The sequence below is a fragment of the Neobacillus cucumis genome (genome assembly GCF_023715505.1).
Map to the genome: position 1 here is coordinate 230,686 of NZ_JAMBOH010000005.1, position 57,671 is coordinate 288,356.

60 protein-coding genes (1 of these 60 running past the window's edge) are annotated in these 57,671 nt (G+C 38.4%); 12 read left to right on the top strand and 48 right to left on the bottom strand.

Annotated elements, in window-relative coordinates; all coding sequences use genetic code 11:
- The 17 genes from murG to M3226_RS10210 form a co-directional block, all read right to left on the bottom strand.
- Positions 1 to 334, bottom strand: the 5' portion of a protein-coding gene (gene murG, locus M3226_RS10130) for an undecaprenyldiphospho-muramoylpentapeptide beta-N-acetylglucosaminyltransferase (protein WP_251564931.1). 770 nt of this gene lie to the left of the window's left edge; only the first 334 of its 1,104 coding nucleotides appear in the window; the start codon lies at positions 332 to 334; its stop codon lies off the left edge, out of view.
- 216 nt (positions 335 to 550) lie between these two features.
- Positions 551 to 1,615, bottom strand: coding sequence for a stage V sporulation protein E (spoVE, locus tag M3226_RS10135; RefSeq protein WP_285857801.1), 1,065 nt, complete (start codon positions 1,613 to 1,615; stop codon positions 551 to 553).
- Between the two features lie 392 nt (positions 1,616 to 2,007).
- Entirely contained in the window at positions 2,008 to 3,360 is a 1,353-nt protein-coding gene (gene murD / locus M3226_RS10140; protein ID WP_251564936.1) for a UDP-N-acetylmuramoyl-L-alanine--D-glutamate ligase, read from the bottom strand.
- Positions 3,361 to 4,338 (bottom strand): phospho-N-acetylmuramoyl-pentapeptide-transferase, encoded by a 978-nt coding sequence (mraY, locus tag M3226_RS10145; RefSeq protein WP_251564938.1) that lies wholly within the window; start codon positions 4,336 to 4,338, stop codon positions 3,361 to 3,363.
- A gap of 1 nt (position 4,339) precedes the next feature.
- Complete coding sequence (locus tag M3226_RS10150) at positions 4,340 to 4,783, bottom strand: hypothetical protein (RefSeq protein ID WP_251564940.1); 444 nt, start codon at positions 4,781 to 4,783, stop codon at positions 4,340 to 4,342.
- Between the two features lie 2 nt (positions 4,784 to 4,785).
- Positions 4,786 to 6,246, bottom strand: coding sequence for a UDP-N-acetylmuramoyl-L-alanyl-D-glutamate--2,6-diaminopimelate ligase (locus M3226_RS10155; RefSeq protein ID WP_251564942.1), 1,461 nt, complete (start codon positions 6,244 to 6,246; stop codon positions 4,786 to 4,788).
- A 190-nt stretch (positions 6,247 to 6,436) separates the two neighbouring features.
- On the bottom strand, positions 6,437 to 8,356 hold the full coding sequence (locus M3226_RS10160) for a stage V sporulation protein D (protein ID WP_251564944.1): 1,920 nt from the start codon (positions 8,354 to 8,356) through the stop codon (positions 6,437 to 6,439).
- Between the two features lie 128 nt (positions 8,357 to 8,484).
- Positions 8,485 to 10,719, bottom strand: coding sequence for a penicillin-binding protein (locus tag M3226_RS10165; RefSeq protein ID WP_251564946.1), 2,235 nt, complete (start codon positions 10,717 to 10,719; stop codon positions 8,485 to 8,487).
- Positions 10,716 to 11,075, bottom strand: a complete 360-nt coding sequence (gene ftsL / locus M3226_RS10170; RefSeq protein ID WP_098527022.1) for a cell division protein FtsL — start codon at positions 11,073 to 11,075, stop codon at positions 10,716 to 10,718. Before ftsL ends, M3226_RS10165 begins: the two co-directional genes overlap by 4 nt.
- Positions 11,076 to 11,171: 96 nt before the next feature.
- Positions 11,172 to 12,104, bottom strand: coding sequence for a 16S rRNA (cytosine(1402)-N(4))-methyltransferase RsmH (rsmH, locus tag M3226_RS10175; protein ID WP_251564948.1), 933 nt, complete (start codon positions 12,102 to 12,104; stop codon positions 11,172 to 11,174).
- Between the two features lie 64 nt (positions 12,105 to 12,168).
- A complete protein-coding gene (gene mraZ, locus M3226_RS10180; protein WP_144562570.1) occupies positions 12,169 to 12,600 on the bottom strand; it encodes a division/cell wall cluster transcriptional repressor MraZ in 432 nt (143 codons plus the stop codon).
- A 157-nt stretch (positions 12,601 to 12,757) separates the two neighbouring features.
- Complete coding sequence (bshC, locus tag M3226_RS10185; RefSeq protein ID WP_251564950.1) at positions 12,758 to 14,392, bottom strand: bacillithiol biosynthesis cysteine-adding enzyme BshC; 1,635 nt, start codon at positions 14,390 to 14,392, stop codon at positions 12,758 to 12,760.
- Positions 14,393 to 14,478: 86 nt separating this feature from the next.
- Positions 14,479 to 14,874 (bottom strand): DUF3397 domain-containing protein, encoded by a 396-nt coding sequence (locus tag M3226_RS10190; RefSeq protein WP_251564952.1) that lies wholly within the window; start codon positions 14,872 to 14,874, stop codon positions 14,479 to 14,481.
- Positions 14,874 to 15,773: a 2-dehydropantoate 2-reductase gene (locus tag M3226_RS10195; protein ID WP_251564954.1), complete on the bottom strand. Its 900-nt coding sequence runs from the start codon at positions 15,771 to 15,773 to the stop codon at positions 14,874 to 14,876. The genes M3226_RS10190 and M3226_RS10195 overlap by 1 nt, the downstream gene beginning before the upstream one ends.
- A gap of 287 nt (positions 15,774 to 16,060) precedes the next feature.
- A complete protein-coding gene (locus tag M3226_RS10200; RefSeq protein ID WP_251564956.1) occupies positions 16,061 to 17,602 on the bottom strand; it encodes an acyl-CoA carboxylase subunit beta in 1,542 nt (513 codons plus the stop codon).
- A gap of 25 nt (positions 17,603 to 17,627) precedes the next feature.
- On the bottom strand, positions 17,628 to 17,840 hold the full coding sequence (locus M3226_RS10205) for an acetyl-CoA carboxylase biotin carboxyl carrier protein subunit (protein ID WP_251564958.1): 213 nt from the start codon (positions 17,838 to 17,840) through the stop codon (positions 17,628 to 17,630).
- 13 nt (positions 17,841 to 17,853) lie between these two features.
- Positions 17,854 to 19,191, bottom strand: coding sequence for an acetyl-CoA carboxylase biotin carboxylase subunit (locus tag M3226_RS10210; protein ID WP_251564960.1), 1,338 nt, complete (start codon positions 19,189 to 19,191; stop codon positions 17,854 to 17,856).
- Positions 19,192 to 19,426: 235 nt separating this feature from the next.
- On the opposite strand from M3226_RS10210, the gene M3226_RS10215 reads away from it, so the two are divergent.
- Positions 19,427 to 19,906, top strand: a complete 480-nt coding sequence (locus M3226_RS10215) for an N-acetyltransferase (protein ID WP_251564962.1) — start codon at positions 19,427 to 19,429, stop codon at positions 19,904 to 19,906.
- 46 nt (positions 19,907 to 19,952) lie between these two features.
- Here the strand turns inward: M3226_RS10215 and M3226_RS10220 are convergent, their stop codons facing one another.
- The 4 genes from M3226_RS10220 to M3226_RS10235 form a co-directional block, all read right to left on the bottom strand.
- Positions 19,953 to 20,582 (bottom strand): RsfA family transcriptional regulator, encoded by a 630-nt coding sequence (locus tag M3226_RS10220; RefSeq protein ID WP_251564964.1) that lies wholly within the window; start codon positions 20,580 to 20,582, stop codon positions 19,953 to 19,955.
- Positions 20,583 to 20,668: 86 nt separating this feature from the next.
- Positions 20,669 to 21,427 carry an enoyl-CoA hydratase/isomerase family protein gene (locus M3226_RS10225; protein ID WP_251564966.1) on the bottom strand — a complete coding sequence of 253 codons (759 nt, stop codon included), beginning with the start codon at positions 21,425 to 21,427 and terminating at the stop codon, positions 20,669 to 20,671.
- Positions 21,428 to 21,549: 122 nt separating this feature from the next.
- Positions 21,550 to 21,723 (bottom strand): 50S ribosomal protein L32, encoded by a 174-nt coding sequence (gene rpmF, locus M3226_RS10230; protein WP_024029176.1) that lies wholly within the window; start codon positions 21,721 to 21,723, stop codon positions 21,550 to 21,552.
- An 84-nt stretch (positions 21,724 to 21,807) separates the two neighbouring features.
- Positions 21,808 to 22,335, bottom strand: a complete 528-nt coding sequence (locus tag M3226_RS10235; RefSeq protein WP_251564968.1) for a YceD family protein — start codon at positions 22,333 to 22,335, stop codon at positions 21,808 to 21,810.
- 270 nt (positions 22,336 to 22,605) lie between these two features.
- On the opposite strand from M3226_RS10235, the gene M3226_RS10240 reads away from it, so the two are divergent.
- Positions 22,606 to 23,826, top strand: a complete 1,221-nt coding sequence (locus tag M3226_RS10240) for a nucleotidyltransferase (RefSeq protein WP_251564970.1) — start codon at positions 22,606 to 22,608, stop codon at positions 23,824 to 23,826.
- A gap of 8 nt (positions 23,827 to 23,834) precedes the next feature.
- On the opposite strand, the gene M3226_RS10245 is transcribed toward M3226_RS10240, so the two are convergent.
- A complete protein-coding gene (locus tag M3226_RS10245; protein WP_251564972.1) occupies positions 23,835 to 24,863 on the bottom strand; it encodes a SepM family pheromone-processing serine protease in 1,029 nt (342 codons plus the stop codon).
- A gap of 8 nt (positions 24,864 to 24,871) precedes the next feature.
- Positions 24,872 to 25,651 (bottom strand): patatin-like phospholipase family protein, encoded by a 780-nt coding sequence (locus M3226_RS10250; protein ID WP_251564974.1) that lies wholly within the window; start codon positions 25,649 to 25,651, stop codon positions 24,872 to 24,874.
- Between the two features lie 208 nt (positions 25,652 to 25,859).
- Between M3226_RS10250 and ylbJ the strand changes: the two genes are divergently transcribed.
- Positions 25,860 to 27,074: a sporulation integral membrane protein YlbJ gene (ylbJ, locus tag M3226_RS10255; RefSeq protein ID WP_251564976.1), complete on the top strand. Its 1,215-nt coding sequence runs from the start codon at positions 25,860 to 25,862 to the stop codon at positions 27,072 to 27,074.
- A gap of 67 nt (positions 27,075 to 27,141) precedes the next feature.
- Here ylbJ and coaD read toward each other — a convergent pair whose 3' ends face one another.
- On the bottom strand, positions 27,142 to 27,624 hold the full coding sequence (coaD, locus tag M3226_RS10260; protein WP_251564979.1) for a pantetheine-phosphate adenylyltransferase: 483 nt from the start codon (positions 27,622 to 27,624) through the stop codon (positions 27,142 to 27,144).
- A gap of 19 nt (positions 27,625 to 27,643) precedes the next feature.
- Complete coding sequence (rsmD, locus tag M3226_RS10265; protein ID WP_251564981.1) at positions 27,644 to 28,198, bottom strand: 16S rRNA (guanine(966)-N(2))-methyltransferase RsmD; 555 nt, start codon at positions 28,196 to 28,198, stop codon at positions 27,644 to 27,646.
- A 543-nt stretch (positions 28,199 to 28,741) separates the two neighbouring features.
- On the opposite strand from rsmD, the gene M3226_RS10270 reads away from it, so the two are divergent.
- Entirely contained in the window at positions 28,742 to 29,131 is a 390-nt protein-coding gene (locus M3226_RS10270) for a DUF7147 family protein (protein WP_251564983.1), read from the top strand.
- A 224-nt stretch (positions 29,132 to 29,355) separates the two neighbouring features.
- Here M3226_RS10270 and M3226_RS10275 read toward each other — a convergent pair whose 3' ends face one another.
- The 4 genes from M3226_RS10275 to M3226_RS10290 all read right to left on the bottom strand — a co-directional run bounded on the left by M3226_RS10275 (position 29,356) and on the right by M3226_RS10290 (position 31,077).
- Positions 29,356 to 29,631, bottom strand: a complete 276-nt coding sequence (locus M3226_RS10275; RefSeq protein ID WP_144562585.1) for a YlbG family protein — start codon at positions 29,629 to 29,631, stop codon at positions 29,356 to 29,358.
- A gap of 142 nt (positions 29,632 to 29,773) precedes the next feature.
- Complete coding sequence (locus M3226_RS10280; RefSeq protein WP_251564984.1) at positions 29,774 to 30,205, bottom strand: YlbF family regulator; 432 nt, start codon at positions 30,203 to 30,205, stop codon at positions 29,774 to 29,776.
- Between the two features lie 198 nt (positions 30,206 to 30,403).
- Positions 30,404 to 30,643 carry a YlbE-like family protein gene (locus M3226_RS10285; protein ID WP_098527001.1) on the bottom strand — a complete coding sequence of 80 codons (240 nt, stop codon included), beginning with the start codon at positions 30,641 to 30,643 and terminating at the stop codon, positions 30,404 to 30,406.
- A gap of 23 nt (positions 30,644 to 30,666) precedes the next feature.
- The gene (locus M3226_RS10290) at positions 30,667 to 31,077 is read right to left on the bottom strand and encodes a YlbD family protein (protein ID WP_251564986.1); all 411 of its coding nucleotides are present in this window, start codon (positions 31,075 to 31,077) and stop codon (positions 30,667 to 30,669) included.
- A gap of 146 nt (positions 31,078 to 31,223) precedes the next feature.
- Between M3226_RS10290 and M3226_RS10295 the strand changes: the two genes are divergently transcribed.
- Together M3226_RS10295 and M3226_RS10300 are read left to right on the top strand one after the other, a co-directional pair.
- A complete protein-coding gene (locus tag M3226_RS10295; protein WP_251564988.1) occupies positions 31,224 to 31,709 on the top strand; it encodes a PaaI family thioesterase in 486 nt (161 codons plus the stop codon).
- Positions 31,710 to 31,727: 18 nt separating this feature from the next.
- Positions 31,728 to 32,087 (top strand): hypothetical protein, encoded by a 360-nt coding sequence (locus M3226_RS10300; protein ID WP_251564990.1) that lies wholly within the window; start codon positions 31,728 to 31,730, stop codon positions 32,085 to 32,087.
- 28 nt (positions 32,088 to 32,115) lie between these two features.
- On the opposite strand, the gene M3226_RS10305 is transcribed toward M3226_RS10300, so the two are convergent.
- Together M3226_RS10305 and M3226_RS10310 are read right to left on the bottom strand one after the other, a co-directional pair.
- A complete protein-coding gene (locus M3226_RS10305) occupies positions 32,116 to 33,192 on the bottom strand; it encodes a CAP domain-containing protein (protein WP_251564992.1) in 1,077 nt (358 codons plus the stop codon).
- Between the two features lie 177 nt (positions 33,193 to 33,369).
- Positions 33,370 to 33,804 carry a CBS domain-containing protein gene (locus M3226_RS10310; RefSeq protein WP_251564994.1) on the bottom strand — a complete coding sequence of 145 codons (435 nt, stop codon included), beginning with the start codon at positions 33,802 to 33,804 and terminating at the stop codon, positions 33,370 to 33,372.
- A gap of 193 nt (positions 33,805 to 33,997) precedes the next feature.
- Between M3226_RS10310 and M3226_RS10315 the strand changes: the two genes are divergently transcribed.
- Positions 33,998 to 34,357, top strand: coding sequence for a YugN family protein (locus M3226_RS10315; protein WP_251564996.1), 360 nt, complete (start codon positions 33,998 to 34,000; stop codon positions 34,355 to 34,357).
- 224 nt (positions 34,358 to 34,581) lie between these two features.
- On the opposite strand, the gene M3226_RS10320 is transcribed toward M3226_RS10315, so the two are convergent.
- From M3226_RS10320 to cyoE, 8 genes are all read right to left on the bottom strand, one after another.
- Positions 34,582 to 35,757, bottom strand: coding sequence for a GNAT family N-acetyltransferase (locus M3226_RS10320; protein WP_251564998.1), 1,176 nt, complete (start codon positions 35,755 to 35,757; stop codon positions 34,582 to 34,584).
- A gap of 141 nt (positions 35,758 to 35,898) precedes the next feature.
- Positions 35,899 to 36,360: a DUF420 domain-containing protein gene (locus tag M3226_RS10325; RefSeq protein WP_098526993.1), complete on the bottom strand. Its 462-nt coding sequence runs from the start codon at positions 36,358 to 36,360 to the stop codon at positions 35,899 to 35,901.
- 106 nt (positions 36,361 to 36,466) lie between these two features.
- Positions 36,467 to 37,372 carry a cytochrome c oxidase assembly factor CtaG gene (gene ctaG / locus M3226_RS10330; RefSeq protein WP_251565001.1) on the bottom strand — a complete coding sequence of 302 codons (906 nt, stop codon included), beginning with the start codon at positions 37,370 to 37,372 and terminating at the stop codon, positions 36,467 to 36,469.
- A gap of 125 nt (positions 37,373 to 37,497) precedes the next feature.
- Positions 37,498 to 37,833, bottom strand: coding sequence for a cytochrome c oxidase subunit IVB (gene ctaF / locus M3226_RS10335; protein ID WP_251565003.1), 336 nt, complete (start codon positions 37,831 to 37,833; stop codon positions 37,498 to 37,500).
- Between the two features lies 1 nt (position 37,834).
- On the bottom strand, positions 37,835 to 38,461 hold the full coding sequence (locus tag M3226_RS10340) for a cytochrome (ubi)quinol oxidase subunit III (protein WP_098526990.1): 627 nt from the start codon (positions 38,459 to 38,461) through the stop codon (positions 37,835 to 37,837).
- Positions 38,461 to 40,326: a cytochrome c oxidase subunit I gene (gene ctaD / locus M3226_RS10345; protein WP_251565005.1), complete on the bottom strand. Its 1,866-nt coding sequence runs from the start codon at positions 40,324 to 40,326 to the stop codon at positions 38,461 to 38,463. The genes M3226_RS10340 and ctaD overlap by 1 nt, the downstream gene beginning before the upstream one ends.
- A gap of 31 nt (positions 40,327 to 40,357) precedes the next feature.
- Positions 40,358 to 41,416, bottom strand: a complete 1,059-nt coding sequence (gene coxB / locus M3226_RS10350; protein WP_251565007.1) for a cytochrome c oxidase subunit II — start codon at positions 41,414 to 41,416, stop codon at positions 40,358 to 40,360.
- Positions 41,417 to 41,609: 193 nt separating this feature from the next.
- The gene (gene cyoE / locus M3226_RS10355) at positions 41,610 to 42,548 is read right to left on the bottom strand and encodes a heme o synthase (RefSeq protein WP_251565009.1); all 939 of its coding nucleotides are present in this window, start codon (positions 42,546 to 42,548) and stop codon (positions 41,610 to 41,612) included.
- Positions 42,549 to 43,182: 634 nt separating this feature from the next.
- Between cyoE and M3226_RS10360 the strand changes: the two genes are divergently transcribed.
- Positions 43,183 to 44,091 carry a COX15/CtaA family protein gene (locus M3226_RS10360; RefSeq protein WP_251565011.1) on the top strand — a complete coding sequence of 303 codons (909 nt, stop codon included), beginning with the start codon at positions 43,183 to 43,185 and terminating at the stop codon, positions 44,089 to 44,091.
- 43 nt (positions 44,092 to 44,134) lie between these two features.
- On the opposite strand, the gene pyc is transcribed toward M3226_RS10360, so the two are convergent.
- The 3 genes from pyc to M3226_RS10375 form a co-directional block, all read right to left on the bottom strand.
- Positions 44,135 to 47,578: a pyruvate carboxylase gene (pyc, locus tag M3226_RS10365; protein WP_251565014.1), complete on the bottom strand. Its 3,444-nt coding sequence runs from the start codon at positions 47,576 to 47,578 to the stop codon at positions 44,135 to 44,137.
- A 64-nt stretch (positions 47,579 to 47,642) separates the two neighbouring features.
- Positions 47,643 to 48,857, bottom strand: a complete 1,215-nt coding sequence (locus M3226_RS10370; protein WP_251565016.1) for an FtsW/RodA/SpoVE family cell cycle protein — start codon at positions 48,855 to 48,857, stop codon at positions 47,643 to 47,645.
- Positions 48,858 to 49,027: 170 nt separating this feature from the next.
- Positions 49,028 to 49,309, bottom strand: a complete 282-nt coding sequence (locus tag M3226_RS10375) for a YlaN family protein (protein WP_098527041.1) — start codon at positions 49,307 to 49,309, stop codon at positions 49,028 to 49,030.
- A 280-nt stretch (positions 49,310 to 49,589) separates the two neighbouring features.
- On the opposite strand from M3226_RS10375, the gene M3226_RS10380 reads away from it, so the two are divergent.
- A complete protein-coding gene (locus M3226_RS10380) occupies positions 49,590 to 50,087 on the top strand; it encodes a peptidyl-prolyl cis-trans isomerase (RefSeq protein WP_251565135.1) in 498 nt (165 codons plus the stop codon).
- 99 nt (positions 50,088 to 50,186) lie between these two features.
- On the opposite strand, the gene M3226_RS10385 is transcribed toward M3226_RS10380, so the two are convergent.
- The gene (locus M3226_RS10385; protein ID WP_251565018.1) at positions 50,187 to 51,515 is read right to left on the bottom strand and encodes a PhoH family protein; all 1,329 of its coding nucleotides are present in this window, start codon (positions 51,513 to 51,515) and stop codon (positions 50,187 to 50,189) included.
- A gap of 209 nt (positions 51,516 to 51,724) precedes the next feature.
- On the opposite strand from M3226_RS10385, the gene M3226_RS10390 reads away from it, so the two are divergent.
- The gene (locus tag M3226_RS10390) at positions 51,725 to 52,312 is read left to right on the top strand and encodes a YhcN/YlaJ family sporulation lipoprotein (protein WP_251565020.1); all 588 of its coding nucleotides are present in this window, start codon (positions 51,725 to 51,727) and stop codon (positions 52,310 to 52,312) included.
- Positions 52,313 to 52,668: 356 nt separating this feature from the next.
- On the opposite strand, the gene M3226_RS10395 is transcribed toward M3226_RS10390, so the two are convergent.
- Positions 52,669 to 53,124, bottom strand: coding sequence for a pyridoxamine 5'-phosphate oxidase family protein (locus M3226_RS10395; RefSeq protein WP_251565022.1), 456 nt, complete (start codon positions 53,122 to 53,124; stop codon positions 52,669 to 52,671).
- A 168-nt stretch (positions 53,125 to 53,292) separates the two neighbouring features.
- On the opposite strand from M3226_RS10395, the gene M3226_RS10400 reads away from it, so the two are divergent.
- Complete coding sequence (locus M3226_RS10400; RefSeq protein WP_251565024.1) at positions 53,293 to 53,493, top strand: YlaI family protein; 201 nt, start codon at positions 53,293 to 53,295, stop codon at positions 53,491 to 53,493.
- Positions 53,494 to 53,597: 104 nt separating this feature from the next.
- Here the strand turns inward: M3226_RS10400 and M3226_RS10405 are convergent, their stop codons facing one another.
- From M3226_RS10405 to typA, 3 genes are all read right to left on the bottom strand, one after another.
- Positions 53,598 to 53,888: a hypothetical protein gene (locus tag M3226_RS10405; RefSeq protein WP_251565026.1), complete on the bottom strand. Its 291-nt coding sequence runs from the start codon at positions 53,886 to 53,888 to the stop codon at positions 53,598 to 53,600.
- A gap of 1 nt (position 53,889) precedes the next feature.
- Positions 53,890 to 54,177 carry a YlaH-like family protein gene (locus tag M3226_RS10410; protein ID WP_374110580.1) on the bottom strand — a complete coding sequence of 96 codons (288 nt, stop codon included), beginning with the start codon at positions 54,175 to 54,177 and terminating at the stop codon, positions 53,890 to 53,892.
- 62 nt (positions 54,178 to 54,239) lie between these two features.
- The gene (gene typA, locus M3226_RS10415) at positions 54,240 to 56,078 is read right to left on the bottom strand and encodes a translational GTPase TypA (RefSeq protein ID WP_251565030.1); all 1,839 of its coding nucleotides are present in this window, start codon (positions 56,076 to 56,078) and stop codon (positions 54,240 to 54,242) included.
- Positions 56,079 to 56,244: 166 nt separating this feature from the next.
- Here typA and M3226_RS10420 point away from each other — a divergent pair, with 166 nt between their 5' ends.
- On the top strand, positions 56,245 to 56,430 hold the full coding sequence (locus M3226_RS10420; RefSeq protein ID WP_251565032.1) for a YlaF family protein: 186 nt from the start codon (positions 56,245 to 56,247) through the stop codon (positions 56,428 to 56,430).
- Between the two features lie 271 nt (positions 56,431 to 56,701).
- Here M3226_RS10420 and M3226_RS10425 read toward each other — a convergent pair whose 3' ends face one another.
- Positions 56,702 to 57,499, bottom strand: a complete 798-nt coding sequence (locus tag M3226_RS10425) for an inositol monophosphatase family protein (protein WP_251565034.1) — start codon at positions 57,497 to 57,499, stop codon at positions 56,702 to 56,704.
- Between the last annotated feature and the right edge of the window lie 172 nt (positions 57,500 to 57,671).

The following is a 57,671-nucleotide window of genomic DNA, read 5'->3' on the forward strand; positions in this document are numbered from 1 at the left end:
TTGCAGCATAAACAACAGGTCCACATACATAACCACCTGTTCCAATAACAATATCAGGTTGAAACTCTTTTAGGATTTTCCTACTATCCTGAACACCTTTTAGAAATCTAATAATAGTCTTTACATTTTCAAAGGATAGCTTTCTTTTAAAACCGGTAATATGAATAGATTTAAAAGCAATGTTTTCCCTTGGGACAAGCTTGCTTTCTAAACCATTTGTTGTTCCGATATATAAGAATTCCGCTTCTTTGCTTTCTTTTTGAATTTCTCTAATGAGTGCGAGAGCGGGATATATATGTCCGCCGGTCCCTCCGCCACTTACTACTACTTTCATTTTCTCACCTCTAAAAAGTTGCTAAACACATTCTACTATAAAAACAATAAAAAATACGTTTGAAAAAAGAATTTTATTTAATTGTAATAAAGAAAAGCGTAAGAACCCGTATAGCAACATACACTAGTCGCCGGGCGCTGGAGCTGGACTAGTTTCAAAGACCAGCCTCATTCATTAAACATAAAAAGAACCCTGCCAAGTGAACAGGGTATCAATTTAAAATCTTGAATATCGGCTTATATTAAGGAGAACACCAATTGCCATAAGCATTAACGTTAGCGATGATCCCCCATAACTCAAGAATGGCAGTGTTATACCTGTAACCGGCATGAGCCCAGTGACAACACCAATATTAATCATTACTTGAATGGCCACCATCGCAATAATTCCAACTGCGAGGAAACTTCCATATAAATCAGGTGCACCAAGTGCAATTCGGATTCCCCGCCATAACAATAGGGCAAATAAAAGCAATATGAACGAGCCGCCAATAAAGCCTAGCTCTTCTGATAGAATCGCAAAAATAAAGTCGGTCTGAGGTTCAGGCAGGTAAAAAAACTTCTGCCGGCTCTCACCGAGTCCTAAGCCAAATAATCCGCCTGGACCGATGGCATAAAGGGATTGAATAATTTGAAATCCACTCCCCAATGGGTCCGACCATGGGTCAAGGAAAGAAGTAATCCGCTTAATCCGGTATGGTGCAGAGGCAATTAATCCGACAAACCCTGCTACACCTAGAAGTCCTAAAAAAGCAAAATGGCTGATCCTAGCGCCTGCAATAAAAATCATTACAACACAAGTACCCATCATAACCGTTCCGGTCCCTAAGTCAGGTTGCAGCATAATCATGGCAAAGGCAATAAAGGCAAGACCAAGAGAAGGGATAAGACCCTTTTTAAAGGATGTAATAACTTTTTGCCGTTCAGACAAATATTTAGCTAAGAAGGCGATCATGGCTAATTTCATAAATTCGGATGGCTGTATGGAGAAGGCTCCTACCCCAATCCAGCTTCTTGAACCATTTCGAACATTCCCTATTCCTGGAATTAACACGAGTACTAATAACACAAAGCAAACAATGAGGATTGTTTTGGCATATGTCCGCCAAGTCCAGTAATTTACGTTCATAATAAAAAACATAGCAACGATTCCCACCCCGGCAAATAGGGTTTGCCTTTTTGCAAAGAAAAAGGAATCTTGGAATTTATATTCGGCCCAAATTGCACTAGCACTGTATACCATTATGAGCCCTATTGCTAGTAGTGTGAACGTTACAATCATTAAGATAAAGTCGGGAGTTGTTCTTTTTGTCGGCACCACTATCCACCTCGAACCACGTGTTTTAGGGCTCCGCTTGTATTGATAAGCTGTAAGCTGAACTTAGATGAGTCTCTAGCTTCAGCGCCCAGCGGCTAGCGTCCTTCGCTCTTCTTCCTACGATAAGTCCACAACGAATCGCTATCGCTCTTCGTTTGTCTAGCTGCAGCGCCTAGGGGCTCGGGGCCATAAGCCCATCCGTCAGGAAGGCTAAAAAGCAGCCTTCTCACCGGCTCGTCTTATGCCTGTCGCCCCTGTTCAAGGCGCGCCGCTTTTCTGTTTCCTTTATCTCAGTCGAAGCGCTCCAGGACATAGCGCCGCTAAACGGGCGCTTCCGCTTTTCTTTGGACAAGCCCTTACTTAAGCTTATGCACCGCTTCGATAAAAATGTCTCCCCTGACTTCAAAACTTTTATATTGATCCCAGCTTGCGCAAGCAGGTGATAAAAGGATGACGTCGCCAGGTATGGAGTATCGATATGCTTCCGGCACTGCCTTTTCAACATTATCGACACGGCTGATCGTTTTTATTCCGGCAAGCTTCCCGATCCGCTCAAGTTTAGGAGCGGTTTGGCCAAATGTGATTAACACCTTAACATTTTTTAAGTATGGAATCAGCTCATCAAACTCATTACCGCGGTCAAGACCGCCCGCAAGCAAAATCGTTGGGGCCGTAAAGGCCGACAGAGCCTTAACCGTTGCTAAGATATTCGTAGCCTTCGAATCATTATAAACCTTTCTACCTTTAACATCAGCCACATACTGCAAACGGTGCCTGACACCTGTAAAGGTTTTGAGGACCTTTTGGATAGCGCTGTTTTCTACTCCTGATAGTTTGGCGGCCGTCATGGCAGATAAGATGTTTTCGAGGTTATGTACCCCAGGCAGCACTATTTCGCTTATTTCCATTACCGGTTCACGATTAAAGAACAACCAGCCGTCTTTCATATAAGCACCCACTGCCAGTTCCTTTTTAGTGGAGAAAGGGATAATAGCAGCGTTTGAATTCCGGGCAATTTCCATTGTTTCTTCTTGGTCAGCATTGATTACTAAATAGTCAAGCTCGGTCTGATTTTTCGTAATATTAGCTTTGGCTTGAATGTATTCCTTTCTGGTGCCGTGATAATCCAAATGGGCATCATAAAGGTTTGTGATAATAGCAATTTTCGGAGTAAAGGTGTTAATACCCATTAATTGAAACGAAGATAGTTCAATGACAATGGTATTATCCTTTGCTGCCTTCTGGGCAACACCAGAAGCTACTGTACCGATATTACCAGCTATTAAGGGCTCCTTGTTTCCTTCCTTCATCATTTCATAGACAAGAGTAGTCGTTGTGGTTTTTCCATTAGTTCCTGTAATGCCAATAAAGGGTGCTTCAGAAATTTCATAGGCAAGCTCCACCTCTGTTATAACAGGAATTCCCTTTTCAATTGCCCCTTCTATCATTGGATTATGGTAAGGAATACCAGGGTTTTTCACAATCAGTTCGAAACCCTCATCCAAGAGTTCGATTGGGTGCTCACCACATATTACTTTTATCCCTTGCTCTAGTAATCCCTGAGCCTCGGGATTTTCTGATAATGGCTTTTTATCATTCACAGTAACAAACGCTCCAAGCTTATGTAACAAAGAGGCTGCCGTCACACCACTTTTAGCTAAACCAAGTACAAGAATTTTTTTATAACGATAATTTTCGATCTGTTTCACTTACAACCACACCTCAATATAGATACCTAGTATCGCAAATATTAATCCAACACTCCAAAACGTTACAACAACCCGCCATTCCGACCATCCCACTAGTTCATAATGATGATGCAAGGGGCTCATTCGGAAAATCCGTTTACCAGTAGTCTTAAAGGAAGCTACCTGAAGAATTACTGATAAGGTTTCAATTACAAATACACCGCCAATAATGATAAGCAGGATCTCTAGTTTTGTTAAGATCGCAATCGCGGCAATCGCCCCGCCTAACGCCAATGATCCTGTATCGCCCATAAATACTTTAGCAGGATGGGCATTAAATACCAAGAAACCTAAAACTGCTCCCACAACGGCTACAGAAAACACGGCAATTTCAAATTGATTTTGATTCCAAGCGAGCACAGCAAACGCCCCAAAAGCAATCGCCGCGGTGCCTGACACCAAACCATCAAGGCCATCTGTTAGATTGACAGCATTTGAGAAGCCGACAAGCCAGAAAATGATCAATAATACATAACCCCAGCCTAAATCAATGGAAAAATCACCAAACGGAAACTTGATTTCGGTAGACTGACCAGTATGCTTATAGATTAGATAAAAGATGACAGAAATGATAATTTGCCCTAATAGTTTTTGTCTTGATGTAAGTCCTAAGTTACGTTTTAAGACAACCTTGATAAAATCATCCAAAAACCCCAGCAGTCCAAATCCAAATGTGACAAATAAAAGTAAAAAAGCTGTTACTGGTGTATGGTCTGCGTACTTTGCAATCATGACCAGTGTGGTTATGATGATGGAAAATAAAATCATCACTCCCCCCATTGTTGGGGTACCTGATTTTTTTTGGTGCGATTTAGGACCTTCCTCTCGGATGCTTTGTCCAAATTTCAATCTTCGCAAGAAGGGAATAAAAATTGGAGAAAGTAAAACTGAGACCAAAAAGCCCATTATTATTGTAAAAAAAATAACTTGCTCCTCCATTTTATCCCCTCCTTTCATGATTATTCTGTGATGTTAGGTTTACTAATAGCCCAGCAATATCATATGATTGTTTATTTTTATTAAGAAGTGTTTTGTTTGAAATTTTAAAATTCGTTCTTTCCATATGCTTGTTCGTTTCTCCATCTAATTTTTCAATATAAAATTTAATGATATCTATCATGGCTTCCGCAAGGTCGTTTGTTAAAAAAACAGGAAACTGGGTTGGAATGTAGTGCGGAAGTGTTTCATCTCTATCCCAAATGGCAGCAACAGCCCCGTTAGAAATCGCCTCTAAGAGCTTCCCTGACTCCTTGTTCACAGGCACAAATAATCCCTTAGGCTGTTCCACAGCAGCTCGGTCGGAAACTGTGCTGAACAGAATTTCATCTTGGATTCCTCGTTTATCGGTAAACAAACTTTCCAAGTCTTTTAAAGCTAATAACATAGCTATCTCCCCTTAATTGCTTCCCTTGCCACAAGTCTGTCATCAAAATCAAGAACTTCCTTGCCAATGATTTGATAGGTTTCATGCCCTTTGCCGGCGATTAGAATGACATCTCCAGGTGACGCTTGGCTCACAGCTGTAAATATGGCCTTTCTCCGATCAGGAATGACTTGATAGTTCTCCCCTTGCACCCCTTCTTCCATATCTTTCAAAATGCCTACAGGGTCCTCGCTTCTAGGATTATCCGATGTCAAAATTGGATCCGTTGCAAACTTGCAGGCAATCTGCGCCATTATTGGCCGTTTTGTACGGTCCCGATCCCCGCCGCAGCCTACAATAACAAAAACCCTTTTCTCGGCAAAATGCTGGATCGTTTTTAAAACATTTTCTAAACTATCCGGAGTGTGCGCATAATCCACAATCACTGTAAAGTCTTGCCCTGCATTTACTAGTTCAAATCTTCCCGCAACCCCTTCAACACTTTCAATGGATTGAATAATTTGCTCTATTTCAAGTCCAGATACTAAGGCCGTTGTAATGCTGGCTAAAACATTGTAGACACTAAATTTGCCAATTAACTGCATGCGAATTGGATATGAAACACCCTTCATTTCAAGATCAAAGACTGTCCCTTTTGGAGTCATCTGAATATTTTTGGCCTTAATATCTGCCTCTTGCTCAATTCCGTATGTAACAACATGAGCAGCTGTTGATCGGCTATACATTTCTGCAGCCGGATCATCCGCATTTAAGACAGCGAATTTCGGCTTATTTAAGTCAAAGGTATTGCCAAGCTGCGCAAATAATAAGCTTTTTGCCCGTTTATATTCCTCCATTGTCTGATGATAGTCAAGATGGTCTTGTGTAAGGTTAGTAAAAACGGCCACATTATAATCACAGCCATGCACCCTCCCTAAATCAAGGGCATGGGATGAAACCTCCATAACTGCTGTATTAACACCAGCATCAACCATTTGTTTAAACGTTTTTTGAAGTGTCAGACTTTCTGGGGTGGTATTTTTTGTTTCAATTGTTTTATCAGCGATTTTTGTGTACATTGTGCCAATTAGCCCCGTCTTCTCCCCAGCATCGGCAAATATTTTTTCAATTAAGTGACTCGTGGTGGTTTTTCCGTTTGTGCCTGTTATCCCGATTAAGTGAAGGCTTTTGGTTGGCTGCCCATAAAAAGCATCAGCAAGTACGGCCATCGCCCTCGTGGTATTGTTAACAAGGACAACCGGAACTTCTAAATCTAAAGGTCTTTCAGCAAGAATGGCTACTGCTCCATTTTTAACAGCAGATTCTGCGAAATCATGTCCATCCACGGTGTAACCTTTAATACAAATAAATAAGCTCCCTTTTTGCACCTTCCTATTATCGTTCTCAATCGATGTAATTTCTGGATTTTCCCCTTTATAGGGAACAATTGCATGCAGACTCTCAAGCAGCATTTGTAACTTCATTTTATCTCATATCCTCTCAATACCGAACATTACTAATTCCCAGTTTATCCCTAAAGTAATTTCTTACGAAAGTTCCATCTTATTTTACATTAAAACATTTTATTTTACCATTTAGTAATAAATCCGTAATAAATTTTTTAGGCGGCGGAAAACATTCCGGCCGCCTCCTGTATAAACGCTATTGATTTAATTAGTCACCCTTACCAAAGTAAAGTCTTACTTTTGAGCCTTCTTTTACCTTCGTCCCTGGTTCCGGAGATTGTCTTACCACAACATCCCCTTCTCCACTTCCATCAATCGATAGATTAATAAGCTGTTCCTGAAGTTCACTTTTTGACATGCCTACAAAATCCGGTAATTTAACTAACGGCACATCCGGCCATTTGATTTCTTTTTCTATTTGGTCTTTACGCGGTTGTACTCCCATTGCACTTAAACTGTCCTTCATTATGGCACCAACAATTGGGGCACTGACTGTACCCCCAAAGGCGGTAACCCCTTTAGGATTATCAACGGCTACATAGATAACAATTTGCGGGTCATCTGCAGGCGCAAACCCCATAAAGGAAACGATGAAGTTATTTTCAAGGTATCTTCCATTCTGGGCCTTTTGGGCCGTTCCTGTCTTACCTCCGACGCGATATCCTTCTATGAAGGCCCTGCCCCCTGAACCCTTAGCCACAACGCTTTCTAAAGCATTTCGTATTTCTTTTGATGTTTCTTCCGTAATAACCCGTCTTTTTTCTACAGGCGTATTTCTCATCACCACTTCTTTTGTAATCGGATCAACGAGCTCTTTTGCGATATATGGCTTGTAGAGGATCCCGCCATTGATAGCCGCAGATACAGCTGTAATCTGTTGGATTGGTGTCACAGATACCCCCTGTCCAAAAGCAGTTGTCGCTTGTTCAACCGGACCTACTCGGTTCAAATTAAATAATATTCCTGTTCCTTCGCCTTGCAAATCAATACCTGTCTTTTGACCAAATCCAAAATCCTTAATATACTTAAACAGCTTATCCTTTCCTAACCGTTCCCCTAACTCTACAAACCCCGGGTTACAGGAGTTTTCTACAACCTCGAGGAAGGTTTGGTCCCCATGGCCGCCCCTTTTCCAACACTTTAATCTTGCACCGGCCACTTGAACTGAACCTGAATCATGAAAATGCTCCTTCTCCAAGTTAACCTTTCCTTCATTCAAGGCAGCAGCAAGGGTAATAATTTTAAAAGTCGAACCTGGTTCATAGGTCGACCAGACTGGCAGGTTTCGATTATATACCTCTTGAGAAACATTTCGGAAATTGGCAGGGTCAAATGTAGGCCTGCTTGACATGGCCAATATTTCGCCGTTATTCGGATTCATCGCGATAGCTACGATACCATCTGGATTATATTTTGCCTGCGCAATATCCAGCTCTCGTTCAACAATTGTTTGGATTTTTGAATCAATCGTTAATTTTAGATCAAGCCCTTTAGTGGGCTGCTCATAATCATCTGCCATGTCATTCATTCTTTCCCCTTTGGCATTGGCATAGAATTTCACAGCCCCTCTTTCACCACTTAATTCTTTATCATAGTACTGTTCAAGGCCCATTAAACCTTGATTATCTACCCCAGTAAACCCAAGTACATGCGACAGATAACTTCCATTTGGATAATACCGTTTGGAATCTTCACCTACATAGACTCCTTCGAGACCTAGAGCCCTAATTTCTTTCGCTTTTTCATGGGAAATTTTCCGGCCTTCTTTTAACCGGACTGACGAAGCTCTTTTAGTAATTTCTCGGTAGGCGGTTTCTTTAGACATATTTAATACCGAAGCGAGCTTCTCTGCTGTGGTTGCCGGGTCTTTAATCTGCCGTGGGATAACGTAGACAGTTGGTGCACTAATATTGGTTGCTAACGCTACCCCATTGCGATCGACAATTTTGCCCCGCTCCGGCTCAAAAGGGATGTTCCGGCTCCACGAACCTTTCGCTTTATCGGTCAGCTTATCTCCAAGAACAAACTGGACGTATCCAAGACGAACATCAATAATTAAGAAGGTAAGGAATCCAACGAATAGTGCAATCATTAGCCGTTTTCGAACAGTAACATTAGAAACACGCATATAATGAATGATCCTCCTTTATTCCACATTCACTTTGATTATCGTTCATTTATATGCTTGTACTTTTTTAAATAGAACGGGACAACCATTTAGGTAAATTAAAAACCCGCAAAACAAGCGGGTTTTGATTAGTCTTGTACAGTTGGCTCACCATCAGATTTTTCATTGTCACTTTGATTCTCGTTATTGGTCGTTTGTTCTTCCGGAGTTTTTAAATCAATATTGAGGTAACCCCCACCTTTTAATGGTTCATCCGGCTTAATATTTTGATAGGCAACAAAACCCTGGCCCTTAGAATTCAATTTTAAATTGGCCAAATTAGCCACTTTCATGACATCACGGAGCGACCATCCAGCCATATCAGGTGCCGTCATTTTACCAGAAGTTTTAATGATTACCTTTTCCCCTTCTAATATGGTGGTGCCAGCCTTAGGCAGTTGTCCAGTTATCTTTTTACCGTCACCTATTACGACAGGTTCAAATCCATCTTCTTTTAAACTTTTAACTGTATCCTCCACAGACTCTCCCACCAATTTAGGGAGTTTATTAGTTTCAGCCACTTCTAACTTAGAGGGTTGGATATTTAAATAATTGAGACTATTTTTCATAACCGGATTAAAAATTGCAGATACCGGAATCGCACCTTGACCAGCTTCAGCTCCTTGAAGTCTAGGCTGTTGTACAGCTACATAAACGATTAGTTTCGGGTCATTTTTTGGTGCCATCCCTAAGAAGGAAAAGACATAATTGTTCGCACCGGATAAATATTTACCATTAGGCCCTGGGATATTAGCTGTACCTGTTTTACCGGCAACACTATAACCGTCAATTTTGTAACGTGCCCCCGTGCCATTAGGCGATGTGACAACAGTCTCTAAAATATCTCGAACTTCCTTAGCGGTATCAGCCGATATCGGTGTTGAAACGACTTTCGGTGAGGTTTTTTCAACCGTCTTTCCTGTATCGTGATCAACAATTTTCTTCACAACATGAGGCTGTAACATTTTCCCATCATTAGCAATGGCGGTTGCTGCTTGAATCTGTTGAATGGCGGTAATCGCAGTACCTTGTCCATATGCAGTGGTGATTTTTTCAATTGGGTAGTGATATTGAATTTTCCCTGATGTCTCATTAGGAAGTTCAATACCTGTAGGTTTATCAAAACCAAATTTGGTCAAATACTCCCTAAATTTCTCAAAGCCTAACTTTTCTTTGGCTATTTTAGCAAACGCTACATTGGACGAGCGTTGAACTCCTTCTAGGTAGGTAATGGATCCCCAGCCCGAATAATTGTGATCGTGAATAGTTTGACTTTTTTCTGTTACTTTATAAGAGCCAGATTGATACTTTTCATTTGGATTAAATACACCTTCCTGAACAGCCGCTGCCAGAGTAAAGATTTTCATGGTGGACCCTGGCTCATAGGATGTTTCAATCGCTTCATTATGCCAGCTATCAGTAATTCCTTCTTTTGTTTCCGGCTGGAACGAAGGACGCTGGCCCATTGCCAAAATATCCCCAGTTTTAGGATCAGCAACAATGGCAATAATTTTTTTCGGTTTATAATCCTTTACCACTTGGTCCATCGCATCTTCTAGAAAGGTTTGAATCTTTTGATCAAGTGTTAAATAAACATCATTACCATTTTGTGCTGCAGATATTTTTTCTTTACCATCTGGCAGGATATACCCCCATAAATCACTTTCATAGCTAATACTGCCATTTTTCCCTGTTAGTTGATCATTTAAGGTTTTTTCGATTCCCATTTTCCCGACAGATTTGTAGGTTCCGTCCTTTTGCTCAGTTCGGTCCACATAGCCAACTACATGTGAAGCGAAAATTCCATTTGGATAGAAGCGTTTAGAATCACGAGAAAAGGTAATTCCAGGAAGTTTTAAACTTTCGATTTTTTTCTTTGTATCAAAATCAATATTTCTTCCTTCCTTACCAAACTCCACTTGGAATCGTTTGTTCTTTTTCCCATTTGATAAGATTGTATAAATCTCTGATTCATCTAATTTGATATATTTAGATAATTCACTAGCCGTTTTGTTTAGGTCCTGTACATGTTGAGGTTTTTTAGGATTCGTTGTCATCTTCTTATCTAAGATTGCAATAAGGGTGTAGGCGGCTGTATCCTCAGCCACTGCTACACCATTTCGATCGTAAATAATTCCTCTGTTAGCCTGTAAGGTTCCCTCGCGATTGTATTTTTGCTGGGCCTTGGCGGCAAGGGGCTGCCCATTTACTTCCCCAGAAATTTCAATCGAAAAATACCTGCAAATCAATACAAAAAAGAGCAGGCCGAATATCCCAAACAATATCGCTGCTCCCACATTCATATATGGCTGTTTCTTATTCATTTCTTCTGCACGACCTTGACGTTATTTTCATCTTTTATTAAACCCAATTTTTTAGCCTTTGCAAATATACGGTCATAAGAGCTTAGCTCACTAACTTGCACCTTAAGATCCTCATTAACCTTTTCCTGTTCGTTTATTTTATCCTGAACAATTTGGAGGTCTTTGTTCGCTTCATATAGCTTTGATTGATTTGAAATAAGATGGATTGATCCAAAGCAAACCATTCCGGCAAACACCACTCCAATTATTTTTTCCCCCGGAGTCAGCCAGGACTTTTTAATTTTTACTTCACGCTTAATTTGAACCTTTTGCTCGGTTTGTTGCTGCTCTAATACTTTCCTGGCAAGATTACTCAAATACTTCCCCTCCAGATTCTATAATTTAATAGTAGTTCCTCTTATTTGATTAATGTAAAGCCAAGAGTGCACACAAAAACGTGCACTCTAGAACTTTTATAATTTTTCGGCAATCCGAAGCTTTGCAGACCGCGCCCGGTTGTTTTGCTCCAGTTCTGCTTCAGATGGAAGAATGGGTTTACGCGAAACTAGCTTTAAAATGGGTTTATACGCATCTGGAATGATGGGTAAACCCTTTGGTAATGGGGGTGTCTCACTTGCCTTTTTAAAGGCTGCCTTACAAATTCGATCCTCCAGGGAATGGAAGGTAATCACACTTATTCTGCCCTCAGGATTGAGTATGTCTATGGCTTGGTTTAGAGACTGTTCAAATACGGCCAGTTCATCGTTAACAGCGATTCTGACTGCTTGAAATACTCGCTTAGCAGGGTGTCCACCCTTTCTTCTTGCCGGTGCTGGGATGGCTTCCTTAATTAACTCGACCAGTTCCCCGGTGGTCTCAATCGGCTTAACTGCTCTCGCGCTCTCAATTTTTCGAGCAATTTGCTTTGAAAATTTCTCTTCACCATAACGAAAAAAGATTCGGACGAGATCTTCATATGCCCAGTGATTAATGACGTCGAATGCGGATATATCAGCATCGTTATCCATTCTCATGTCTAACGGGGCATCATGATGGTAACTAAACCCACGCTCAGGTGTATCCAGCTGCGGCGATGATACTCCCAAATCATATAAAATTCCATCTACCTTATAGACTCCGAGTTTTTCAAGCTCTTCCTTCAAATATAAAAAATTACTTTTGATAATGACTAATTGCTCACCATATTCGGCTAATTTCACTTTCGCATTAGCAATGGCGGTTTCATCCTGGTCAAATGCATAAAGTTTTCCACCCGCACCAAGTCTTGAAAGAATAAGAGCGCTATGACCTGCCCCTCCCAATGTACAGTCAACATAGATGCCATCTGACTTAATGTCCAATCCGTCAACAGCTTCATTTAATAACACAGTTGTATGTTCAAACATTTACGTACCTTCCTTTTCCAATCGAACGATATTAACGAGAAATATATTAATATAACTTTTCCCATTATATATCAAAGCCAATCATATTTTCTGCTATTTCAGCAAAAGATTCCTCAGATTGTGAAAAATAATCCTCCCAAATCTGCTTGCTCCAAATTTCAATTCGATTGGAAACACCTAAAATAACACATTCTTTCTCTAATTTAGCATACTGCAATAGTGGTGTTGGGATATTAATTCTTCCTTGTTTATCCAGTTCGCTTTCTGTTGCTCCGGAAAAGAAGAACCTAGTAAAAGCACGGGCATCTTTTTTAGTCAGCGGCAGACCTTTTAATTTTTCTTCTATCAGGCCCCACTCAGATACTGGGTAACCAAACAAACATTGATCCAATCCTCTCGTGATAATAAACATGTCGCCAAGTTCTTCACGGAATTTGGAGGGCACAATTAAACGGCCTTTACTATCAATGCTGTGATGGTACTCACCCATGAACATACCCGATACCCCCACTTTCTATAAAAAATGTACCACATTCCCCCACTTTCCTCCACCTATTTTTTAACTATTCGCCCCACTTTCTAAAAAATCCTTTTTTAGCAGTGATTTTTTAGAAAAAAAAAGAAAAACTCCACGGCTAAAGGTGGAGTTTTATCTATAGTTTTATTACTTTATGCCTGCCATCAAATTCATAGCTTCCAGTCATAATATCATCTATAAAGTTTTGACCATATTGGTTTAAATAATAAAAGATATTCCAAATTCGCTCTTGCGGGGAACCCTCTGGACGTAAGGCAAGGTCAACACGTGCATATTTTTTTAAAACGATATCGTGTTGTAACTTAACGGTTTCTTCAAGTTTCGATTTCATGAAACCAATTTCTTTTAATAGATAATTTTCATTTTTCTTAAGCATTGGTAAAAGCCCGCGATCTAGCTGCTCTGTTTTTACTTTAATTAAATTGTACTGTTCCTGGAGAAGACTAATGGTATTTGTGAATAACTGTTCAAGTTCCTGGTCTTTTATAGCTTCTAAAAATCTTCCTCTATCTTGCTTTGTACCCTTACTTAACACTTCAGCTAAATCTAAGTTCAATTCAGAAAGATCAGTTTCAACCGAACGATCTAAGAAGGTTATATTTAATCGTGGTACAATTGGCGGCATTTTTATATCAAACTGCTCAAAGACAAGTTTTAGCTCCGCCCAATAAGCAATTTCCCCCGGTCCTGCAATAAAGGCTATCGTTGGGAAAAGCCATTCTTGCATTAAGGGACGAGTTACCACATTATTGCTTAAAACAGCTGGATTTTCATTGGCTATTGAAATTAATTCCTCTTTTGAAAAAGAAATCGCTCCACTTTTACCCACAAAGCAATCGTTTTCACGTTCAAACTCCAATAATAGTCTCTCATTTAATCGCTGATCATAATAGAAGAGATTGGCCGCATTCTCTGATGCATCAATTATCTTTGGAAAACCCTTCTTTTCTATTTGCTTTTGCTGCTCTAATAAAGAATAGGTAATCCTGTCGTGATGTTTAATCTGCTGTTTGAAAAATTCCTTTTGTAACTGACGGAATTCTTTGTTACCAGAGTCAACGATGAGAAGCCCATAATCCTTAAATAGTTCCATAATAAGGTTAGCAAAAAAATCAACAAAGGTGGTCGACTTTGCTATTTGCTCCTCAGCTAACGCTAACAGTCCGTTGGTATATTCGGTTTCACCAAAATTCTTTATTAAGTTCTGAACCCAAGAGTGACAAATACCTTTATCCAATACAATATCAGATACCATCTTCTTTTGATGCACCTTTTCAGGATATACCCATTTATCTACACTCTGCTCATTCTGGACAAAAACATGATTGACTTCTTGAAAATCATGATCTTCTCCCGCAATCCAAAAAACAGGGATAACCGGAACACCAAGTTGCCTTTCTTTTTGTTCTGCGAGCTTTATAATAGAAATGACCTTATGTATGGAATAAAGTGGTCCTGTAAGGATCCCTGCTTGTTGACCGCCAATTACGACAAGACTATCAGCTAGTTTAAGTTTATCAATTGATCTCTTTACAGCTTCTGAAGTAGGAAAACTCTCCATAAAGCTTTCAATATGCCGAGCAACCTCGATGCGGGGAAACGCTCTATTGTTTAACTCAGCTATTCTTTTCATATCTTCTTGAGAGTCATTATACCGATAATGAAAAAAAGGCTGTACCTCAACAGATTGTTCCAGATAATTCGATGCAAACCGATTAGTTGCCGGCAAAGAGAGATTCAAAATCTCCATTCGTGTACTTCCTTTCTGTTACCGTGATTCATTCTTAGAAGAGTATACCATTATCCACCCCATATAAAGAAAACTTTTGCTCTAAATTAGGATGAAAAACTAAAGATGATGGCTCGAGACACTATACCATAAAAGGTAAGGACAAAATAGGTGAAAAAGAATAAGATAAAATTAAAACGCCAAAACCCTTTCCATATACGTTTAACAATAATTTCCTCCTTAACCTTCCAGTGAACGAAAATAAACACCATTGCAATCACGATCATTACTAGTATTATTAACCAAAAAAACGATTTATCCCAAAGAGTGACAATTAAAAAATGAACAGAAATAATATAAAAAATAGTTGTATAATCAAGAGCCATATGGAGCGCTTTTTTGGTGGTTTTTAAGGTTATCTTTATTACAGTAAAAACAAGAATTGTCCCTATTACCGGAATCGCAAAGAAAACAGTTAGAACAGACGAAAAAATAGTGCTCATTATATGACCACTCCTTGGCTCTCTATTCCTTTAATAAGATAATAAAGTGTTTCTAGTTGAGGAAATTTCTTTCCTTGTTTGTTGGCTTCTTCTAGTAAATAACCTAAAATGGCATCTACCTCTGTCAGCCGTTTAGCCTCAATATCTTTTAACATGGACGAACGATTATCCCGTGTTTTTTTACAAATCTGTATCACATGCTCCCAGTATTTTTCCGGGTGCTCAAGGTTTAAAATGGAAGTAATTTCACTAAAGAGATTTTCTAAGATTTTATAAAAAAATGGATTATCAATTAGTGCCCCATTATTCACTTGAAGTATCGCTGTTAAAGGATTGATCATAGCGTTTGCAATTAACTTTTTTTCCAACATGGCAAAATACTCTTCTTGATAGGTGATTGGAAACACATTGGAAACGGCTGAGGCAAACATTTTTAGGAAACCTGGGTCACCTTTATAGACCGCAACGTTAGTGGTCCCTATACCATTGTGTCTCACCGTGTATGGATTCTCTTTAAGTGCTCCATGCTCTACAGAACCGACAAACAAATTGTTCGCCTTAATATCGTCTAACAGTTTTAAATGTCCCATCCCATTTTGTAAAAATAGTATGTTTTCTGGCTTGGATGGTAACTGAGATATCCTCTCTATAATTGAAAATAGCTGGTATTGCTTTACAGCGATAATAGTTAAAGCCTCTGATCCCTGCCAGTCCACAATTGGTAACGCTTTAACCTTCGCAATAGTCTCTTCTCTCCCGCTCTGCAATAAGACATTATGTTGATTAATTTCAGCTGCTTGTTCCTTTGACCTTGTATAAACAGTTACGTCAAAAACACGGCTAAGGTAAGCAGCAAATAACAACCCAATCGATCCCGCACCAATAATACCAACCCTCATGGAAGTGTACCCCTCTTTTTTAATACTCTGTAAATTCGGCTGTTGATTGCAGCGAAAGAAACCCGCTTTCCGCGGGCGTGCCCGGGAGCCTCCTCGGCCCCGTACTCCCGCAGGAGTCGAGCACCTTCCGCTCCAATCAACAGAGTATAAAAAACAACAATATCGTTTTACAGAGCTTTTTTTTAAAAAATAGTATCTTAATATGCCTGCTAATATTCTATCAGATGATGCCATTTGTTAGTAGATATAAAAAACCTTTTCGAGCATAAGTCGAAAAGGTTCAATCATTATACTGGATAGACCGGATGCTTTCTGACACTAAAGGTAACCTCTTTAGTTTCGTAGTAAGCAAATCGTTGTATTAGAATATCTCTTAGTTCGGAAGGAGCTACGATTTCATCCACTATTAATTCTGAAGCTAACTTATATATGTCGATATGCTCCTTATACTCTTTATGCTTTTCTTGTACAAAAGCGATTTTTTCTTTTGGATCGGCGATTTCATTGATTTTATTAGAGTAGACGGCATTCACTGCTGCTTCTGGACCCATAACCGCGATTTGGGCAGTCGGCAGGGCAATACAGCAGTCAGGTTCAAATGCGGGACCTGCCATTGCATAAAGTCCTGCACCATAAGCCTTTCTAACAATAACGGAAATCTTTGGTACAGTGGCCGAACTCATTGCGGCAATTAATTTGGCGCCATGACGGATAATCCCCGCCCGTTCCACTTTTGTGCCAATCATAAAGCCCGGGACATCTGCTAAAAATAATAAAGGGATATGGAAAGCATCACAAAGCTGAATGAATTTTGCAGCTTTATCTGCTGAATCAACAAATAACACGCCGCCTTTAACCTTTGGCTGATTAGCGATAATTCCAACCGCTCTCCCATCGATTCGAGCTAAGCCGGTAATAATCTCAGGTGCGAAAAGCTTCTTGATTTCATAATAACTCCCATTGTCAACTAATCGTTCTATACATTCTACCATGTCAAATGGAGCATTTTGGTTTTCCGGAATAATCGCTTCTAGGTCCCGGCCTTCTTTTGCTTGGACACCAGCAGTCTGTTTAGGCACTTCTTTGAAGCTTGAGGGAAAAAAGCTGATATATTTTTTGGCTGATTCAATTGCTTCTTCCTCACTGTAGGCCAGCACATCCCCACAACCCGAGATGGTACAATGCATCCGGGCCCCGCCCATTTCCTCTAGCGTTACTTTTTCGCCGATGACCTTTTCTGCCATTCTTGGAGAGCCTAAATACATTGATGCATTTTGGTCGACCATAATGACAATGTCACAAAATGCCGGGATGTAAGCTCCTCCAGCTGCAGAAGGTCCAAATAAAATACATACCTGTGGAATCATACCAGATAGCTTTACTTGATTATAAAATATTTTTCCTGCGCCGCGTCGATTTGGAAACATCTCTACTTGGTCTGTAATTCTGGCCCCGGCTGAATCAACTAAATAAAATAAAGGCACTTTCAATTTTTCCGCTGTTTCTTGAATTCGAATTATTTTCTCAACTGTGCGCGCTCCCCAAGAACCTGCTTTTACCGTTGAGTCATTCGCCATCACACACACTGTTTGGCCATTAATTTTACCAATAGCTGTTACAACACCATCAGCAGGAAGGTCACCGGCTTTAAAATTAGCAAATTTTCCGTCCTCTTCATACTTACCAGCATCAAATAATAACGATAATCGCTCACGCACAAATAGCTTATTTTGCTCCTTAGCCTTCTCATGATACTTAGGCTGGCCGCCGGCTTCGATTTTTCTACGATTGTCGTTTAATTGTTCAACTAACGTATTTATGGTTGCCATTGTAATCCCCCTTTTTCTAAAAATGCTATTCTAGGACCAGCAATACATCTCCTTCATTTACAAAATCCCCAATTTTCACTCTTACTTCCCGGACAACTCCCTCTGTTCCGCTCTCGATAGGGATTTCCATTTTCATTGATTCTAACATGACTACTTCCTGATCTGGATTTACTTGGGCCCCAGCTGAAACAAAAACATTTAGGATAGTACCTGCCATTGATGCTGTAATTTCTTTCATATGAATTCTCCCCTTATTTCAGATCATTTTTATTTAAAAAATTGGTTGAATAGTCTCCCGTTTGGAATGAGTCAGTTTCTAAAATATTTAAAAATAGTGGCACATTTGTTTTTATGCCCTCGATGTTTACATCTTTAAAGAAGCGTTTGGCTGATGTTATCACCGTTTGTCGTGATGAACCGTAAAAAATGCATTTGGCAATCAACGGGTCATAAAAAGGAGTTACAGTCCCGCCTTCAACATAGCCGTAATCAATCCTGGCCCCTTCTTCCATATTCCATTTAAGAGTGGTAATTTTTCCTGGTGAAGGTAAAAAGCGGACAGGATCTTCCGCATACAGTCGAAATTCAATAGCATTACCTTTTGAACTAATTTCAGACTGCTGTAAAGGCAGCTTTTCTCCGCGGGCAACGAGTATTTGCCACTTTACTAAATCAAGCCCTGTAATCATTTCGGTTACCGGGTGCTCTACCTGCAGGCGTGTGTTCATTTCAAGAAAATAAAAGTTCTCTTGTTGATCAACAATAAATTCAATCGTTCCCGCGTTTGTATACTGGACAGCATGTGCCGCTTTAATCGCTGTTTCAAACATTTTCTGCCGTGTCTTATCAGATAAAAATGGTGACGGTGATTCTTCAACAACCTTTTGGTGTCTTCTTTGTATTGAACAATCCCTTTCATACAAGTGGACAATATTGCCGAAGTGGTCTCCAAAAACTTGAACTTCAATATGTCTGCTATCTGGAATATATTTTTCGATAAATACTTCATCAGAACCAAAGTAAGTCAACGCCCTCTTCTTTGTGGATTCATATGACTTAACGAGCGCTTGCTCATTCTCACAAAGAATCATGCCTATTCCACCCCCGCCCCCACTTGCCTTAAGCATAATTGGGTAACCAATGGTTTCCGCTAACCTGCATCCCTCCTCAATGGTCTTTAATCCATTGCTGCTTCCCGGTACAACTGGGACGCCTGCCTTCTCCATTGTTTGGCGTGAAGCAATTTTATCCCCCATCAATTCAATTGTTTTAGGCTCGGGTCCGATAAAGATGATTCCGGCATTTCTGGTCTGCTCAGCAAAAGCAGCATTTTCCGATAAAAATCCATATCCAGGGTGAATCGCATCCACCTTTTCGTCCTTTGCGATTTCCAATATCTTGTCAATTCGCAAATAAGATTTGCTGACATGCGGTTCCCCCACACATACCGCCTTAGTTGCTGCTTTTACAAAAGGCATTTCCTTATCTGCCTCGGAATAAATGGCAATGGTTTCAATCCCCATCATTTGACAGGTATTAATAATCCTAAGGGCAATTTCTCCTCGATTAGCAATTAGAATTTTTTGCACGTTTCTTCCCCTTTCATACCCCTTTTAATGCCTTCTTTATGTTTTTCTACATCATTAAAGAAATTTCCTGCAAACTTTGTAACCGCTTTCGAAACTTATGTGGAGAATTTTTTGGCTATTTGTTATATAATGATAGTAATTGATTTTGAATAATGCAAATATTATTTCTCTTCATGTTATTCAAGAGCATATAAATATATACAGGAACAAGAAATCAACATTTAGGAGGCAAACTATGGTGTACAAAGTGGAGAAACTAAAAATAAATTTTAAAACACTTGAAGAGTTTAAAAAGTTTAAAGAATATGGTCTTCAGGAATTATCAATGCTTGAAGATTTGGAAGCCAATATGATAGATAATAATAGTGAATCACCTTTTTACGGAGTCTATTTCGGGGACAAACTAGTAGCAAGAATGAGTTTATACCAGATTGATGCTAAATTTGACCGTTATTTCTTTCCACCACAAAATTATCTAGAGTTGTGGAAGCTTGAAGTTTTACCTGACTATCAAGGTAAAGGATTTGGTAAAGCACTAGTTGATTTTGCTAAAAGCTTCGGTGTACCTATTAAGACCAATCCAAGAGTACAATCTAGCGGTTTTTTTGAAAAATTAGGGTTTGCCAATGTAGAGTATGAAATGGAACGTGACCGCGGAGAAAATCCTCTCGTTTGGTATCCCGAGGGTGTAGAAGCGCAGAATCAACAGAAATAAATAACGTAATAAAATATTAAAAAGCGGACGATAAAGTCCGCTTTTTTTATTTTTCCACTCTTTCAAGGTTGCCGTTTTTGTCCATCTGGAACTTTACTTTTTGCTGGCGATCCTCATCCTGCAGGACAACCATTTTCCGCGCTCTTTCCATGATCTCAATTAAAGAACGATAATCCTCCTCAATGGCTTTGAGATTTTTTGACAATCTTTCATTTTCGGCAGCTAAATAGTAAGTCTTTTTTTCTAACTCTTTGATTTTTTCAGTCGATTTTTTCCTTTCTTCTTCAAAACCTGAAGAGGCTTCAGCCTGCCTTTGAAGTCCCTCTAAAAAGTGGATGACCGTCGAGAATGTGACCTTACTTCCTTGCTCATGGTTAGAAGAAGACTGTACATGTTCTACAGACACCGGATCATGTTGATTGATTTCCTCAATAGAGGCATCTTGTTTCTTTAATTCTTTGCGCTGTTTCTTGGCCAGTTCTATACCTGATTTATATTGCTTTCTTACATATGAATTCCAACGGAACCCACATGCTGCAGAAGTGCGTGATAATTGTTTGCCAACTTCCTCAAATGCCTGCAGTTGTGTTCCGCCTTCGCGGATATGCCTTAAAACCACTTCAGCAAGTAACAAATCCTCATCTTGGGACCATGCATCTTGGCGAGTAGGTGACATTTGTTCATCCCTCCTAGTGTTTTTATAATACATATGCATCTACTAGAAAAGATAGACTTAATCAGAAGTTGTCTTTTAATCTTTATTCACTGTTTTTCACTGATAAACTTCTTTACATATTGAAGATGGGCGTCACTTTCCCAGAGTATGGCACAATTTCGGACTTCTTCCTCTATTCTTTCTCGAAGTTTGGTCTCTTCCCATTTACGAATCCATACTCTTTTATAGGATTGTAGAACACTTAAATCATTACCTAGCATTTTTTCAATAAATCCCTCTCCTGCTTGAAGCGAGGAGCCATCAAAGAGGCTGTCAATAAATCCAGCCTCTTTCAATTGTTCCGCTGTTTGCAGCTCTGCTTCCATCAAAAGCTTCATGGCACTATGGGCAGACATTTTTTCTGCTAAGATAGAACCCCCTCCCCAGCCTGTTGTGATGGCTTGTTTCCCTTGAACGAACCCTGCTTTTATACCTTTCCGCGCTAAACGAAAATCACAGGCTGCCGCAAGTTCGCAACCACCGCCAATGGCGATTCCGTTTAAAAGAGCTATTGTAGGTATCGGTAATGTGAGAAGCTCATATAAGATATGGGCCATTTTAGTGAGCATAACATGCGCTTCCTCTTTTGTGTGGAGTGCGTGAAAAACAGATAAATCTCCCCCTGAAGAAAAGGCATGATTTCCCATTCCCGTTATCATAAGTGCCTTTATATCCGGCTCTGCCGTTCTTTTTATCGCCTCGGCCAGTCCTTGCATTACTTCGTAATTAATTGCATTTCTTTTTTCACTTCTTGTAATCGTAAAAATCATATAACCCTTCTCGGATATTACAATAGAGTATGACAAAAACAACAGCCCCCTGTGCATTTGGTTTATGCTTTTCAATAATGGATGTATGTATAGATATGATGATAAACGACAAAAGCACAAGGGCATATAGCTCCTTGTGCTTTTTATCCTAACGGAAATTAGTCGTTAACAACGTCTTTTCCTTTGTATGTTCCGCAAGCTTTACATACGCGGTGTGCAAGTTTCATTTCACCACAGTTTGGGCAACTTACCATACCAGGTACGTTTAGTTTAAAATGAGTACGACGTTTTCTTTTTGCAGTTTTAGAAGTTCTTCTAAAAGGTACAGCCATTCTTCCCACCTCCTTAAAGAGTATTAAGAAAGTAATGAAGGCCAGGAATGCTGGTTCTTCACTTTGCTTCTTAGATTTTGCCGATTATGATTCGGAAGAAGATTTGTTTTCGTCAAAAAACTTTGCAAGTCCTGCTAGTCGCGGATCAATCTTTTTTGATTGTTCTTCCTCAGAAATAACTTCCCAGTCCTTACCAGATTGCGGAGCTGCTTCATCAGACTTGACATCATCACAAAACACTTGCATTGGAACCTCAAGTAAAAGAATTTCCCGTATGATTGGCATAAGGTCAATTACGTCACCTTTTACTTGATATGTCTCCTCTTCAGTTTCATAGACTGATCCTTGTAAGAGGAAAGTTTCAGTTGTGTCGACATTAATTGGAAGTATTACATCCACTAAAGTACGAGAACAAGGAAGAATTAAATGACCTTCAATTTTTATATGAAATGTCACTTTTGTTGAATCGATATCTCCGCGACCTGTAATATGCATCGGAGAAACTTCGCGAATGGTAGGATCAGTTTGTTTGATCTCGTCCACACGAATTATCTCATCAATGGTAAAATCCTTGTTTCGATATTTTTGTAATTGATTTAATGTCCATTTCAATTGAATCACCCCAAGGCAACAAAGGTAATTATAGCCTTCGATAATATTTTTGTCAATGTTTTTTCTTTACACCTAGTAAGGTGATTTTTTCTAAAAAAATTAATTGACGGTAAAAAGATTTCCACTACTAGTGTATCCAGATGTGTACTTTACAAACATCTACAACATCTTATCATAATTTTTGATTGGCTGCCTTAAAATTTTGCTATAATGTTAAAAAAATAAAAACTCCTAATTAGGAGTCGGATCAATTACTTTAAGGAGAATAATATGAACACTGTTGGTTTAATTGTAGAGTATAATCCTTTTCATAATGGACATGCCTTTCATTTAAGTGCCTCAAAAGAAGCGGCAAACGCCGAAATTGTGATTGCGGTTATGAGTGGTAATTTTTTGCAAAGAGGTGAACCCGCGCTTGTTTCAAAATGGTACCGAACAAAGATGGCATTACTTAACGGAGTGGATATTGTCTTTGAACTCCCTTATAGGTTTGCGGTACAAAAAGCAGAAATCTTTGCTAATGGTGCGGTATCCATTTTAGATGCAGCTGGATGTGATGCCGTTTGTTTTGGGAGTGAGAGCGGGGATCTTTCTTCTTTCTTGGAGACTATTGATTTTATTGATAAACAAAAACAGGAATTGGAAGAAAATATCCATCGATTTATTGATACAGGTGTAAGTTATCCAAAAGCAGTATCGCTGGCCTATCATCAATTGACAGATTCCAACTCATATCTAGATTTAGCAAAGCCAAATAATATTTTAGGAATCGAATATATAAGAGCAATAAAAAAGCAAAAGAGCTCCCTTAAACCTATTACAGTAGTCCGGAAAAACGCTAATTATCATGATGAGCATTTTGCCTCTGAAACCATCGCAAGTGCAACAAGCATCCGAAAGGCGATCTTTTTGAAGGATGGCGAGCAGAATTCTATTGGTCAGTATGTTCCTGCACCAACGGAACAATTGTTATCAGAATATCTAAATAAGTACCAGGTCTTTCATCAATGGGAAAATTACTGGAATTACCTGCAATTTCGTTTGCTTCAGTGCACTTCGGCAGAATTAAGGGAGATTTACGAGGTTGAAGAGGGGCTTGAAAACAGAATATTAGCTGCTGCCCTAATTGCAGGCAGTTTTCATGAATTTATGGAAAAAATCAAAACCAAACGGTATACATGGACGAGACTTCAACGATTATGTGTACATATTTTAACCAATACTAAAAAAGGACAAATGGCAGGTCCTTCTGATAAAGCCTCTTATTTAAGACTTCTTGGGATGACACCTAGAGGGAAAGAATATTTAAACAAGCGAAAAAAAGACTTCTCCTTGCCCCTAGTTTCTAAACTTTCCTCTTATAAGGAGAAAGAGATTCAGCTTGATTTAAAAGCTGCACGTGTTTATTCCTTAGGTGTCGCCCCTCATTTAGTAAAAGATTTAATGAATAAAGAATTTAATCAGCCGCCGTTATTGATTGAAAAAGGATAATGGTCTCATCATCCTTTTTCTTTATCCGGTAATTTCTCAAGATAGTTTACTGCTTCTTCGAATGTATCAACCGGTACAATTTTCATTTTTGTTTTTATATCCCGGGCAGTTTTTAAAGCATCACGGTAATTGGAAGTCTTTGAATCATTTTCGTTAGGAGCTAAAAATATTTCAGCGCCTGCCTTATCAGCAGCCACGATCTTTTGTTCGATTCCACCAATTGGCCCTACGATTCCTTTTTCATCAATGGTCCCTGTTCCGGCAATTTGGTATCCCTTTGTTAAATCCTCACTCGTTAACTGATTATATATTTCTAAAGAAAACATAAGACCTGCAGAGGGGCCGCCTATTTCGTCTGTCTTTACTTTTACTTTAGGTTTCACGATAATCGATTTGTCATCCACAAGTGAAATCCCGATTCCGATTTTGGTCGGGGCCTCTTTAAATCGCTCCAGACTAACTGTTACAGTGTTGTTTTTTTTATTTCTTAAAAACGTTAGAGAGATCTTATCTCCTGCTTGTTTTTTACTAACATATTCAATAAACTTTCCCGAGGATGGGAAGCTGTGTCCATCCACTTTAAAGATGCGGTCTCCAGCCTGGAGTTTTCCTTCAGCAGGCATTCCTGGAACAACTTGAACGACATAGATTCCTTTATATTTATAGTTAACTGGAAGTCCCGCTTTTCGATAGGCAACATTGATAGCATTTAATTTTGAACCCGCCATCATCTGAAGCTGCCTAGCATTGTACTCATCTTCTGTTTCTTTATCTGACAAAATCAAATCCAATGGATAAATCTCTTCATATTTTCGTATTTTTGCTTCAAGGTATGAATAAATATTGGCCCTTCCCATTCTAACCGTTGTCAGCATAAAGCTTCCTTCTTCTTTATAGCCGTCATCAACCGTGATGATTGGTTCCAACTCTTTGGCCATCCCTGGTTTTGATACATAATATGGCAGCGGATAATACATCCCGCCAATTAGTATACAGACCAATAAAAAAAATGATCCTACAAATATTTTTCTACGCATTACTCGTGTTACCCCTTCCACTTTTCGATGACGCTTTGTATCTGTTTGATATGTTTGTTTGTTTCTTCCTTACCAATAGTAATGATTTCTTCTGTATTCGTGAAAGCACGCGAGCTATACATTTCAACAGGGGGGCGAATCATGATATCTGCAGATGTTTCTCTGGAGTTGATGATCTCTGTCTGCATAATGTCAATACTTTGCATGATGACATCGTATATCGTTGTTATTTCAGCGTTTCGTTTTACCCTCGACACATCAACAGCTATAACAATATCTGCTCCCATGTCTTTTGCCACCGAAATTGGAACACGATCGGCCACACCGCCATCCACTAGTATTCTCCCATTATATTTCTCCGGAACAAAAATGCCTGGGATAGAGATGCTAGCCCTAACTGCTTCTGCAACAGGTCCTTTTTGAAAGATAACTTTTTCGCCTGTTAATAAATCAGTAGCCACTATACCAACCGGGAGTGAAAGTTCCTCAATGTTTTTTCCATGGGTAAAAACCTTAATAAATTCTTTAATTTTTTTACCAGAGATAAAACCCATTTTAGGAACTGTAAAGTCTAAGAAATACTTTCTTTTAAAAGCCGTCGACAATTTATACAACCGTTCCAAGTCAAGTCCTGCACCATAAAAACTCGCCACAAGTGCCCCCATGCTGCTTCCCGCAATTAAATGGATCGGAATTCCGGCTTCTTTCAATGCCATTATCACACCTAAATGAGCAAACCCGCGTGCACCGCCTGAACCAAGTGCCAATCCAATTTTTGGGTGCTCCATAACAATTGACCTCCCATTAATAATGCTTTCAAGTGTAAAAGCTTAAACGAAACTCGTTCAATCTTATGGTCTAAATTGCTTTTCTATGAGTATATTTGATGTATATGGGGACAAGGGTCAACAAATTTCCATAAGATTAATCTATATTTTAGCATTGATATAATTGATTTGCACGATTAGAGTAATCGTTTGGAAGGAGGTATCTTTATTGGTTCTGTCAAAATTAAAAACGGTCTTTCTATCCGTTTCCGTTTCGATTTTAGCTGCATCACTTATCTCCTTTCCAAGGGAGTCATTTGAAGCATCCATTCGCGGTCTTAATATGTGGTGGGAAATTGTCTTTCCTTCCCTTTTACCGTTTTTTATTATTTCTGAAATGTTGATTGGCTTTGGAGTTGTTAAGTTTATTGGAGTCTTATTAGAACCCCTCATGAGACCACTATTTAAAGTTCCTGGAGTAGGCGGGTTTGTATGGGCAATGGGGATGGCTTCCGGGCAGCCAGCTGGGGCAAAATTCTCCGCCCGGTTACGTCAAGAAGGACATTTATCGCAAATAGAAGCAGAAAGACTTGTATCCTTTACTAATTCTTCAAATCCATTATTTATATTCAGTGCAGTAGCAGTTGGCTTCTTTAATAACCCCAAGATTGGATTACTTTTAGCTGCGGCACACTACTTAGGAAATATATGCGTAGGCATTATCATGCGTTTTTATGGAAAAGAGACACCTGAAGAGTCTCTCGTTGACCGAAAAAAGTTCAAAATTAGAAATGCCTTATCTGTTCTCCATCAAACAAGAATAAAAGATAACCGGCCAATCGGAAAACTTTTAGGTGATGCTGTAAATTCATCGATTCAAACTTTATTAATGATTGGCGGCTTTATTATTTTGTTCTCTGTGATTAACAAATTATTATATCAACTACATATTACAGCGATACTGGCAAAAACGATTGAATTGGGGCTTTCCTCCCTGTCTTTACCGGATATGTTAAGCGTTCCATTTATTTCGGGATTATTTGAAATTACAATGGGAAGCCAATTAATAAGTCAGGTACAAGATGCTACACTCTTGCAAAAAGCAATTGTTGCTAGTTTCGTCTTAGCTTTTAGCGGTTTTAGTATACAAGCACAAGTTGCTAGTATTCTTGCCCAAACAGATATTAGATTCAAGCCCTTTTTTATAGCAAGAATTCTCCAAGGGATTTTCGCAGCACTTTTTGCCTTACTATTATGGAAACCACTCTATGTCCGCTTTAATCGTAATGAACAACCCTCGAATGCTTTACCGGTTGGCTATTTTGGAGATGGAACATGGGCAAATGATTTTTATCATAAAATGGTCGAGGTTGGGCCGCTAATTACGATTCTTTCACTCTTTATTTATATCCTGATTTTATTATCACGGCTAAAAAAGAGCTAGGCTAAGCCCAGCTCTTTAGTTGTATATAAAGACTATCACTAGGAAAAAGCAAATTTTTGTTTTTAGCTTATCTCCCAAATTTTTTGTTTAGTTCTTTCTCTACGACTGGAGGAACTAATGAAGAAATATCTCCATTATACTTTGCTACTTCTTTTACAATACTTGAACTTAAAAAAGAGTATTGGCTGTTGGTCATAATAAAAAAGGTTTCGATATCTTCATTTAATACTCGGTTCATCGAGGTAATTTGCATTTCATACTCAAAGTCTGAAACGGCTCGCAATCCCCTAATAATCGCATTGGCATTTACGGACTTAGCGTAGTCAACTAGCAAGCCTGAATGAACATCAACCCTTACATTTGGAAGGTCCTTTGTTACAGTTCTAATCAGATTCATCCGCTCTTCTATGGAGAATAATGGACTTTTAGCGGAGTTATTCAACACACTGACATAGACGACATCAAATACCTTTGCACCTCTCTTTATGATATCTAAATGACCATATGTAATCGGGTCAAAGCTTCCTGGACAAACCGCAATTCTAGCCAACTGGACTCCTCCTCACTCATTACTGCCCGTTTGTATAAATTGTCACAGTAATAATCCCATACTTTTCATGTTTTATCTGGTTAAACCGCCCTACCTTTTGAGGTAATTCCACATCAAAACTATGTTCACATACAATGATTCCCTCTGTTTTCACCAAATTCTGATGGTCCATTTTTTCCATCAGACTAACAAGCTGCTGTTTTTTATAAGGCGGATCTAAAAATATGTAATCAAAAGAAATGCCTCTTTTTATAAGGGCCTTTAACGCTCGATCTGCATCATTACGATAAACTTCTGATTTATCTTCAAATTTGCAGGCCTTTATATTCTCTTGGATAACATGAATAGCCTTTGACTCTCGGTCTATAAAGATAACCTTTTCTAAACCTCGGCTAAGTCCTTCAATACCTAATCCGCCACTGCCTGCAAATAGATCAAGACCCATCCCGCCATCAAAATAAGGCCCAATCATATTAAACAAGGCTTCCTTAACTTTATCAGTGGTCGGACGTGTTGTATTTCCGGGGACAGCTTTAAGCGGTCTTCCCTTACATATACCTGAAACCACTCTCATGGACATATCACCACATTTTTGAAATCATTTTTCTTTATACATCCTATCATAATTTGTAAAAAAGACAATCAGTAATGAATATCTTTTCTCCTGATCATCCATTTTGTTGATCAAATAGGAAAATTTATTAAAAAGACGTATAAGCTTTTATGTTGTGGGGATAATGTAATTAACAACATCAATTCGAGGATGTTGTTGCCAACCGCGGAGAAGACTTACGTTTCCCCATAAGTTCTTCCTCCGGTTTCTCCTCTCCCTTTGCCTTCTATCCTTAGCTTTAGGATATAGAAGGACCCTGCGGATTTTCTGCAGGGTTTTTTTTATGTAAGAAAGCATAAAAATTTCACCTTTGAGAATTGTCCAGCTCCAGCGCCTAGCCCCTCGAGGTCATAAGCCAATCCGTCCAAAAGGTTAAAAAGCAACCTTTCGGCCGGCTCGTCTTAAGCTTGTCGGGACTTACCAAGGCGCTTGCGCTTTTCTTATTTATTTAGATGTAATTAAGTGATAAAGTAGGGAGGAAAGAAGCTTAAAGGAGAATGTCAATTGATACAGCGCTTTATTGAACTAGGAGAAGGGTATTCAGATATTTATGAGCTGCTTGAACTTGCAAAATCAAATCAACACCGTCTGCAGCACATGATGGCATTACACACAAAGATCGACGGGAAAGAAATGACCTCATTAGTTGTCATATTAAAACCAACTGAAACAGGAAAATTCCAAGCGCTATATATTTGTCGTGAAGGGATTCCAAATCCAAACATACTGCCAAATAAAAGATATGATCTCTTTGCCCAAACAGCGGAATCACTTGGAAAACAAATCATCACACTCTCAGTCAAACCATCGATCAGCTTTAATGAGAAAGAACTATTTTACCAGCACCTGATCGGAATCTTAAGATTAAACCACTATATCCTGCCATTACAATAAGAAAAGCGGAAGGCGCCCGCCTATCGGCGACAAGTACAAGACGAGCCGTCCGAAAGGTTGTTCTTTAACCTTTGGACGGATTGGCTTGTGACCTCGAGCCGATGGCGCCTGGAGCTGGACAATTCTCGAAGTCGATATTTATACTTTCTTATCTTTTACGAAAAGCGCCTTGATCATGGCTAAGCTAGATAATAAGAAAAGGTGAGGGATACTTCCCTCACCTTTTATATTCCCATTTTATAATCATATTCCTTGGCTTTATCGGGGGCAGAGTTCTCGTATTCCATTCTCAAGAATGGTTTATACGAAGGTTCCACTTTCTTCACAAATGAAAAGGAATTTAATTTCTCCATAATCCCTTCTACTTCATCCTGATTACAATACAATACAACATATTTTAATTTTTTCGACACATAATGAACATTTCCAAAACGCCTTAACATTTTTGCCTGTTTTAAAGAGTACAGCCAAACAACTAATCCTTGTCTTTGAACAAACATTGTATATTCCCCTTCAGCAAAACCATCATTTTAAATAAGTCTAGCACATCAAAACGTTCTATTTCAATTCAAACTTTAGCACTATTCATGCGACTTAAGGGAAAATAAAAAATCAGCTTATTTAAAAGCTGATTTTTTATTTTTAACTGCACCCGCAGCTTCCACCGGTGCCACAGCTATGACCTGTTTCAAAGAAGGGATTACCAGAAGGAACCTTGATATGTTCCGAAACTGCTCCACCAATGAATTTACTAATCTCATCCAATAAAGTTTGCAAATCATTTTCTGCCAGTTTGAAATCTGCAACAAGCGGGTCCAAATCCATTTCACGTTTCGCTTCCCGGATTTGCATCATCACTCTTTTATAATCTGGATGGTATTTGCCGAACCGCTGAACTTCCTCATAAAGTTCCTTCAGACTGGCAAATCGATTTATTTTCCGCTGAGTTTCTTTATTCGTTTGCATTTTATATAAACAAATTTGATATTTTTCTGCAATATCAGACTTTAAGACCATTTTAGCTAAGTCTTCAGCATTTTCTAATAGCTCAATTCTTTCTAAAGTAGCAAGCACTATTCGCCCACCTCCAAGGTTATTTTAACATATTTACTAGAAGAAAGCGAAAATTCCTGCAGCCTAGGGATATTTACCATCAATTGTTTTGATGCTTCGTACGGTCTGGAGCGAAAACCAACATCCAAGTTTAAGAACTCCTAGTAATAAAAGCGAGAGCATGAAAAAAGGCCACAAATGAACACTGTGGTCTTTTCCTTAATTTTGCGTTTTCATAGCCTGAAACATATGATACATCATTGAGGCCATTTGAACGCTATTTGAAAATTTCTCTACTTGATGAGGAATCGTCTTCTTATAATGGTGTAACGAAGCAATTTCAAGTGCTTGTAAATCATAGGGGTTTCTTGTAAGCTTACGATACCACTGAGGCTGTTCTCGAATAAATTGCTTTAAATCCTTTTGACGTTCTAAATAATCTAGTACATCTCTTCGCATCGTTTATTAGTCCCTTTCAATTTTTAGTCTTTTCGAAAAACAAATGGATGTTTTGGCCCTTCTTGCGGCTTTGATGGGCCAGAAACAGAATTAACATTTCCACCTTGGAATTGAGATATAACGCCTTGGATAGCCCCTAATGCTTGACTTAAGTTATTTATATGGCTTTGCATTTGATTTGGGTCCATTTTTTTAACCATTCCCATAATACTTGACACCCAATCACTCTTAGACTCTTGCTCGGTTTTAGATTTTGTTTCCTTTTCAGCGCCTATCGATTCCCAGCGTTTATCCTCTTCTCCCAACAAATACCAATCCTCATATAATTCCTGCCAGGTCGCCTTTCCACTCCGAACTTCCTTAATAATTTTCGGATTGTTCTTTACAAATTCTTTAAATTGGAGCACGGAAGGATGCAATTTCTTTTGCGACATTTTATTCTCACCTCTGCCCATATTAATCGCCAATAATACATTATGTATAAGATGACGAAATGTGAAATGAAAACTGTTAATTAATTTATTAATGACCTTCATAGTGGTAAGATGGCAAGAGATAAAGAAATGAAAGAGGGAAAAGTATGAAGGAAGAATTACGCCATTTATTAGAATTCTGTATTGAAAATGGATCTGAAGAAGACCTGAGTGTTATGAAGCAGCTTCTCGAAGGTGTCCAAAATAAAGTAAAACGAGATCAACGCACCTTTATTGATGGTATCTTGCATATGGAAACAAGCTTTTGCGAAGATACCTGTGAGATTAAGATTCCTATCAGTCCTGTTATACATAACAACCTTAACATGGTTCATGGGGGAATTACAGCAACGGTCCTTGATACAGCTATGGGTGTATTAGCCAATCGCTTGGTGCCAGAAGGATATGGTGCTGTAACAAATCAATTAAACATTCATTATATTGCTCCGGGAATTGGTGACGCACTTCGCTGCAAAGCCGAAGTTATTCATAAAGGCACCAAAACAATGGTCATATCAGGTGAGGCTTTCCGCAGCGATGGAAAAAAAATAGCCTATGCCACTGGTACTTTTTTTATGATTAAGAAAGTGTAGGGGAGGCGTTAAATCGAGATGGTTACCGCCATTTTGATTCCGGTTATATGTCTTTACTTTTTTTGGCTAACAAGGAAAGAAAGGATAGAAAATGATAGAAAGTGGCTAGAAACTGGCAATGTACGTCAAGAGGCTGTCGTAATAGGTGAAATAAAAGGTATCACCGAAGAAAAACAGCGATTCTATTACCACCGTTACATTGTTGTTCAAAGCATTAAGCTTCAGACCTCCACCAGGGTTATTACTGCAATAAAAACGATTCCCCTAACCCCCGAGGTAGAAAAAGACACTTTTACGGTGGGGGAAACGGTTCGCTTATATGGCAGTTGGGAAGGTAACCGTTTTTTATTTAATACATGGATAATTGAAAAAAGGTGACACTAGGTCACCTTTTCCTTATTTATCATCAGTTTTTACGGATAAAGTTTTGTGTATAGTACTTTTCATAAACACCCACCCCAAGATGAGAGTATTCTTTACTTAATAATGAATCACGGTGCCCTTTACTATTAAGCCAGCCCTCCACTACTGCAGGTCCATCCGTATAGTTTGCTGCGATATTTTCACCAGCAGTTTGATAGGCAACTCTAGCAGTTTTTAAACGATTGGCCAAATCACCAAATTTTTTAGAAGTATGCGAAAAGTCGTTGTTTTGAGCCATGTCCCTGCTATGCTCAAACGCAACTTCAGCAGTTTTTTCATCCCACTCTAATGGTTTTACTTTGTGTCTAATTCTTAAAGCATTGGTAATATCAAAAATTTGTTGCTCTGTACTTTGTTCCACTAAATTCATCGCATCTTCACTTAGAGCTGGTGGTTTGATGAGCTGTCCGCGGTAAACCAGTTCGTATGGACGCTGTTTTACTAACGTTTCTGCGTCAAGAAAACGAACACTTGAAAGATTGCCTGTAAACTTATCAATATATAACTGGACATAAATATTTCCCATTCGAACTATTGGACGAAGATTTAAATCCGTATCATTCAATTCAAATCGATAAGTACTACCATTTACTTCAAGATTTATATTCGTATCAAAAAATTGCGTATTAAATATTTCTTCGACAGGCTGACCAATTTCAAATGGTGCTACATTTAAACTTTCCCCAAGCGCAAAAATAGTTACAACCCGCTTATTTTCAACCCCTACTTGCAAGTAGCGGTTAGTGCTCTGATTATAGATATACCATTGAAAGCCATACAGTGATTCGTCAATTCTTAACGGTGTTCCATACTCTTTTTCAAGATTGGAAACATCTTGTCCCATTAACAGAGCTAAACCTTCCTTTGGTTTCTCCAATGGTGTTTGACTGCCGTTTGTTTGATTAGCATCCTGTGGAGTAGATTGTTTCATCTCTAATGTTTGGTCTTCCTTAATAAGTACCTTACTATCATCATTCTTTTCATTTATACTAGAGTAAAAACCAATTGTTAGGAAAACAACTGAGAGTATTAAGATTCTGCCTAGAGTACGCAGTCGCACTCACCCTCTCTATAACAATTTCTATCATTATATGTATTGATAAAATAATTATATCATTTATATCCTGATTAGTAAGAGTCATAAGCAAAAATGTCAGTTTTCTTAATATTTTTAAAAAATAAAACAGGCACATTTTGTACCTGTTTTCATGTTAATATTAATATTTGTATAATAATTTTAATGCTGAGCACGATTGAGATTCTGTTCTGAAATCTCACTTAGGGCTTCTTTTGCCTGGTCATCTGTTAGCTCGCGAATGGCGAAATCTCCGAGGGATACAATACCTACTAATTTCTCATTTTCTACTACAGGCAAGCGGCGAATTTGATGATCAGCCATTAATTTTGCTGCTTCCCTGCTGGAGGTTTCTGGACTTACAGTTACCATTTCTTTACTCATGATATCTTCTACTTTTGTAGACCCAGGATGTTTTTCGGCTACCCCTCTAATTACAATATCACGGTCTGTAATCATGCCCACTAGTTTTTCCTTATCAACAATAGGAATTGCCCCAACATTGAGTTCCTTCATCTTCACAGCAACTTCAAAGATATTATCTAATAAAGTACAACATTCTACCTCATCTGTCATAATGTCACGAATTTTCTCCATTATAATTCCCTCCAAATTATTTTTATTCCTCTATTCAAGGTTTTAGGCTTTACCAATGCAAGCGGTTTTATTCGCTTAAATCTATTCATTGCAAGTTGCCACAATTTCAACTATTATTAGAATGAATTATTATTTTACTCAATACCAATTTAGGAACAAAGGGCTTGGCAACTGTTTTTAGGAGGGATTTAAGATGAAATTCGAGAATACTGGAATTGAGAAATTAAAAGCGGACCTAAACCGTTTAGATGACGTTATGCATGAATACGGTTTAGTACGGGCCGGACAATGGGATTATGACCGGGTTACATATGACCGAAAATTCGAGCTAAAAGAAGGGGTATTTTATCTTCGTGTTCAAGGTTTTGCGGTGGAGGGTGATGTTGACGTGTTTAAGGCTACCATTCAATTACTGACACCACTTTTAGGAAAGCATTATTATCCTCATGGAGTAGAATATGGTGAGGGTGAAAATTTCCCTGCTTCCCTTGTAACTCAGTGCAAAAAAATCCTTGGAAATTTAGCAGAAGAAATCAGTCAGTTTGCAATTTAAAAGCTGAAGGCCCGTTTAGCGCACGACAGGACTGGAGCCCATCGACTGAGATAAAGGAAACACGGAGCTCCAGTCGATTCGATGTTGACTTATCGTAGGGAGATGGGCGAAGTACACTAGTCGCTGGGCGCTGGAGCTGGACAATTTTCAAAGTCAGTATTTATAATTATCTAATAAAAGAAGGGCGCATGAAATGATTCATGCACCCTTCTTATGTTCTAGTATTAGAAAAAGTCATAAAACGCGGATTTTAGCTGCGGAATCATGGTTTCGAATTGATCGACTTCTTGCTTTGATCCCTTTATTAGACCCAAATCATACAGTTCTTCTGGCCTTTTATAGCCAAAAAGAATCACAGATAAGTCATTAATGGTCAAACGAATCCCCCTCTTTGGCGGATTTAAGCACTGACTTCCCTCTTTCGCCTTATACTCCTTCACTTCACCATTCCCTATTAGGTAACTTCCATTATTCCATGCAGCAAAAGGGTCCTCCAGATGAATAAAAATAGGGTTTGCTGTACTATCAAACCGAAACCTTTCTAAACACTTTTTCGCATTAACAATTCTACACATGAAATAGGGCATTACTTCAGTTTTTAATTTTGGTTGATTAAGATAATATGGAAAAGGATCATGGACCGGCAAGTTTACTGTAACATAATCAACCATTGAGTCATGCTGACAAATAAAATTCCATAGACCCACTCTTGCTTCCTGATCTAATGCCGCTATTTCCTGGATATCCATTTTTCTATCTTTTACATTAAATACTACATAGCCCCTTGCTTCCTTTGAGGTATTATAGTAGACCGCGGCTTGTGATTGGTCATCATACACATGTTCCTTCCACCACTTTGTGTCACGAACGAGCATCCCAGAATACTTTTTTCCATACTTTCGATAGATTTCCTCAATATCCTTATGATGAGTTTCCTTAGAATTCCTCTTTATATAACCCGATTGTGGGCTAAGAAGTTGAAGATTCACTTTTTCGATCGTAACTTTCTTCACCTCACTTAAAATCTCCCAGCCAAATTTGCGATAAAAGGCAAAATCAAATGGTGCCAATAAAGAAACGATTTGTCCATCATGTTTCATTTGCGCTAATGCTTCCATTATTAGTGATTTAACATGACCACTCCGTCTATATTCAGGGTAGGTGGCTACTCCAGCGATTCCTCCCATATCCCAAACTTCCCCATTCATATAAACAGCAAAAGGAATGATATGTAATTTTGCAGCAAGTGCACTATTTTCTCTTATCCCTAATAACTTATGAGATTTTAACATTTCAAGTCTAGCAGGAATCTTTTCCTCGGGAACATTGTATTGGAAAGCATATTCAGACAGCCTTAATGATTCTAAATATTCATCTTCCTTAAGGATCTTAATATCCATAAATCTTCCTCCCAAAATTTTATTTAGATTCGTACCATTTTATAAGTATTCAGATAACTAAAAATGATGTGATAAAAAGGTGCTAAAATAAGCACCTTTATCTATTCGGTCAATATTCAGTGTAGTAATCTTGGAAAATATTTATAAACCAAGAATGGCTTTAATCATCGACGTCGTCTCTCCACCCTTATAAAAAACATATAACAAAAGATAAACAGCAACCCCTGTTATGGCTGTAAAAAACCATATAAAACTAGTTACAGGCCCTAACTTACGATGGATGGAAAGATTATTCTTATATCCTGTAACTAATGAGATAATCCCAAAGACTGCTCCTACGGTTGCTAATGTAATATGAAAAACTAAAAAAATCGTATAATAAATTTTTATATTTGCTGGTCCGCCAAATGAGGTGTTCCCGATGAAAATTGTCCTTGATGCGTATATAATAAAAAAGATAAGAGCAAAAATAGCAGCAACAAACATTGTTTTTTTGTGAGCTTCAATTTTTCTTTGTTTAATTTGCCACCAGCCTATCGCAACTGTAATCGCACTTAACACTATAAAAGATGTACTAATCGTAGGTAAAATAGGTAAATTCATTATGTATCCTCACTCTCAAATATTCTAACTTCATTTTAGTTTAGTTCTCTTTTCTTTTCAAATAATACTAGTAATTTCATAAAAAAAGCTCCCATTTGAAGGGAGTTTATTCAACAAGAGTAGGATTTAAATTATGTTTTTTCATTTCACGTTCAGAGTCTTCCTGATCATTACGGTACCATTCAAAGAATACCTGGCCTAAAACAACAGCGAAAATAATCTCTTGGATTATTTTCATTACTATCCCGCCAAGCCGTTGATCTTCGACTGCAGACATAGAACTAAAAAACTCCGGACCAGTTAAATTCAAATTATCAAACCCAGAACCAACACATAAACTCATTACTTGTGACCATACCTTAGGATCATGATATGTTGCATACATTGAGCTATCTGAAAAAATAATTAGTGCACATGCAGGAGTTATTAGTATACTGTTTACAAAAATATAAGCTACTTTTTTAATTCCAGTTAAATTTTTATACTCAGGTAAAGGACAAATCAATGACCACCACATCCCTATCGCTAACACAAATAAGACAATGGAGTATCCCGCATGAAGATATCTATTTTGCATGACATGGTCAAAAACGATTGGTATATGATAGAAGGAAAAGAAAGCATTAAATAAAAGTACGGCGACAACTGGTTTTGAAAATATCTTGAATAATGATTTAATAACTATTAAATTCAAAATCGTTCTCCACAGCCAATTAGGGATGGATAAAATAAACAATTGGGGAACAAGGAAAACTAACAGAACCATCGTAATTCCATGTATATAGAACACAAGATGTCCCATTAAATCCAACGGTGATCCCTTAATGGCATATAATAAGACCATAGCTGTTAAAAAAAGACATGCTTGTTTAGCAGTTAATGGTTCACTATATTGGAATTTGGTTCTTAATATTGTAGTTATCAGAAAGAAAGCACCAGTAAGTGCAAGTAATATAATTAAAAAGTACGGGCTCCAAAGGGCTTCAAAACCAAAGATATCTAGAGAAAGCACCTTAAACTCACCTCAATATTATTAAAGAGTCTTATTAGTATTATAACTTTAGAATTTAGATCAAGCAAAGGTTGAGTATTTGCTAAAAAGAAAAATCGGCTAGAAGCCGATTTTTCTTTCATTTATTACCACCAGATAATGGTGCTAAATGCTAATATTGCAGTTAAGCCAACAAATAAACCTGAGAACAGAAACAAAGTAGGTGCCTCGTGCCCTTTATGGCTCATATGCATGAAATAAAATAACTGAAAGATAACCTGAACTGCTGCTAATAAAATGATAAACGGTACAGTAAACCAAGCCGTAAATCCTTTCATTGCAACTGCAGCAAAGGCCACCAATGTTAAGAAAATCATTAAGGCAAACGAGATCACTTGATAACGCATTTCTTCAGCGCTTTTTTTACGGCGATATTCTAAATCTACTCTTGGGTTGCCTGAGCTTAATGGCTGATTTGTCATTTTATCCCACCATCCCCATCAAATATACTACAGTAAAGATAAATACCCAAACTACGTCAATAAAATGCCAATAAAGGCTGGCAACATAGAATTTTGGCGCATTGTACAAGTTAAGACCACGCTTGGAGTTACGAATCATCAGAGAAAGAATCCAGCATAACCCAAAGGCAACGTGACCACCGTGGAAGCCAACAAGTGCATAGAAGGCTGAACCAAACGCACTGCTTGTAAATTTATGTCCCTCATGGACATAATGTGTGAATTCATAAACCTCACTACCAAGAAAGCCAAGACCTAGTAAAACTGTAACACCAAGCCAAAGCATCATTTTCTTGAAGGCAAAGTTCTTCATATGATACATAGCATATACGCTTGTGATTGAGCTTGTTAGTAACAGCATTGTCGCAAGAAATGTTAGTGGTAATTCAAATAAATCTTTTGCTAAGGGCTGACTTGTATTTGGGACTTTATCTTTTAATGCAAGGTAAGTGGCAAAGAGAGAGGCGAATAAAACGGTCTCTCCCCCTAAGAATAACCAAAAACCAACAAATTTATTTTTTGCCTCAAGGGTAGATCTTTCCGGCTCTGCAGGCCATGTTTCATAAGTCATTTTTTCTTCAGCGTGCATTATGCCTTAACCCCCTTTTCTTCCTGTAATTCCTCTTTATGGATATGGAAACCATGATCATCTTTAACAGAACGCGTAAACATTGATCCAAAAGTTATTAGTAGCCCAATAATCATGACTGGCAATGCCCAAGATACTTTATCAACATGATACATCGCACCAAATGCTGCAATGAACAATCCTAATGCAATCACAAATGGGATAAATGAAGAGTTAGGCATATGAATATCACCAAGCGGCTCAGCCGGTGTCATACCTTTTTTCCCTTCCATTTTTTCAATCCAATAAGCATCTAAACCACGAACTAATGGCAGCTGTTTAAAGTTATAAAATGGCGGTGGTGATGGAATTGCCCATTCAAGTGTTCTACCATCACCCCATGGATCATTACCCACTTTAACATTTTTCACAGAAGTCAATACAACATTAAGGAGCATGATGATTACTGCAATCGACATAAATCCGGCTCCAACAGAGCTGATCATATTTGCAGTTTCAAAACCTTGGCCAGGAAGGTAAGTAAAGACACGTCGCGGCATGCCCCATAAACCTAAGAAATGCTGGATAAAGAAAGTTAAATGGAAGCCAATGAAAAAGAACCAGAATGTAATTTTTCCTAACGTTTCATTTAACATCGTTCCAAACATCTTTGGCCACCAAAGATGTATGCCAGCGAAAATACCGAACACTACACCACCAACAATAACATAGTGGAAGTGAGCAACAACAAAGTAAGTATCATGATACTGGTAGTCTGCGGAAGCAGCAGCGAGCATTACACCTGTAACCCCCCCCATTAGAAAGGTAGGGATAAAAGCAAAAGCCCAGTACATTGGAGTAGTAAATTTGATACTTCCCCCCCACATCGTAAACAACCAGTTAAAAATCTTGATACCCGTTGGAACCCCAATGGCCATTGTTGCCACAGCAAAAATAGCATTGGCAACAGGTCCTAAACCAGTTGTGAACATGTGGTGTGCCCATACCATAAAGCCTAAGAAACCAATAAGCACTGTCGCAAATACCATGGATGAATAACCGAAAAGACGTTTTCTTGAGAAAATCGGAAAGATCTCTGAAAAAATACCAAATGCAGGAAGTATTAAGATATACACTTCGGGGTGTCCGAAGATCCAGAAGAGATGTTCCCAAATAACTGTATTTCCACCCATTGTAACATCAAAGAAATTAGCTCCAAACAGGCGGTCAAACATCATTAAAGTCAAACCAACTGTTAATGGAGGGAATGCAAATAAAATTAATGCAGATGCAACAAACGTTGTCCAAGTAAATAATGGCATCCTCATATAGGTCATACCAGGAGCACGCATGTTAATAATGGTAACAAGGAAATTGATACCACCGATTAATGTACCGATACCCGAGATCTGTAATCCTAGTACATAAAAGTCAACACCATGACCTTTAGAATGAAGTGCAAGTGATGCATATGAGGTCCAGCCTGCATCAGGAGCACCGCCCAGGAACCAAGATAAATTTAGAAATATTCCTCCGAAGAAGAACAACCAAAAACCTAGCGCATTAACAAATGGAAATGCTACGTCACGAGCCCCTATTTGCAATGGCATTACAGCATTCATAAAACCAATCAGCAACGGCATCGCCGCTAAGAAAATCATTGTTGTTCCGTGCATAGTAAGGATTTCATTATATGCACCTGCACTAACAAAATCATTATTAGGTACAGCAAGCTGGATACGGATAAAAACCGCCTCTAGTCCTCCAACTAAGAAGAAAAATCCGCCTGCAATAAAGTATAGGATGGCAATTTTTTTATGGTCGACCGTTGTTAAATAGTCCCATAATGTTGCGCCGAATCCCTTTTTTTGAGCAATGGTACTCACAATTTTACCTCCCTTTCAACCAATTCCCCTATTATTCCTGAACCTTTAAGCCCATTAAATAATCTGCTACCGCATCAATTTGGTCATCAGTCAAGTTTCCATATTTACCAGTCATCATATTACCTGGTTTATAGGTTTCAGGATTTTTAATCCAATTTTTTAGTTCTTCTTTATTATGATCTAAGATACCTGCTACACGAGATCTGTCACCAAAGTTTGTTAAGTTTGGTGCCACACGAGCAGTGTCTGGCATTTTATTAGCAGGTGTAACTGCATGGCAGCCGATACAGCTTTGATTAAATATTTCTTGTCCTTTTGCAGCAGAAGCTGTTGTTGCTTTTTGCGGTTCTTTTACATTTTGCATGGCCGAAACCCAAGCATCAAATTTATCACGGCTCATTGCTTTAACTTTAAAGTCCATCAGAGCATGTGATGGTCCACAAAGCTCAGCACATTTCCCATAAAAAAGATTACCAGCTTCGTTCGCACGCTTATCATCGAATTCCAGCCAAAACTTATTGGCATTATCTGTGTTGGTATCGATTTTACCACCAACAGCTGGAATCCAGAATGAGTGTTTAACATCCATAGATTTTAAATTAAAATAAACTTTTTCATTTGTAGGAACCACTAATTCCTGACTTGTTACAATTTTTTGACCAGGATATTCAAAATCCCACCAATATAAATGTGATCGTACATTTACAATAAGTGCTTTTGTATTCTTTTTGTCCATCGGACTCACATCAGCAAGCTTAAATGTTGACGCAACAGTTGGAACAGCCAAAATGAGTAGTAATAATATCGGAATCGCAGTCCAGATAATTTCTAAACGATGACTTCCTTCAACTTGTTTTGGGATTCCTTCATCTTTTCTTCTAAAGCGGACAAATACCAAAACAAAGATTACCACTACTACTAGGATTACTCCCACCATGACGTAAGTACTTAACTTCATTAAATCATATTGTGTGTCTGCAACTTCCCCGGCTGGATTTAACGCTGATAAATATGGTTTCCCACATCCGGAAAGTACAAGCGCTAACATCGCAAATAACGAAATTAGACGCCACTTTGCAAGCCTCTTCATAGCTTAATCAAACCCCTCTTTCACTAATGAATTCTAAAATATTGTTTGGTCAAAGAAGTATGTAGGATGGTTCTCCCCTTCGTTAGTGATCAACAGCAGCTTTAAAGACTTTAGTATATGTAACCGTCATCAATCAACTAATTAGGAAAAAGAAAGAAGTACTTCCTTTTTCCCGGTTTAAACCAAGGCAAAACTAAATTAATGTCACTATAACCATCGCCACAAAAATAATTGTTAAATATTGCAAAGAATAGACAAACATTAGTTTTGCCCACTTAATGTCATCTTTGACCTTATATCCATAAATCCCCAATACCAGCCAACCGATATTTAACACGGTAGCAAGAATCAGAAATGGGATTCCTAACTTAGTAAGAAAAAACGGGATTGGCAGAAGTGCCGCCACCCAAACCAAAATATGAATCTTTGTTGTCTTGAAACCCTTAACCACTGGCAGCATTGGTACGCCTGCGGCTCTATACTCTTCCACTCTTCTCATTGCAAGAGCATAAAAGTGAGGAGGCTGCCAGACAAACATTAAAACAAATAATGCCCAAGCCATTATATCAAGATTTCCATCAACAGCTGCCCACCCAATTAAAGGGGGTACGGCTCCTGAGATGCTTCCAATAATTGTATTTGATACAAACTGGCGCTTTGACCATAGTGTATAAAGGAAAACATAACTAAAAACCCCAAGCAGTCCAATTACTGTGGCAGTTATCGTAGTAAAGAATAAACACAGTGTACCCAGTCCAATAAGCAAAATACCAAGGGCTAATACTTTTATAGGCATTACCTTCCCTGTAACGGTTGGCCTTGTTTTGGTTCTCTCCATTAAGGGGTCAATATCACGGTCAACATAGTTATTAATGGCACAAGAGCCAGCAATAATCAGTGAAGAACCAGCTACTGTAAAAAATACAATATCTAAGTTATAAAAAAAACTTTGTCCAGAAAAATGAAGCGCCAGCCATAGACCAGTAAAGGTGGTAATTAAATTGGAATTAACAATTCCTATTTTAATAAGGGCCATAAAGTCCTTCCAGACGGTCGTTTTTTCGATTGTTCCTTGCAGACTTGCCACACCATTTTCAATGGCCGAATCTCCATAACCCTTAGAGTTGGACATATCATTTCCTCCTAATCCTACTAACAAATATTCACCAATTAAGGAACTTAAATACTTCCTTATTATTTAAAAGTGAAGTGCCGACTAAAAATAAAAGGGTAAGCTCTTTTATTTTATTAGATTCTATTATGAAAAATTTAGTTAACCTTTTAAAAGCATCAGTTTCTAAAACACTTTCTCTGTATATTAAATCACACTTTTTGATATTTTTGTGAACTTTTTTTGAATAATTTTAGACTAAATTGTGACAAAACTTAAAACGTACTATGTGATTCATACACTTCCATACATTTGATCTCTTCCATAAAATAACTGTTAAGAAAAAAAGAATAAGATTGTTCTTATTTATTAATTTTTATTCTTTTATTTGTACTTTTAGCATTCCTCTTTATTTAATTTTACTACCTTAAAATTAAGATTCAACCCTTTTGACTATTTTCACTATAATAATAGTGAAATATAGTTATTATTCATCTACCACTTTTTATTTAATTATTGTCAGCTAAAAATCTGTTCTTTTTATACTATTTTCGTTATGATTAATAGGGACTTTTCAATCTAGCTACTTTTTCATTTATTATACTGTCAGGTTTAACCAATGACAAATTATTGAACTATTTAAGAGGTGAATTTTTTGCGACGTTCTTTGAAGTGGCTGGCGGTTGCAACCACAATCGTAATGATATTTATTTTACTTGGCGGTGCCTTGGTTACAAAGACCGGGTCTGGGATGGGGTGTGGAAGATCCTGGCCTTTATGCGAGGGGAAATTTGTTCCCTCGGAAATAACTCCTGAACTAATGATTGAGCTTGCTCATCGGCTTGTCTCAGGAGCTGGGGGAATAATGGTTCTCGTTCTTTCGGTTTGGTCATGGAAAGCAATTGGTCATATTAGAGAAACTAAATTTCTTTCATTACTGTCATTTATCTTTTTGCTTTTACAAGGATTAATTGGGGCTGCCGCCGTACTATGGGGACAATCAGGATTTGTCCTTGCCTTGCATTTCGGAATATCACTCGTTTCCTTTGCATCCGTGTTCTTACTAACCTTGCTTATATTTGAAATCGATAAAAAGTTCGATGCAGAAAAGCTATACATCGATAAACGAATGGGGTTTCATATTGTAGGTGTCTCTATTTACAGTTATCTTGTCATCTATACAGGAGCATTGGTCCGCCATATGAAAGCAAGTCTTGTATGCCTCGATTGGCCTTTATGCTCTAATGAAAACCTTTCCTTGCCATCAGACATATACCAATGGGTGCAAATGGGGCATCGTGCCGCAGCAGGGATCATTTTTATCTGGATTTCATATATTTTTTACCTTGCCGTACGTCATTATAAAGAGCAGAAAGTTCTATATTGGGGCTGGATGATTGCTTTCATCCTTGTGTCCTTACAAGTAATTGCAGGAGCGTTTATCATCTTTAGCATGTTAAACCTTTATATCGCACTCCTGCATGCCTTTTTTATCACTTGTTTATTCGGTGTATTAAGTTATTTCCTTCTCTTGTATTCAAGATCACGTCGGAATCATCAATAAAAAAGTTGCCGGTAACTCCCGGCAACTTTTTTATTACTCTCATTTAAGCTTTTGTCAGTTCTACTAAAAGGTCTCCTGTTAGGATGGCATCCCCACTTTTAACGTACAGGTCTTTTACTATACCCGAAAAGGGTGCTTGAACCGTTGTTTCCATTTTCATCGCTTCTGTGATCAGTAAATGATCTCCTCTTACTACTTTCTCTCCTTTTTCTACCAAAACCTTAATAACTGTTCCCGGCATAGTGGCTGAAAGGTGCTCTTCATTTTTCATATCTGCCTTCAATCTAGATGTGACCGTTGCTTTAATACTCTCATCCTTGATAGACACCTCGCGCGGCTGTCCATTTAGCTCAAAATAAACCACCCTTGTGCCGTCGGCCTGGGGCTGACCAATCGAGATTAACTTAACAATCAGTGTTTTACCTTTTTCAATTTCTACCTCAATTTCTTCACCCAATCTCATTCCATAAAGGAATGTTGGTGTATCGAGCATCGAAATATTCCCAAATCGTTCATTTGCCTTGATATATTCTAAAAACACCTTTGGATAGAGTGCATAAGATAAAATTTCAAAATCGGTTACTTGTCTGCCAAGTTCTTCAAACAGCTCTTCTTTAAGTATGTCGAAATTCACCTCATCAAGAAGTTCACCAGGTCGAACTTCTAAAGGCTTCTTTCCTTTTAAAATGACTTTTTGAAGTTCTTCAGGGAATCCTCCGTATGGCTGCCCTAAATAACCTTCAAATAATTCAACAACAGAGTCAGGGAAATCGAGACTATTCCCCTTTAATAAAACATCCTCCTCCGTTAAGTCATTTTGCACCATAAATAGGGCCATATCCCCTACAACCTTTGAGGAAGGAGTTACCTTAACAATGTCCCCAAACATTTGGTTGACACGGGAGTACATTTCTTTTACTTCATCCCATTGTTCTCCAAGCCCTACTGCTTTAGCTTGCTGTTGAAGATTGCTATATTGACCGCCTGGCATTTCATGCTTATATACTTCTGAATGAGGGGAAATCATTCCACTTTCAAAATCATGATAAACTTTGCGTACATCTTCCCAGTAATAGGAAAGCTTCTCTAGCGCATCAATATTTACCTTTGGCTTTCTCGTATTTCCTTCAAGTGCATAGAATAAGGAATTAGCACTTGGCTGCGATGTTAATCCTGCCATTGTACTTAATGCTGTATCAACAATATCAACCCCGCCATCAATGGCACGTGCATAGGTGAAAATTCCATTTCCACTTGTATCATGTGTGTGGAGATGAATAGGGATATCGACAGTCGCTTTTAATTCGGATATTAACCGATAAGCTGCTTCAGGCTTTAACAGTCCGGCCATATCTTTTATTGCCAGAATATGAGCACCTTGCTTCTCCAACTCTTTTGCTAATGTTCGGTAATAGTCGAGATTATACTTTACTCTTGTTGAGTCTAAGATATCCCCTGTATAACAGATGGCTGCCTCAGCAATTTTCCCTGACTGGCGGACTGCATCAATGGCAACTTCCATTCCCTTTACCCAGTTTAGACTGTCAAAAATCCGGAAGACATCGATTCCTGCTGAGGCTGACTGATTGATAAATTCACGGATTAAATTATCCGGATAATTCTTATATCCAACAGCATTAGCGCCGCGAAACAGCATTTGAAAAAGGACGTTTGGAATCTTTTCACGAAGAGTTAATAAGCGGTCCCATGGATCTTCCTTTAGGAACCTATAGGCAACATCAAAGGTTGCCCCTCCCCACATCTCGAACGAAAATAAATCCGGTAATAATTTGGCTGTTTCTTCTGCAATATGTGCAATATCTTTGGTCCGCATTCTAGTCGCTAATAATGACTGATGGGCATCCCGATAGGTAGTATCTGTTAGTAAAACTTGCTTTTGATTTTTAATCCATTCAACAAGACCATCAGGCCCATATTGATCCAGAATTTGTTTGGTCCCATTCTGATATGGAACATCATATTTTAATGTTGGAATTCTAGGCTTTGAGAAAACAGGTCTTTTCTTTTTCTCAATTCCAGGAAATCCATTCACTGTAACATTTCCGATATAACTTAAAAGTTTTGTTCCTCTGTCCTTACTTATAGGAAAGATAAATAATTCTGGTGTTGTATCAATAAACGATGTATCATATTCACCATTTCTAAACTTCTCATGTTTGACGACATTTTCAAGGAATGGAATATTGGTCTTTATTCCTCTAATCCTAAACTCCTGTAAATTCCGTACCATCTTTGCTGCTGCTTGTTCAAAAGTTAATGCCCACGTTGATAGTTTTACAAGCAAGGAATCGTAATAGGGTGTGATAACGGCTCCCTGATAACCATTACCAGCATCAAGACGTACGCCAAATCCCCCACCTGAACGATAAGCCATTATTTTTCCAGTATCAGGCATAAAATTGTTCAGTGGATCCTCTGTTGTAACCCTGGACTGAATGGCAAAACCATTTAACTTAATTTTTTCTTGAGCAGGAATTCCAATAATCGGACCGTGCAGTTCATGTCCTTCCGATACTAATATTTGTGTTTGAACGATATCAATTCCAGTTACTAATTCTGTTACAGTATGTTCCACCTGTACACGCGGATTCACTTCAATGAAATAAAAATCATTTCCGGAAACAAGAAATTCAACGGTACCTGCATTTAGATATTGGACCTTGCCCATTAATTTTACTGCTGCCTGGCAGATCGAGTTCCGAAGATCCTCAGAAATGGAAACACTTGGAGCCACCTCAACCACTTTTTGATGCCGTCTTTGAACGGAACAATCGCGGTCAAAAAGATGAACCATGTTTCCATGCTGATCCCCAATGATCTGAACCTCAATATGTTTGGGATTTTCAATTAGTTTTTCAAGATAGACCTCATCGTTTCCAAAAGCGGCTTTCGCTTCGGATTTAGCTCGTTCAAAGGCTTCGCGGACTTCCTCTTTACTTTTAACAATTCTCATCCCGCGTCCCCCACCGCCTAATGAGGCTTTAATAATGATTGGGAAGCCATGGATAGCTGCAAATTCTTCCACTTCACTTGCCTCATTGACAGGGCCATCACTGCCTGGAATGACGGGAATATTGGCAAGTTCTGCCTGGCTTCTTGCTTTTACTTTGTCCCCAAACATATCCAGGTGATTGGACGATGGTCCGATAAAAATAATTCCCTCTTCTTCACAGCGTTTGGCAAAATGAATGTTTTCTGATAGGAAACCATAACCTGGGTGAATCGCATTTACACCATTTTTTTTAGCAATGTCAATAATTCCATCAATGTCTAAATAAGCGTCAATTGGTTTTTTTCCTTCTCCTACTAAATAAGCTTCATCTGCTTTATATCGATGGTAGGAGCCTGAATCCTCTTTCGAATAAATTGCAACAGTCCGAATATTCAGTTCAGTACAAGCCCGAAAAACCCTTATCGCAATCTCCCCGCGATTAGCCACCAATACTTTATTAATCTGTCTTGTCACGTAAAGCACCTCGTATTCTATGTATTTTTAAAAACGCAAGGGACATAATTCCCCTGCATTTTCGTTAAAGATAATAAACCTTGCCATCATCAGACTTTAACCTTTTGTCTGCTTGCCCTTGTTTATTTTTATTTTTATATTTACTTTCATATTTCACAAACATCGAAACATTAACAAGTATGCCAGTTGCTCCTGCAAGCATTAACAGCGATGACCCCCCATAACTTATAAAAGGAAGCGGTACACCGGTCAGTGGAATAATACCAGATACCCCTGCCAAGTTAATAAAAGACTGAATACCGATCATGCTAGATATACCAAACGCTAATAAACTGCCAAACGGGTCTTTACATTTCATCCCGATATGAATTCCCCGTAAAACAATATAGGAGAGAAGGAGAATAACAAAACCCACACCCCAAATTCCTAATTCCTCAGCGATGATAGCCATAATAAAGTCTGTGTGGGACTCTGGCAGATACCCTAACTTTTGAATACTTTTTCCTAGTCCCAGTCCGTTTACTCCGCCCGAACCAATCGCAATATACGAGTTCGCCAGATGGAAACCGGCATCTTTCACATATTTTTCATCAAACGGATTACCCATTACTTCAAAGCGGCTCATTTGTTCAGGTGAAAATATTTTTCCCCAGGAGACAAGAACAAGCGGCAGGAGTACTATGAGAACCATTAAAACTAATTTCCAGATGGTTTTAAAATTCATACCAGAAGCGATTATAATTGTTCCAGCAATCGCTGCAATAATGACTGCTGTTCCAAAGTCTGGCTGGACCGCAATAAGCACACAGACGATAAAAAGATATACTAGAGGTGGAAGTACACCTTTATTGAACTGATTAATATACGGTTGTTTTTTTGCATACACAGACGCCAAATAAATAATTACACCCAGTTTTACAAATTCAGATGGCTGAAAGAGAAAGGAGCCTATTTGATACCAGCTTTGGGCATTGTTCTTTACTTGTCCAAAAACAAAAAGACCAAGCAAAGCTACAATTGACGCAATGACCATTGGAGCCAGAAACCATTTCGTATAATTCATTATTTTATAAGGAACAAGCGCGGTAATTAGAAATATTACAGCAAATACTAACAAAAATATCTTTTGCCTTTGATAGAAAAAATCAGGACTTACTTGGTACCTTTGAACCGCGTAGGCCATGCTTGCACTGTAAATCATCACAAGTCCGAACGCGCACAGAAGGATGATGGCAGTAATCAACGAATAGTCATATGATTTTAATATTTTTCTCAGCATTTAAAACGTCCTCATTTTCAAAAATTGATAGTATACCATACTATTATAATAGAAAATGCGTGTCATTACTTGAGGAAATTCTCCTTTGTTGCATGTTTTTAATAAAGAATATTCAAAATTAATAAAAAACTCAAACATTACACCGTATTGTTTGAGTTCTTATTTATGCATTATTTTTTTAAGGATGCATCGTGTAGAGCCGACAATTCTCTCTCTAATTGATCTAAGATTGTTTTTCCATCCTTAGCATCTATTAAGCCTAATCGCACAGCAAAGTCTATTTCTCTTGAAAGGCCAAACATTTGTGTATCCAATACCTCTTCATAAAGAGGGCATTGAGGCATCGTGAGATTGTCCATTTGCACTTTGATAAGCTTTAATATCTTTTCAGCGTCAGCCTGGAGCAAGGCATAGGCTTTTTCATGGTGATTCACGATCATTTCAGACGCCAACATTGATCCCCCCATTTCAGAGCGATAATTCAACTTATCTATAAATTTTACCGTTTAGACTACAAAATTGCAAGAACAATGAAGGATATTCACAAAAGGAGTTATCTTTTATGACAACCTGGTCAAAAAAAGATATACTAAGAAAGCAGAATCCATTTATTTGACTACTAAAATAACGGATTAATTTATTATAAAGTACTCTTGTATATTTGAGTGTTAGTGGAAACCACAAATGACTAATATATATATACATGCAGACAAGATTTGAGGGGGATGGATGATGGGGAATATCTTAACGATAACAGGGAATGTAAAATTTACAATTACGCTTGATCCCGGTGTTTGGATTTTTGACGACCGACGGGTTGATTTAAATACTTACTTTTCACAAGTAAAGGAGACAACCGATTCCGATGAGGCCTATACAAAAGCAGTTTCTAAACACTGGGATCGTGAAATAATGGAGGGAGCAATTTATCCTCCAACATTAAAAACCGAAAAGAAATTTGAAAAAGAAAAGGTATTGACTGGTACTTTCGGAATTCCATTTAAACCATTTTTGTTAAATTCGGAGCCGGCTCCTGATGCCAAAAGTTTAGTTGTCCAAACCGCAACGGAGAAAATAGAGTTCCCATTAGAAACTGCATATGACTTTATTTTAGGTTATTCAAATAATGGTAAACCTTTAACTTCTGATGGACCTGTCCATATTTATTTTGGTGACGGCTCTAATCAGGATAATCCTATTAAAAGTATAACTGGCTTTACCATTAAATAAGAGAGAAATTCTACACCCTGCCTAAACGGATGCCTGTTGGCACCCGTTTTAGACACCTCCCTGCTATAGCGCCTGATCCAAGTGCTATAGCTTTTGGTCTTATAATAAATCGGCGGCCAATCGGGCTAGACCTGATCGTTCCCCTTTTAACAGCTTTACATGTCCGGAAATTTCCTGATCCTTAAACTTCTCCACTACATAAGTTAAGCCATTGTTATAGGCATCTAAATATGGATGATCAATCTGTTCCGGGTCCCCCATCAACACAATCTTACTGCCCTCTCCTACTCTTGTTAAAATCGTCTTCACTTCATGTTTGGTTAAGTTTTGGGCTTCGTCAATAATGATAAACTGCTTTGGCAGACTTCGACCGCGGATATATGTTAATGCCTCCACTTCAATCGAGCCCATCCCGGCTAGAATCGCATCTAGTTCACCCGGCTTTTTTGTATTAAACAAATATTCTAAATTATCATAAATTGGCTGCATCCAAGGTCTAAGTTTTTCTTGTTTTTCTCCAGGCAAGAAACCGAGATCTTTTCCCACGGGAACGATCGGTCTTGCCACCAAAAGCTTTTTATATTCTCTAAAATCTTCTGTTTGCATTAGTCCTGAAGCTAGTGCAAGTAATGTTTTTCCTGTTCCAGCTTTACCCGTTAATGTAACAAGCGGGATATCCTTGCGCAGCAATAATTCGATTGCCATCGTCTGCTGTACATTTCTGGAGTGTATCCCCCATACATGCTCTTGATTTAACGTTAATTTCTTTACCTTCTTACTCGTTTTATCGACCATACCAATGGCGGAAGCAGAACTGCCGAGTACATCCTTCATGATTAGGAATTGATTCGGATAGAATGGGTGGTTTGCTACCTCTGATAGTGATAATTCTCCTTTTTCGTAAAAACGGCCTAGCAATTCAATCGGTAGTAGCAATTCAAAAAAACCTGTATATATATGTTCCACTTCGACTACTCGGTCATTCAAAAAATCCTCTGCTGTAAGTCCAATCGCATCTGCTTTTACACGTACTAATGCATCTTTACTAACAATTATTACGGGCTTGCCATCTTCCTTCGCTTGTTCCTCTAAGTATAAATTCTTTGCCACCGCCAGAATGCGATTATCATTTGTTTTTTCTACGAATATGTCTTGAAGTTCATGAAATGATCGGTGGTTTAATTCAATCCTAATGGTTCCCCCGTTTTCAAGAGGAATTTTTTCATGAAGTTTCCCTGCTGCCCTTAGTCCATCGATTAAACGCGATACCTGCCTTGCATTCCTGCCAACTTCATCCATATATCTTTTCTTTGAGTCCACTTCTTCAAGGACCACTGCCGGAATTACGACCTCATTATCTTCAAACGAATAAATGGAATACGGGTCTTGGAGCAAGACATTTGTATCTAACACGTATATTTTACTCAAAGCAACGCCTCCTGGTTCACTGGTGTATGGCTTGTTAAATTAGTTTCAACAATCCTTTGCTAGATTGGACTTTGGTAAAATATATGTTTATTGGAATAAAGATAGAAGACGTTCCGCACAATAAATGTTATTAAGACAAAAAACTTGTATGAGAGTCTACTGTTCAAGCCCATTTAACCATTATTTTATTATCTTGGAGGTGGATTATAATGAAAATGATTCTTTTAACATCGGCCATTAGTTTACTTTTAACAGGCTGTAATACCGCTAATCATAACGAGAATGCAAAAAACGGCAACCAGCTAGTAAACGTGAAAAACAGTTATATTGACAATGTAGACCAGAAATCTGGGCAGGAAATTTCCAAGCGTCTTGTTGAGCTCGCTACTAGTATTCCAAATGTGTCAGATGCAACTGCAGTAGTTTTGGGAAACTATGCGATTGTCGGTATTGATGTCAATGCCAAAATTGATCGATCACAGGTTGGTTCCATTAAGTATTCTGTTGCAGAAAGTTTAAGAAAAGATCCATATGGAGCCAAAGCTATTGTTATCGCAGATGCAGACACCAATCAGCGTTTACGGGAAATACAGGCGGATATTAAAAAAGGCAGGCCTATACAAGGAATTATGGAGGAACTCGCAGATGTCGCAGGACGGTTGATACCGGAAGTACCGGGCGATTTAATTACTCCAAGCCCTAAAAATGCTACCGAAAAACCAGATCAAAAACTCAAGGGCAATGAAGAAAAGAAACTAAACAAAGAGCAGGAAGACCAATCCAATCACCATAAGTAAGGAAATAAGAAAAGCGCAAGCAAGGCCAGACACTAATCGCACTTAATGCGTACAGAAAGCAATAGCATTCTGTAGCCAAGCATAAGACGATCCGGCCGAAAGGTTGATTTTTAACCTTTTGGACGGATTGTCCCAAAGGTGGAGGTGACTGTCCCGGGACTCTAGACTAAGACGTACCCTGCAAGAAGGCGCTTTTTGCCTTCTTTAGAGGAGGGCTAGACTTGCGTCCCAAGGAGCCGCAACTGGATAAGCTGTAGACCATCGAGGGGCTAGGCGCTGGATCTAGACAATTCTCAAAGTCAAAAACTTTTATACTTTCTTCTCTTAAAAATAAAAGAAAAAAAGCTTAGTTTCCACTAAGCTTTTTTCATTGCATCCATAACTTGATTATCGAGCCTCTCAGCCGCTTTCTTATCATATGTTTTATCATATTGGACTTCTGTAACGATTTTAGAACCGTAAAACATAACGTCTCTCACTTCATTAATCGTTACTTCTACCAAAGCCAGTTTTAGTGGAACTCCAGGTAATCGTTCTTCTTTAACGCGTGCTTCCCCTTGAATCGAGTATGTAGATTCATTTGCAATTAAATTAATCACAACGTTATGATTGTTATTGATATTTTCTAATATTCTGGAACGATTATCAACAGCAAAATAGATAATCCCATCGTTTTTAGCCAACACCCAGGAAATTGCACTAACATTTGGACCTCCTGTCTCATAATCAACAGTTGCCAAAGTTACGAATCGTTCTTTTTGCAGCTCATCAAATAATGGCTTGATAAGTTTTGGTTCTACTTGATTTGCCATTTTACACAACCCCTTTATTCATTCCTTTAAAAAACAGATAATCTCATATTACTACTATCCCTATTTTTCATCAACTCTAACCAATTGATTTACCAGTTGTAGTTCTATCATGGTATACTATATTACAAACATTCTGTTATTCGAAAGAAGAATTAAAGAGGTGCTTGAATGAAAGTAAAATGTGTGATTTGCGATAAGATTGAACCAATAGACGATGAATCATTAATTGCAAAGCGACTTCGAAATCGTCCCATTCATACATATATGTGTCATGACTGCAGTACTAGAATTGCCGAAAAAACCAATGCGCGAATTGATTCAGGTAATTTCCACTTATTCCGTCCAAAATCGGATAAGGATGAATGGTAATAAGGAAAAGTGAATCAAATGCAAAAACGCTTGTATACTCATCGTATACAAGCGTTTTTTGCGTTTGAATGTGCAGCTGCAGTACATAGGACTTCCGTTTTCTTTTAATCAATTGGATAGTCCTTATACTTTTCAGGTTCCTGATTAATTTGATTGATCATGATTTCAATTAATTCGCGGGGATAACGTCTCGTTTTTGTTTCTTCCCCCTGTTGATATGAAATATAATACATCAAATCATCTTTTGTCGTTTCGATATTCGAGACAGAATGCTGTGCAGTGAGTATCTCTTCAAAGAAGTCCCGTGTCTCAACCGCTGCTTTGTCATCAGGTCGGACATCACAAACCACTTTAATGGTTAGCCAATTATAAAGTGCATCCTGTAAAGATTGCATTTTACTCTCCCCCTGTGACCCCGCTATTTGCCTGTTTTTTAGTTTGGTGGAGGCGGATCTTATATATAATTAGTAGTAACGCCGCGACACCTAACCCTTCTGCAATTGGTAATGCATATGAGAAAAACAACATTAATACGCAGCCAACACAAAGACTGAAATAAATTACAATATTTTTTCCAAGGGGCAGCTTTTTTGCAAAACCTAGGCGATATACAATAATGGATAAAACTACAATAAAAATATATTGTAAGAGGACACCAGTTTTTATATCGTTCGTAAGTTCAATAAAGAATCTTAAACTTGGGGAGAAAGATCTTAATTCTTCCACGGGTTTGCACCTCTCAATACTTAACTCAATTCAGCATATTTTTTCTTTTTAGCATTTCTTTCACGTTCATTTTTATCAAGTATTTTCTTTCTTAAACGAATGGATTCAGGTGTAACTTCACAATATTCGTCGTCATTTAAATACTCAAGTGATTCTTCTAACGTCATGATTCTAGGCTTTTTAATGACAGACGTTTGATCTTTGTTTGCTGAACGAACATTGGTTGCTTGTTTTACCTTCGTGATGTTAACGGTTATGTCGTTTTCACGAGTATGCTCCCCAACGATCATCCCTTCATATATTTCTGTACCAGGTTCAACGAAGATAGTTCCACGATCTTCAACCTGCATAATTCCATAAGTAGAAGCTTTTCCAGATTCCATAGAAACAAGGACCCCTTGACGTCTTCCGCCCACCTGTCCTTGAAGCATTGGCTGATAGCTGTCAAATGTATGATTAATAATTCCATACCCACGAGTCATTGTTAAAAATTCCGTTGTATAACCAATTAAACCACGTGCCGGAACATTAAAGATTAAACGTACTTGACCGGATCCATTATTAACCATATCAATCATTTCGCCTTTGCGTGCTCCAATTGATTCCATTACGGCACCAGTATGTTCTTCAGGAACATCAATTTGAACACGTTCTACAGGCTCACAACGCACTCCATCAATTTCTTTTACAATTACTTCTGGTTTAGAAACTTGAAGCTCGTAGCCTTCACGACGCATATTTTCGATTAAAATAGATAAATGGAGCTCACCACGGCCAGAAACAATCCACGCATCTGGTGAATCTGTATTCTCTACCCGTAAGCTTACATCTGTCTGCAATTGAGCACGAAGTCTTTCTTCAATTTTTCTTGAAGTCAAGTACTTACCTTCTCTACCTGCAAATGGACTGTTGTTTACAACAAAGGTCATTTGTAAAGTAGGTTCATCAATTCTTAAGATTGGTAATGCCTCTTGGTGTTCAACCGGACAAACGGTTTCACCAACATTAATGTCCTCCATACCAGAAACTGCAATTAGGTCACCCGCTTTTGCCTCTTCCACTTCTTGACGTTTTAATCCAAAGAAGCCGAAGATTTTGGTAACACGGAATTGCTTAACAGAACCATCCACCTTCATAAGTGCAACCTGCTGTCCAACTTTCATTGTTCCACGGAATACACGTCCGATTCCAATACGGCCTACATAATCATTATAATCAAGCAATGCTACTTGGAACTGTAGCGGCTCATCACTATTATCGACTGGTGCCGGGATATGTTCCACAATCGCATCATATAATGACTTCATGTTTTCGTCTTGTTTCTCCGGATCAGTACTTGCCGTACCATTGATCGCAGAGGCATAAACAACTGGGAACTCAAGCTGGTCTTCATTCGCACCAAGCTCAATAAACAAATCTAGTACTTCATCAATTACTTCTAATGGACGGGCAAAATCACGGTCAATTTTATTGACAACAACAATTGGGGTTAGGTTTTGTTCCAAAGCCTTCTTTAAAACAAAACGTGTTTGCGGCATACAGCCTTCATAGGCATCAACAACAAGCAGTACTCCATCAACCATCTTCATGATCCGTTCTACTTCGCCGCCGAAGTCAGCATGTCCTGGTGTATCCAAGATGTTGATTCGGGTATCTTTATATTGGATCGCTGTATTTTTTGCAAGAATCGTGATCCCGCGTTCTCTTTCTAAATCATTAGAATCCATTGCACGTTCTTCCACATGCTCATTGGAACGAAATGTTCCCGATTGTTTTAGCAGTTGGTCTACCAACGTTGTTTTACCATGGTCAACGTGGGCAATAATCGCTATATTACGTATATCATTTCTTATATTCAAAAAATTCCACTCCTACCTTTATTCAAGAAATTGTTTTTAATTATAGTTTTTCATATACAACTAAAACATTATACCACAAATTTAGTGGAAAACTGAAATGATTTTATGTAAAATAAAAATAACAACCAATTCTAATGTTTTTGTTAAGAAAAAGGGGTATGTACAGATGAGCAATGTAAAATGGCCTTTACTCATTTATGCAATACTTGCAGCAGCAAGTATTGTGGGAATCGGAATTGCAATTAGTGAACAAAGCATAATTGGGGGCCTTGGCAGTATTGTGGCTGTAATTGTTATTATGGGAATGGGTTTTAAAACAAAAAGAAAAATGCGGGAAAACGGAGAACTATAAGAAAATCGGAGGTGCCTGTTTAGCGCACGACAGGACTAGAGCACATCGACTGAGATAAAGGAAACAGAAATGCGGAAGCGCCTTGAACAGGGGCTGCAGCAGGACAAACGAAGAGCGAAGCGATTCGATGTTGACTTATCGTAGGGAGATGGGCAAAGTCCACTAGTCGCTGGGCACTGGAGCTGAAAAATTCTCATAGTTCATTAATACATTTTAGTATCATCTATAGAAGCCTGGGCTGCCCCAGGCTTTTATTTTTATAAATGTAGTGCTACCACTCGCCGCCTTTTAAATAATCATTTAAAATTGTCTGGTGAAGCCCTGGTTTGGCAGCAAATAATGAATTTTTAGAAAGAAAATCAAGTTTTTCCCCTCGTAAATTTGTAACTATTCCGCCAAGTTCTTCTAAAATAACTGCCCCGGCTGCTACATCCCATGGTGCAAGACGCATCGAGAAATAAGCATCTACCCTACCAGTTGCTAAAAATACCAGTTCAAGTGCTGCCGATCCATAGGACCGCGTCCCCCTGGCTTCTTTCACTAATGGTATCAACAGATTATTGTCAATTCTTTTATTTTCAACAACCCATGTAGCATTGAGGGCAAGAATGGATTCTTTAATTGTAGTCTCTTTTAGCTTGGGTATTGGTTTTCCATTTATGTAGGCACCTTTTCCACGTATTGCGTGGTATAGTTCATCATGGACAACATCATAAATGAGTCCTATTTTACCTATGCCATTCTCATAAATCCCGATCGATATGGCAAAATTCCTTTGCTGGTGAATAAAATTCATCGTCCCGTCAATCGGATCGATTAACCAAACGACTCCTTCAAGGTTGTGAAGTTCATCCCCGAAACCCTCTTCCCCCATAATTTTATGCTCCGGATAAACCTCTTTAATATGTTGTATAAAAAATTGCTCAACTTCTTTATCAATATTTGTCACTAAATCATTAGGATTGGATTTCGTTTCAATATTTAACTTCGTCTTAAAGGATAAACGTATTTTCTCCCCTGCTTCTTTAACCCACTGCTTTGCATGGGTGTCAATTGTTTCCCAATTCATATTCTTCCTCCATTCTTTCTATGATTCAATGTATGTAGTATGAAGCTCGATTATTAATTTGATGTACTTATAGCTTAATCAAATTAACCTGACACAGCAACTTTTTACCACAATATCGTTCAATAAATCACACAACCGCACAATAATAAACGAACTCCCCTTATTCTCATTT

Excerpts from the sequence above, each read along its gene's own strand:
- spoVE (WP_285857801.1), bottom strand. The coding sequence starts at position 1,615 with ATGATTGTAACGTTCACACTACTAGCAATAGGGCTCATAATGGTATAC.
- mraY (WP_251564938.1), bottom strand. The coding sequence starts at position 4,338 with ATGGAGGAGCAAGTTATTTTTTTTACAATAATAATGGGCTTTTTGGTC.
- M3226_RS10150 (WP_251564940.1), bottom strand. The coding sequence starts at position 4,783 with ATGTTATTAGCTTTAAAAGACTTGGAAAGTTTGTTTACCGATAAACGA.
- M3226_RS10155 (WP_251564942.1), bottom strand. The coding sequence starts at position 6,246 with ATGAAGTTACAAATGCTGCTTGAGAGTCTGCATGCAATTGTTCCCTAT.
- M3226_RS10160 (WP_251564944.1), bottom strand. The coding sequence starts at position 8,356 with ATGCGTGTTTCTAATGTTACTGTTCGAAAACGGCTAATGATTGCACTA.
- M3226_RS10165 (WP_251564946.1), bottom strand. The coding sequence starts at position 10,719 with ATGAATAAGAAACAGCCATATATGAATGTGGGAGCAGCGATATTGTTT.
- rsmH (WP_251564948.1), bottom strand. The coding sequence starts at position 12,104 with ATGTTTGAACATACAACTGTGTTATTAAATGAAGCTGTTGACGGATTG.
- mraZ (WP_144562570.1), bottom strand. The coding sequence starts at position 12,600 with ATGTTCATGGGTGAGTACCATCACAGCATTGATAGTAAAGGCCGTTTA.
- bshC (WP_251564950.1), bottom strand. The coding sequence starts at position 14,392 with ATGGAGATTTTGAATCTCTCTTTGCCGGCAACTAATCGGTTTGCATCG.
- M3226_RS10190 (WP_251564952.1), bottom strand. The coding sequence starts at position 14,874 with ATGAGCACTATTTTTTCGTCTGTTCTAACTGTTTTCTTTGCGATTCCG.
- M3226_RS10195 (WP_251564954.1), bottom strand. The coding sequence starts at position 15,773 with ATGAGGGTTGGTATTATTGGTGCGGGATCGATTGGGTTGTTATTTGCT.
- M3226_RS10200 (WP_251564956.1), bottom strand. The coding sequence starts at position 17,602 with ATGGCAACCATAAATACGTTAGTTGAACAATTAAACGACAATCGTAGA.
- M3226_RS10205 (WP_251564958.1), bottom strand. The coding sequence starts at position 17,840 with ATGAAAGAAATTACAGCATCAATGGCAGGTACTATCCTAAATGTTTTT.
- M3226_RS10215 (WP_251564962.1), top strand. The coding sequence starts at position 19,427 with ATGGTGTACAAAGTGGAGAAACTAAAAATAAATTTTAAAACACTTGAA.
- M3226_RS10220 (WP_251564964.1), bottom strand. The coding sequence starts at position 20,582 with ATGTCACCTACTCGCCAAGATGCATGGTCCCAAGATGAGGATTTGTTA.
- rpmF (WP_024029176.1), bottom strand. The coding sequence starts at position 21,723 with ATGGCTGTACCTTTTAGAAGAACTTCTAAAACTGCAAAAAGAAAACGT.
- M3226_RS10240 (WP_251564970.1), top strand. The coding sequence starts at position 22,606 with ATGAACACTGTTGGTTTAATTGTAGAGTATAATCCTTTTCATAATGGA.
- M3226_RS10245 (WP_251564972.1), bottom strand. The coding sequence starts at position 24,863 with ATGCGTAGAAAAATATTTGTAGGATCATTTTTTTTATTGGTCTGTATA.
- M3226_RS10250 (WP_251564974.1), bottom strand. The coding sequence starts at position 25,651 with ATGGAGCACCCAAAAATTGGATTGGCACTTGGTTCAGGCGGTGCACGC.
- rsmD (WP_251564981.1), bottom strand. The coding sequence starts at position 28,198 with ATGAGAGTGGTTTCAGGTATATGTAAGGGAAGACCGCTTAAAGCTGTC.
- M3226_RS10275 (WP_144562585.1), bottom strand. The coding sequence starts at position 29,631 with ATGTTTGTTCAAAGACAAGGATTAGTTGTTTGGCTGTACTCTTTAAAA.
- M3226_RS10285 (WP_098527001.1), bottom strand. The coding sequence starts at position 30,643 with ATGCGAAGAGATGTACTAGATTATTTAGAACGTCAAAAGGATTTAAAG.
- M3226_RS10290 (WP_251564986.1), bottom strand. The coding sequence starts at position 31,077 with ATGTCGCAAAAGAAATTGCATCCTTCCGTGCTCCAATTTAAAGAATTT.
- M3226_RS10295 (WP_251564988.1), top strand. The coding sequence starts at position 31,224 with ATGAAGGAAGAATTACGCCATTTATTAGAATTCTGTATTGAAAATGGA.
- M3226_RS10300 (WP_251564990.1), top strand. The coding sequence starts at position 31,728 with ATGGTTACCGCCATTTTGATTCCGGTTATATGTCTTTACTTTTTTTGG.
- M3226_RS10310 (WP_251564994.1), bottom strand. The coding sequence starts at position 33,804 with ATGGAGAAAATTCGTGACATTATGACAGATGAGGTAGAATGTTGTACT.
- M3226_RS10315 (WP_251564996.1), top strand. The coding sequence starts at position 33,998 with ATGAAATTCGAGAATACTGGAATTGAGAAATTAAAAGCGGACCTAAAC.
- M3226_RS10320 (WP_251564998.1), bottom strand. The coding sequence starts at position 35,757 with ATGGATATTAAGATCCTTAAGGAAGATGAATATTTAGAATCATTAAGG.
- M3226_RS10325 (WP_098526993.1), bottom strand. The coding sequence starts at position 36,360 with ATGAATTTACCTATTTTACCTACGATTAGTACATCTTTTATAGTGTTA.
- ctaF (WP_251565003.1), bottom strand. The coding sequence starts at position 37,833 with ATGACAAATCAGCCATTAAGCTCAGGCAACCCAAGAGTAGATTTAGAA.
- M3226_RS10340 (WP_098526990.1), bottom strand. The coding sequence starts at position 38,461 with ATGCACGCTGAAGAAAAAATGACTTATGAAACATGGCCTGCAGAGCCG.
- coxB (WP_251565007.1), bottom strand. The coding sequence starts at position 41,416 with ATGAAGAGGCTTGCAAAGTGGCGTCTAATTTCGTTATTTGCGATGTTA.
- cyoE (WP_251565009.1), bottom strand. The coding sequence starts at position 42,548 with ATGTCCAACTCTAAGGGTTATGGAGATTCGGCCATTGAAAATGGTGTG.
- M3226_RS10370 (WP_251565016.1), bottom strand. The coding sequence starts at position 48,857 with ATGCTGAGAAAAATATTAAAATCATATGACTATTCGTTGATTACTGCC.
- M3226_RS10380 (WP_251565135.1), top strand. The coding sequence starts at position 49,590 with ATGGGGAATATCTTAACGATAACAGGGAATGTAAAATTTACAATTACG.
- M3226_RS10390 (WP_251565020.1), top strand. The coding sequence starts at position 51,725 with ATGAAAATGATTCTTTTAACATCGGCCATTAGTTTACTTTTAACAGGC.
- M3226_RS10395 (WP_251565022.1), bottom strand. The coding sequence starts at position 53,124 with ATGGCAAATCAAGTAGAACCAAAACTTATCAAGCCATTATTTGATGAG.
- M3226_RS10400 (WP_251565024.1), top strand. The coding sequence starts at position 53,293 with ATGAAAGTAAAATGTGTGATTTGCGATAAGATTGAACCAATAGACGAT.
- M3226_RS10405 (WP_251565026.1), bottom strand. The coding sequence starts at position 53,888 with ATGCAATCTTTACAGGATGCACTTTATAATTGGCTAACCATTAAAGTG.
- M3226_RS10420 (WP_251565032.1), top strand. The coding sequence starts at position 56,245 with ATGAGCAATGTAAAATGGCCTTTACTCATTTATGCAATACTTGCAGCA.
- M3226_RS10425 (WP_251565034.1), bottom strand. The coding sequence starts at position 57,499 with ATGAATTGGGAAACAATTGACACCCATGCAAAGCAGTGGGTTAAAGAA.